The organism is Swaminathania salitolerans (assembly GCF_007988945.1).
GTDB classification, from domain to species: domain Bacteria; phylum Pseudomonadota; class Alphaproteobacteria; order Acetobacterales; family Acetobacteraceae; genus Swaminathania; species Swaminathania salitolerans.
The window spans coordinates 1-57671 of record NZ_BJVC01000003.1 but is presented as its reverse complement, the minus strand read 5'-3'; the positions used below and the strand labels follow the sequence as shown (position 1 = coordinate 57671).

The 57671-nt window shown below is 63.2% G+C and carries 50 protein-coding genes, 1 rRNA gene and 1 riboswitch (1 of these 52 running past the window's edge); of the genes, 22 read left to right on the top strand and 29 right to left on the bottom strand.

All coding sequences use genetic code 11. The features are described from left to right. Both rlmB and SSA02_RS07505 read left to right on the top strand, forming a co-directional pair. Positions 1-648 carry the 3' portion of a 23S rRNA (guanosine(2251)-2'-O)-methyltransferase RlmB gene (gene rlmB, locus SSA02_RS07510; protein ID WP_246103723.1) on the top strand. It extends 129 nt beyond the left edge of the window, so only the last 648 of its 777 coding nucleotides appear in the window; its start codon lies off the left edge, out of view; its stop codon occupies positions 646-648. A gap of 124 nt (positions 649-772) precedes the next feature. Further along, a complete protein-coding gene (locus SSA02_RS07505; RefSeq protein ID WP_147093462.1) occupies positions 773-1774 on the top strand; it encodes a zinc-binding alcohol dehydrogenase family protein in 1002 nt (333 codons plus the stop codon). Between the two features lie 42 nt (positions 1775-1816). Here the strand turns inward: SSA02_RS07505 and SSA02_RS07500 are convergent, their stop codons facing one another. Continuing rightward, on the bottom strand, positions 1817-2653 hold the full coding sequence (locus SSA02_RS07500; RefSeq protein WP_147093461.1) for a sulfotransferase family protein: 837 nt from the start codon (positions 2651-2653) through the stop codon (positions 1817-1819). A gap of 435 nt (positions 2654-3088) precedes the next feature. On the opposite strand from SSA02_RS07500, the gene SSA02_RS07495 reads away from it, so the two are divergent. Continuing rightward, positions 3089-3517, top strand: coding sequence for a DUF3597 domain-containing protein (locus SSA02_RS07495; RefSeq protein WP_147093460.1), 429 nt, complete (start codon positions 3089-3091; stop codon positions 3515-3517). 180 nt (positions 3518-3697) lie between these two features. Here the strand turns inward: SSA02_RS07495 and SSA02_RS07490 are convergent, their stop codons facing one another. The 8 genes from SSA02_RS07490 to SSA02_RS07455 form a co-directional block, all read right to left on the bottom strand. Further along, positions 3698-5077, bottom strand: coding sequence for a carbohydrate porin (locus tag SSA02_RS07490; protein ID WP_186807718.1), 1380 nt, complete (start codon positions 5075-5077; stop codon positions 3698-3700). A 14-nt stretch (positions 5078-5091) separates the two neighbouring features. Then, entirely contained in the window at positions 5092-7341 is a 2250-nt protein-coding gene (locus SSA02_RS07485; protein ID WP_147093458.1) for a beta-glucosidase, read from the bottom strand. 64 nt (positions 7342-7405) lie between these two features. Then, positions 7406-8794 carry a sugar porter family MFS transporter gene (locus tag SSA02_RS07480; RefSeq protein ID WP_246103721.1) on the bottom strand — a complete coding sequence of 463 codons (1389 nt, stop codon included), beginning with the start codon at positions 8792-8794 and terminating at the stop codon, positions 7406-7408. A gap of 611 nt (positions 8795-9405) precedes the next feature. Continuing rightward, positions 9406-11229, bottom strand: a complete 1824-nt coding sequence (ptsP, locus tag SSA02_RS07475; protein WP_246103720.1) for a phosphoenolpyruvate--protein phosphotransferase — start codon at positions 11227-11229, stop codon at positions 9406-9408. Next, the gene (locus tag SSA02_RS07470; protein ID WP_147093456.1) at positions 11222-11506 is read right to left on the bottom strand and encodes an HPr family phosphocarrier protein; all 285 of its coding nucleotides are present in this window, start codon (positions 11504-11506) and stop codon (positions 11222-11224) included. The genes ptsP and SSA02_RS07470 overlap by 8 nt, the downstream gene beginning before the upstream one ends. Then, positions 11503-12003 (bottom strand): PTS sugar transporter subunit IIA, encoded by a 501-nt coding sequence (locus SSA02_RS07465; RefSeq protein ID WP_147093455.1) that lies wholly within the window; start codon positions 12001-12003, stop codon positions 11503-11505. The genes SSA02_RS07470 and SSA02_RS07465 overlap by 4 nt, the downstream gene beginning before the upstream one ends. A 76-nt stretch (positions 12004-12079) precedes the next feature. Further along, positions 12080-13054: an RNase adapter RapZ gene (gene rapZ / locus SSA02_RS07460; RefSeq protein ID WP_147093680.1), complete on the bottom strand. Its 975-nt coding sequence runs from the start codon at positions 13052-13054 to the stop codon at positions 12080-12082. A 53-nt stretch (positions 13055-13107) separates the two neighbouring features. Further along, the gene (locus SSA02_RS07455; protein WP_147093454.1) at positions 13108-13620 is read right to left on the bottom strand and encodes an HPr kinase/phosphorylase; all 513 of its coding nucleotides are present in this window, start codon (positions 13618-13620) and stop codon (positions 13108-13110) included. Between the two features lie 42 nt (positions 13621-13662). On the opposite strand from SSA02_RS07455, the gene SSA02_RS07450 reads away from it, so the two are divergent. Then, a complete protein-coding gene (locus SSA02_RS07450; protein WP_147093453.1) occupies positions 13663-13959 on the top strand; it encodes a RidA family protein in 297 nt (98 codons plus the stop codon). 139 nt (positions 13960-14098) lie between these two features. On the opposite strand, the gene SSA02_RS07445 is transcribed toward SSA02_RS07450, so the two are convergent. The 3 genes from SSA02_RS07445 to SSA02_RS07435 all read right to left on the bottom strand — a co-directional run bounded on the left by SSA02_RS07445 (position 14099) and on the right by SSA02_RS07435 (position 20498). Next, entirely contained in the window at positions 14099-16111 is a 2013-nt protein-coding gene (locus SSA02_RS07445; protein ID WP_246103718.1) for a M61 family metallopeptidase, read from the bottom strand. 184 nt (positions 16112-16295) lie between these two features. Then, entirely contained in the window at positions 16296-20072 is a 3777-nt protein-coding gene (putA, locus tag SSA02_RS07440; RefSeq protein ID WP_147093451.1) for a bifunctional proline dehydrogenase/L-glutamate gamma-semialdehyde dehydrogenase PutA, read from the bottom strand. A gap of 123 nt (positions 20073-20195) precedes the next feature. Then, on the bottom strand, positions 20196-20498 hold the full coding sequence (locus tag SSA02_RS07435) for a putative quinol monooxygenase (protein WP_147093450.1): 303 nt from the start codon (positions 20496-20498) through the stop codon (positions 20196-20198). A 59-nt stretch (positions 20499-20557) separates the two neighbouring features. Beyond that, positions 20558-20649: riboswitch (glycine riboswitch) on the top strand. Between the two features lie 117 nt (positions 20650-20766). Here SSA02_RS07435 and gcvT point away from each other — a divergent pair. From gcvT to gcvP, 3 genes are all read left to right on the top strand, one after another. Then, the gene (gcvT, locus tag SSA02_RS07430; protein WP_147093449.1) at positions 20767-21900 is read left to right on the top strand and encodes a glycine cleavage system aminomethyltransferase GcvT; all 1134 of its coding nucleotides are present in this window, start codon (positions 20767-20769) and stop codon (positions 21898-21900) included. 89 nt (positions 21901-21989) lie between these two features. After that, positions 21990-22355, top strand: a complete 366-nt coding sequence (gene gcvH, locus SSA02_RS07425) for a glycine cleavage system protein GcvH (protein ID WP_147093448.1) — start codon at positions 21990-21992, stop codon at positions 22353-22355. A 64-nt stretch (positions 22356-22419) separates the two neighbouring features. Beyond that, the gene (gene gcvP / locus SSA02_RS07420; protein WP_371859198.1) at positions 22420-25302 is read left to right on the top strand and encodes an aminomethyl-transferring glycine dehydrogenase; all 2883 of its coding nucleotides are present in this window, start codon (positions 22420-22422) and stop codon (positions 25300-25302) included. 53 nt (positions 25303-25355) lie between these two features. On the opposite strand, the gene mdoH is transcribed toward gcvP, so the two are convergent. The 5 genes from mdoH to SSA02_RS07395 all read right to left on the bottom strand — a co-directional run bounded on the left by mdoH (position 25356) and on the right by SSA02_RS07395 (position 32322). Further along, on the bottom strand, positions 25356-27695 hold the full coding sequence (mdoH, locus tag SSA02_RS07415) for a glucans biosynthesis glucosyltransferase MdoH (protein WP_147093446.1): 2340 nt from the start codon (positions 27693-27695) through the stop codon (positions 25356-25358). 49 nt (positions 27696-27744) lie between these two features. Further along, on the bottom strand, positions 27745-28890 hold the full coding sequence (locus tag SSA02_RS07410) for a polysaccharide biosynthesis/export family protein (RefSeq protein WP_147093445.1): 1146 nt from the start codon (positions 28888-28890) through the stop codon (positions 27745-27747). Between the two features lie 100 nt (positions 28891-28990). Further along, positions 28991-30136: a hypothetical protein gene (locus tag SSA02_RS07405; protein WP_147093444.1), complete on the bottom strand. Its 1146-nt coding sequence runs from the start codon at positions 30134-30136 to the stop codon at positions 28991-28993. Between the two features lie 568 nt (positions 30137-30704). Beyond that, positions 30705-31169, bottom strand: a complete 465-nt coding sequence (locus SSA02_RS07400) for a YbaK/EbsC family protein (protein ID WP_147093443.1) — start codon at positions 31167-31169, stop codon at positions 30705-30707. A 7-nt stretch (positions 31170-31176) separates the two neighbouring features. Then, a complete protein-coding gene (locus SSA02_RS07395) occupies positions 31177-32322 on the bottom strand; it encodes an energy transducer TonB (protein ID WP_246103715.1) in 1146 nt (381 codons plus the stop codon). Between the two features lie 189 nt (positions 32323-32511). Between SSA02_RS07395 and SSA02_RS07390 the strand changes: the two genes are divergently transcribed. Next, the gene (locus SSA02_RS07390; RefSeq protein ID WP_147093442.1) at positions 32512-33153 is read left to right on the top strand and encodes a DNA-3-methyladenine glycosylase family protein; all 642 of its coding nucleotides are present in this window, start codon (positions 32512-32514) and stop codon (positions 33151-33153) included. A 101-nt stretch (positions 33154-33254) separates the two neighbouring features. Here the strand turns inward: SSA02_RS07390 and SSA02_RS07385 are convergent, their stop codons facing one another. Next, positions 33255-34667, bottom strand: a complete 1413-nt coding sequence (locus SSA02_RS07385) for a M20/M25/M40 family metallo-hydrolase (protein WP_246103713.1) — start codon at positions 34665-34667, stop codon at positions 33255-33257. 27 nt (positions 34668-34694) lie between these two features. Then, the gene (locus SSA02_RS07380) at positions 34695-35474 is read right to left on the bottom strand and encodes an alpha/beta fold hydrolase (protein ID WP_147093441.1); all 780 of its coding nucleotides are present in this window, start codon (positions 35472-35474) and stop codon (positions 34695-34697) included. A gap of 183 nt (positions 35475-35657) precedes the next feature. Here SSA02_RS07380 and SSA02_RS07375 point away from each other — a divergent pair, with 183 nt between their 5' ends. The 8 genes from SSA02_RS07375 (at position 35658) to SSA02_RS07340 (ending at position 42686) form a co-directional block, all read left to right on the top strand. Next, positions 35658-37484 (top strand): chloride channel protein, encoded by a 1827-nt coding sequence (locus SSA02_RS07375; protein ID WP_147093440.1) that lies wholly within the window; start codon positions 35658-35660, stop codon positions 37482-37484. A gap of 118 nt (positions 37485-37602) precedes the next feature. Further along, positions 37603-37944 carry an AtpZ/AtpI family protein gene (locus tag SSA02_RS07370; protein ID WP_246103711.1) on the top strand — a complete coding sequence of 114 codons (342 nt, stop codon included), beginning with the start codon at positions 37603-37605 and terminating at the stop codon, positions 37942-37944. 89 nt (positions 37945-38033) lie between these two features. Then, on the top strand, positions 38034-38783 hold the full coding sequence (locus tag SSA02_RS07365) for a F0F1 ATP synthase subunit A (RefSeq protein ID WP_147093439.1): 750 nt from the start codon (positions 38034-38036) through the stop codon (positions 38781-38783). A 60-nt stretch (positions 38784-38843) separates the two neighbouring features. Beyond that, the gene (locus SSA02_RS07360; RefSeq protein ID WP_147093438.1) at positions 38844-39068 is read left to right on the top strand and encodes an ATP synthase subunit C family protein; all 225 of its coding nucleotides are present in this window, start codon (positions 38844-38846) and stop codon (positions 39066-39068) included. Positions 39069-39088: 20 nt separating this feature from the next. Continuing rightward, on the top strand, positions 39089-39691 hold the full coding sequence (locus tag SSA02_RS07355) for a F0F1 ATP synthase subunit B family protein (protein ID WP_147093437.1): 603 nt from the start codon (positions 39089-39091) through the stop codon (positions 39689-39691). Positions 39692-39704: 13 nt separating this feature from the next. Further along, positions 39705-40232, top strand: a complete 528-nt coding sequence (locus SSA02_RS07350; RefSeq protein ID WP_147093436.1) for a F0F1 ATP synthase subunit B family protein — start codon at positions 39705-39707, stop codon at positions 40230-40232. A gap of 55 nt (positions 40233-40287) precedes the next feature. After that, entirely contained in the window at positions 40288-41025 is a 738-nt protein-coding gene (locus SSA02_RS07345; RefSeq protein ID WP_147093435.1) for a glycosyltransferase family 2 protein, read from the top strand. 8 nt (positions 41026-41033) lie between these two features. After that, positions 41034-42686, top strand: a complete 1653-nt coding sequence (locus tag SSA02_RS07340) for an ArnT family glycosyltransferase (protein ID WP_147093434.1) — start codon at positions 41034-41036, stop codon at positions 42684-42686. 240 nt (positions 42687-42926) lie between these two features. On the opposite strand, the gene SSA02_RS13005 is transcribed toward SSA02_RS07340, so the two are convergent. Together SSA02_RS13005 and SSA02_RS07335 are read right to left on the bottom strand one after the other, a co-directional pair. Next, positions 42927-43058: a hypothetical protein gene (locus SSA02_RS13005; RefSeq protein WP_264884119.1), complete on the bottom strand. Its 132-nt coding sequence runs from the start codon at positions 43056-43058 to the stop codon at positions 42927-42929. A gap of 180 nt (positions 43059-43238) precedes the next feature. Continuing rightward, on the bottom strand, positions 43239-43751 hold the full coding sequence (locus SSA02_RS07335; protein WP_147093433.1) for a DUF2721 domain-containing protein: 513 nt from the start codon (positions 43749-43751) through the stop codon (positions 43239-43241). Between the two features lie 394 nt (positions 43752-44145). On the opposite strand from SSA02_RS07335, the gene SSA02_RS07330 reads away from it, so the two are divergent. Genes SSA02_RS07330 through lldD form a run of 3 tightly spaced genes read left to right on the top strand, consistent with a single transcriptional unit; the run spans position 44146 to position 47537 of the window. Next, positions 44146-44988 (top strand): creatininase family protein, encoded by an 843-nt coding sequence (locus SSA02_RS07330; RefSeq protein WP_371859197.1) that lies wholly within the window; start codon positions 44146-44148, stop codon positions 44986-44988. A gap of 25 nt (positions 44989-45013) precedes the next feature. Beyond that, positions 45014-46348 carry a YncE family protein gene (locus SSA02_RS07325; RefSeq protein WP_186807717.1) on the top strand — a complete coding sequence of 445 codons (1335 nt, stop codon included), beginning with the start codon at positions 45014-45016 and terminating at the stop codon, positions 46346-46348. 52 nt (positions 46349-46400) lie between these two features. Then, positions 46401-47537, top strand: coding sequence for an FMN-dependent L-lactate dehydrogenase LldD (gene lldD / locus SSA02_RS07320; protein WP_147093432.1), 1137 nt, complete (start codon positions 46401-46403; stop codon positions 47535-47537). 66 nt (positions 47538-47603) lie between these two features. Here the strand turns inward: lldD and SSA02_RS07315 are convergent, their stop codons facing one another. The 5 genes from SSA02_RS07315 to SSA02_RS07295 form a co-directional block, all read right to left on the bottom strand. Next, a complete protein-coding gene (locus SSA02_RS07315; RefSeq protein ID WP_147093431.1) occupies positions 47604-48437 on the bottom strand; it encodes a nitroreductase family protein in 834 nt (277 codons plus the stop codon). A 121-nt stretch (positions 48438-48558) separates the two neighbouring features. Further along, positions 48559-49110, bottom strand: a complete 552-nt coding sequence (locus tag SSA02_RS07310) for an adenine phosphoribosyltransferase (RefSeq protein ID WP_246103762.1) — start codon at positions 49108-49110, stop codon at positions 48559-48561. Between the two features lie 65 nt (positions 49111-49175). Next, entirely contained in the window at positions 49176-49547 is a 372-nt protein-coding gene (locus tag SSA02_RS07305; protein ID WP_147093429.1) for a response regulator, read from the bottom strand. A 63-nt stretch (positions 49548-49610) separates the two neighbouring features. Continuing rightward, entirely contained in the window at positions 49611-50915 is a 1305-nt protein-coding gene (locus SSA02_RS07300) for a multidrug effflux MFS transporter (protein ID WP_147093428.1), read from the bottom strand. Positions 50916-51156: 241 nt separating this feature from the next. Further along, positions 51157-51897 (bottom strand): TVP38/TMEM64 family protein, encoded by a 741-nt coding sequence (locus tag SSA02_RS07295; RefSeq protein ID WP_147093427.1) that lies wholly within the window; start codon positions 51895-51897, stop codon positions 51157-51159. Positions 51898-52136: 239 nt separating this feature from the next. Between SSA02_RS07295 and SSA02_RS07290 the strand changes: the two genes are divergently transcribed. Next, positions 52137-54587: a TonB-dependent receptor gene (locus SSA02_RS07290; protein ID WP_147093426.1), complete on the top strand. Its 2451-nt coding sequence runs from the start codon at positions 52137-52139 to the stop codon at positions 54585-54587. Here SSA02_RS07290 and ybaK read toward each other — a convergent pair whose 3' ends face one another. Further along, positions 54588-55073 (bottom strand): Cys-tRNA(Pro) deacylase, encoded by a 486-nt coding sequence (gene ybaK, locus SSA02_RS07285; RefSeq protein WP_147093425.1) that lies wholly within the window; start codon positions 55071-55073, stop codon positions 54588-54590. Positions 55074-55141: 68 nt separating this feature from the next. Further along, positions 55142-56041 carry a DMT family transporter gene (locus tag SSA02_RS07280; protein ID WP_147093424.1) on the bottom strand — a complete coding sequence of 300 codons (900 nt, stop codon included), beginning with the start codon at positions 56039-56041 and terminating at the stop codon, positions 55142-55144. Positions 56042-56280: 239 nt separating this feature from the next. Between SSA02_RS07280 and SSA02_RS07275 the strand changes: the two genes are divergently transcribed. Beyond that, positions 56281-56493: a CsbD family protein gene (locus SSA02_RS07275; RefSeq protein WP_147093423.1), complete on the top strand. Its 213-nt coding sequence runs from the start codon at positions 56281-56283 to the stop codon at positions 56491-56493. 82 nt (positions 56494-56575) lie between these two features. On the opposite strand, the gene SSA02_RS07270 is transcribed toward SSA02_RS07275, so the two are convergent. Next, the gene (locus SSA02_RS07270) at positions 56576-56758 is read right to left on the bottom strand and encodes a hypothetical protein (protein WP_147093422.1); all 183 of its coding nucleotides are present in this window, start codon (positions 56756-56758) and stop codon (positions 56576-56578) included. A gap of 838 nt (positions 56759-57596) precedes the next feature. On the opposite strand from SSA02_RS07270, the gene SSA02_RS07265 reads away from it, so the two are divergent. Beyond that, positions 57597-57671, top strand: a 16S ribosomal RNA gene (locus SSA02_RS07265); the annotation flags it as partial.

Genomic DNA, 57671 nt, shown 5'->3' with positions numbered 1-57671 from the left:
CACCTGCATGAGCTTCTGGTCACGAAAGAGGGCCTTGCCGCCCTCGAAGCGAAGCAGGTGCCGGTTCGTATCACGCCGAATATCGTCGAGCGTCAGCGTCTCGATCAGCTTTGCGAACGGGATGCGGTCCATCAGGGCGTTCTTCTGCGGGTCGAGCCCCTGACAGCCCCCTTCCTCGACGAGATACTGGAGCAGCGCGAGGGGCCGATCCTGATTCTCGATCAGGTGACGGACCCGCGCAATATCGGTGCCATCCTGCGTTCTGCCGCCGCTTTCGGCGCTGCCGCTCTCGTCGTCCAGGACAGAAACACGCCGCAGGAAGGCGGTGCTCTGGCGAAGGCCGCGTCCGGCGCGCTCGACAGCGTCCCGGTCCTGCGCGAGGTGAATCTGTCGCGCATCATCGCCCAGCTGCAGAATGCCGGTCTGTGGACCGTCGGGCTGGATGCCGGGGGCACACGTCTCGATGGCGCTGCGTTTCGCGGCCGACGCGTTGCGCTGGTGCTCGGGGCGGAGGGCGCGGGCCTGCGTCGCCTCACCCGGGAGAGCTGCGACGAGATCGCGAGCGTCTTCATGCCCGGCTCCATGGAGAGTCTGAACGTGTCCAACGCGGCGGCAGTCGCGCTCTACGAACTCGTGCGCGCAGGCTGAGCCGCGTTCGGGAGCACCTCTTCGTCTCTTCTCTCCCGCCTTGCGTCGAGACCGTGCTAGGCTTTTCTGTCTCATGCGCGCACGGGATGCGCACGGGAGATATGCACAGAGGGAGGGTCGCCCGATGAAAGCCGTTGGATATGCCGCGCCCGGCGATGCCGGCGTTTTGCAGGATATCGAGATACCCGATCCCGCACCGCCCCGGGGACGCCAGATCCGCGTCCGGGTCCGGGCGGTTTCCCTCAATCCGGTCGATACCAAGATACGGAGCCGGACAGGCCCCTTGCCGGGGGATGAGTGGCGTGTTCCCGGCTGGGATGCCGCCGGGATCGTCGAGGCGGTCGGCGCGGATGTCGCCCGGTTCCGCCCGGGCGACAAAGTGTATTACGCCGGAGCCCTGATGTCCCAGGGCAGCAATGCCGAGCTTCAGAACGTCGACGAGCGCCTTGTCGGCCACATGCCCGCGCGGCTCGACTGGGGGCAGGCGGCGTCGTTGCCTCTCACCGGTGTCACGGCATGGGAAATGCTGTTCGACCGGATGCGGATCGCATCGGGCGATACGGGTACGCTACTCGTGGTCGGGGCTGCCGGCGGGGTCGGGTCCATTCTTGTCCAGCTCGCACGCAAGCTGACCGCGCTTACGGTGGTTGCTACGGCATCGCGTCCGCAGAGCGAAGCCTGGATCCGCGAGATGGGCGCACATCATGTCATCGATCATCGTCGCGACATGATGGCGCAGCTCCGGGAGCTGGGGCTGGATCGGGCGACCCATATCGCATCCCTGACCGCCAGCGATCGTCATGCGGCAGCCTATGCGGAGAGTCTCGCGCCCCAGGGACATCTGTGTCTGATCGACGATCCGGAGACGTTCGATATCCTGCCTTTCAAGCGCAAGAGCGCCACGCTCTCATGGGAGTTCATGTTCACCCGCTCGCTGTTCGGCACCTGGGATATGGACAGACAGCACGATATTCTCGAGCAGATCTCGCTTCTGGTCCAGTCGGGCGACATCGTGCCGACCGAAACCCGCCGCGTGACGCGGTTCGATGCGGCGACGATGGCGCAGCTTCATCGCGACAGCGAGACAGGGCGAAGCATCGGCAAGACGGTCGTTCTCCTCGACTGACATTTCCCGCCCCACCCCCCGGCCTTCCGCTCGGGCCCTGCTTCAGGCGAGAATTTCGGCGCCTCGCGCCACGGCATCGGGAGTGCGCCAGAACATTCCTCCCTGGAGGCGATCCACGGTGGCTGGCGGGAGGATCGTTCGCCTCGGCTCGAAGCGGATCTGCGGGCGCACGACATGCAACCCCGGTGTCGCCAAGGCGGTATCGTAGGCATGCGCGTCCATCTGCGTCAGATTGTCGGTGTCGTAATCGTGACGCGGCAGATCGAGAAGACGTTCGAGACGGCGCAGCACATCACCGGGATAGCGCGCAAGATATTCGTAATCCACGAGAATGAGACGATCGGCAAAGGGGCCATGAAAGGCCTCCGTCAGAACGCGCCACGCATAGCCAAACACGCCGTCCGGGGAGAGGAGATGCTCGAGCCTGCCATGCTGCGTCGCTCTGTGTCCGACGGGCACGATGCGGGACGAAAGAAGCGGGTCCCGTATGATCAGACGTTCGAGCGAGTCCAGAATCCAGACCGGGTCACGCACGCAGCAGACGATCCGCGCGGAGGGAAACAGCGCCTCGATCAGGTTCAGGCGCGCACACCAGTCCCTGTGCGTGTCGATCAGGACCGGGCGCCGGGAATCGGTCGGAGAGACGCCGAAATATCCGTCGACAATCTGCGTGAGGATCCGGTCGCGTCGCGCCGGAGGGAAATCGTGCCGGTATTCGCTCTCCGTCATCACGGATGTCAGAGTGAGGATCATGGGCGCGATCGGAGAGGAGCGCCCCGAGACCCGCAGACCGGGATTTTGCGAGAGAAGCGCATTGAGAAGTGTCGAGCCCGATCGTGGCAGGCCGGAAACGAAATGGACACGGGAATGCGCAGTCATGACGGTATTCGATCTCTCCCTGAAGACGATGCGGCTACCGTTCGGAAAGAGCCTTGGCAATCTGGCTTGTGTGCCGCAGATACGAAACAATTATGCAACATATCTGCAGGTGTGTTCCGAAATTTCGGGAGTTTTTACTTCGATAACGCTCATATATGTGACATTACAGCAACGTCTCACATATTATTACTCCCTGAAATATCCTTTCGGGTCCAGACCTGGATGATGGGGCGCAGCGTCGAGCATCGCGGATGAGGCAACGAAAGCGGGGGCGCTGCGTTTTTCTGCGCGAGGTCCTCAAGGTCCCCGGGGCTTCCGGGGACATCGGACCCGGAGCACCCTGTTCCGGGACGACCGGAGTAGAGAACACCGCCCGCGAAGCCCGGAGAGCATATGCCTCCCCGGATGCCGGACGGTCGATGCAAAGGATATGTCATGGGTATTTTCAGCACAATCATGTCGAAGATCTTCGGTCACGCCGATGCCGCCCCTGCGAGCGGATCGACGGGCTCGGCAGGAGCCGCGTCTTCCGGGGCTACGCCATCCGGCGCGACCTCCGCTTCGGGCGGCGCGACGAATGCCGCACCCCCGACGGCGCCGGGCGCTCCGGTCGATGTCGAGGCGGTGCTGACGCGTCTTGCGTCCGGGAAGGGACAGACCCTGAACTGGCGCACCTCTATCGTCGATCTGCTCAAGCTGCTCGACATGGACAGCTCCCTCGACGCACGCAAGCATCTGGCGCAGGAACTGCACTATACCGAAAGCACCGATGACACCGCGACGATGAATGTATGGCTGATCCGTCAGGTCATGCAGAAGCTGGCGGAAAACGGCGGCAAGGTCCCCGAGGATCTGCGTCACTGAACCGTTGCGCTGAGTCAGTCTCCCGGCTGTCGGAACCGGAAGCATCCGGTTGCCCATACAGGCGGAGAACGGCTACGGAAGAGGGCGATCCTCTCCTGTAGCCGTCAGATCGCGCAGACATCGATGCGAAAACGGCCGTTACAAAAACGACCGTTACAAAAACGATCGCCGTGAAGACGCCTAGAAAGACAGAGTGAAACGTCCCTGCAGCGTGAGCGCATCGTCGTGGAATCTCGAAGCCACCGGCTGCGTCGTGTAGCTCGTCGTGCTCACGAAATAGATCCCGTGGCGAAGATGGGCAGCATAGGCGACAGAGGTCGTCGTACTATGGTCGAATTTACGGGGTGAAAGCCTTTGCAGACGCTGCTGTGCAGCGGATCCGATCTTGTTGTAGGTGAAGCCGATGGAGAGCATGTCCTTCTTGCGGCTGGGAAACGGACCCAGTGCATAGAGGGTCGCGGCATAGTCGTCCGTGAAGACGTTCTTCTCCCTCGCTGCGTGATCGGTCTTCAGATCGATATACCAGCCGAGATAGGGTATCTCCGCATTGGTCTTGAGCAACTGCCGGTCGAAGACCACGTAGAAAGCCCAGTTCGAGCGATCGTAACGATTGGTCCGGTAGTTGTAATACGAAGAACTGTTATAGATCCCGCCAGCGCGGAACCATGTCATGGATTTGTCCTTGCCCGGCTTCTGACGGAATCCGATCTCGTCCACATAGATCGGACGCGCGCCATTGACCTTGAAATTGACGCCGGACGGATTGGCTCTCGAATCGGCCCCGAAACCTTGCGGGCTCTGACTGCGTGCGAAACCGAAATGGTTGTAGAAGCGCCGGTCGTGCGCATACATGCGTATATCGATGCCAGGGGTCGGGATATACATCGACATACCGACCTGGTTGGGGATGATGCTCAGCGGCCCCAGAGCGCTGGATGCGGTGCTCGTGCCGAGATAAAGGCCGTAGAACTGCCCCAGAAGACCGTAATATCCGTACTGGGCGGTTACGCGCCCGTTGAAAAAGGTCTGCAGGATGGTCGCCTGGCTGAGCGCGGTCGCCCGGATACCGGCGCCAGGATAGGCAGACTGCCAGCTATTCATCGAAAGCGTCAGCTGCGAACCCTTGTTCATGCCTATACGCGCCATGTCGTAGGTCATGTTCAGCCACAGATTTCCCGAGAAATTGGGGCTTTGACCGTTATAGGCCTGCGGCTGGGCCTGATGGCCGAGCACATCGTAGATTTCTCCGAACGTGTAATAGCCTTCGAACAGCAATCCGCGATCCGCAAGCCAGTCCCGCGCTCCGAACTGATCGGGGACGAGCGTATCGCAGGTGGTGATGATCGGCGCTTCGGACCCTCTGGTGATGAGACTGTCATAGTCATGACAGTCATGTGACGGGTGGACGGTGGTTCTCTGTTCGGCCAGAGAAGGGAGGTTGGAGTAGTTCTCCTCCTGGGCCATGGCCGGTGCGCTGACGAGAGGGAGCGACGCGCCGAGAATTGCGCAGCCGAGACAAAAGCGCGTCGAACGCACGCGCAGGGTCTGTCGGGTTGACATGACGGGGGGCCTCCTCAGCGTGCTTCGATCTGGACGGTGCTGGCCGGACCGTTCCGCTCTTCTGCGTTGTGGGCGAAGATGAAACGATATTGTCCGGGGATGCGCTTCCATGCGGAACGGGCATCATCGAAGCGCGAGACGGCATAGGGCGAGAGTGTGACCTCGACCGTTTTCTGTTCGCCTGCAGACAGGGGAACACGCGTGTATCCGGCCAGACGCAGCGGGCTGTGATCGGGCCCTTCGGCGTAGATCTGCACGATATCGTCGCCGGGGCGATTGCCGGTGTTCCTCAATGTGACCTTTGCCACCAGATCCTTGCCCTTCCGGGAAACCGATATGGCGTCATGTGCGAAGGACGTGTAGCTCAGACCGAAGCCGAAGGGGAAAGCCGTGGCGAGAGACTGTCTGGCAAACCAGCGATAGCCGACATCGGCGCCTTCGATGTTGAAATCGATGTTCCTGAGGAAGGGGATCGGACTTTCGTCATCGCTCATGACCCCTGTGTGATGGCCGGCCCCCGGGATGACCGGGCGAGGCAGATCCTTCAGGCTGCGCGGCCAGGTGGTCGTGGTCCGGCCGGAGGGATTGGCTTTTCCCGTCAGCAGGTTGGCAATGGCCTTTCCGCCCGCGGATCCCGGATACCAGGCCTCCAGAACGGCACCGACCTTGCTCAGCCAGGGCATCGTCACGGGGTTCCCGGTCTCGAGCACTACGGTCACATGATCGTTCGCATCGGCAACCCGCCCGATCAGCGCGTCGGTTGCGGGGTCGAGCGAGAGGTCGGCCGCGTCGAGCGTTTCCCCCTGCCATTTCGTCGCGAAGATGACGACGGCATCGGCCTTCTTCGCCAGAGTTGCTGCCTTCTGTGCATCCGAACCGTCGATATACTCGATCCTGGCATTGGGGAGTGCGGCTCTGAGAGCATCGACGGGCGCATCGGGATCGTAGATGGTCGGATGAGGCATGTTCAGGAGGCTTGCCGGAACCGGATCGGGTACGGCGTTGCCACCGCGGGGCAGGACCGCCGAACTGCCTCCACCGGCGATGACGCCCTTGTCGGCATGGCCGCCGATGATCAGGATATGAGCGTCATGGGTGGAAAGAGGGAGCGTATCCCGCACGTTCCTGAGCAGCACGGCGCCTTCTTCCTCGACCCGGCGTGCGACATCCCTGTGCGCGGCGATATCGTCCGGCGTTTCAGTGGGTCTGGCATGATCGTCGAACAGACCGTTCGCGAACATGGGTGCGAGAATGTGGCGCAGTTTCTCATCGAGGCGTTTCGCGCCCGATGTCGTCTCCGCGTCGCGACGGACGGCGTCGACAAATCCCGCCTTCGCATCGAGCACGACGGCAGAATCCTGATCGAGGCCCGCATGCGCGGCTTTCGCGCCGTCATGCACCGCGCCCCAATCGCTCATGACGAAGCCGTCATAGCCCCATTCCTTGCGCAGCACCTTGTCCAGAAGATAGGCGCTCTCGCAGGCATAATCGCCGTTCACCTTGTTATAGGCGCACATGATGCTGCCGGGATGACCGCGCTCGACGGCGATACGAAAAGCGAGAAGATCCGATTCCTGCAGGGCCGGAATGGCGATATCGGCACTGCTTCTCATGCGTCCGGTCTCGTAGGCGTTCAGCGCGTAATGCTTGACCGTCGAAATGACATGGCGGCTCTGCACGCCGTCGACGGTGGCCGCTGCGATCTGACCGGAGAGAATCGGATCTTCTCCGAGATACTCGAAATTGCGCCCGCCCCGGGGATCGCGCACCAGGTTCATTCCTCCTGCGAGCAGGACATTGAAACCGCGATGGCGTGCCTCGGTGCCGATCATGGCGCCCGCCTCGCGAGCAAGCGTCTCGTCGAACGAGCCGGAGAGCGCCTGTCCGGAGGGCAGGGACGTTGCGCCGTCGCCGGGCCGCGTGTCGAGGGGGTTCGTGACACCGAGACCTGCATCGCTGATCTGCAAGGCCGGGATGCCGAGGCGGGGAATGGGCGGCACATAGGCAGCCGATCCGATCGCGCCTTCGGGCTTCCTGTTCGATTTGAGCTTCAGCGCGAGGGCGCTCGTGACGAGGGCAAGCTTCTCCTTCTGGGTCATGGCCTTGAGGAGCGCGTTCGTCCGGGCTTCGGGAGTCTGGTCGGGATCCTGCCAGACGGGGGCCGCGACAGCGTGCGAGGATGAGAGTGAAGCGACCGAAAGCAGGGCACTGAGGCATGTTGCGAGCGTGGCCTGACGGCGTGCGGTGAGGCGGAGGAATGCCATGATGCGTCTCCTGATGCTGCGTTCAGCAGAGTGGGATGAGGGATGAGGGGGGAGGGCGCGCGCTTCAGCGCCCGATCTTGCGCAGGCGAATGCCCCTGTTGAGCTTCTGCTCGATGGATTCGAGCGAGACGCCCCGGGTCTCGGGCACGAAGGCGAGGGTGACGAGAATGAAGGCCGCGTTCAGAGCCGCGTAGAGCCAGAAGGTATGCGAGGCGCCGAGCGTGCCGAGCAGGGTGAGAAAGGTCATGCCCACGACCCAGTTGGCGACCCAGTTCGTCACGGTTGAGCAGGTGATCCCGAAATCGCGGCCCTGGAGCGGCTGGATCTCTGCACAGAGGATCCAGATCAGCGGTCCGGCGGAGAAGGCGAAGCCGGTGATGAAAAGCAGCAGCACCGCGACGGCGAGATAATGCATCATGACGCTGGATCCGGCACCGAATGACAGCAGCACGGCCAGGGCGCCCATGCCGGTTGCCATGATGATGAATCCTGCGATCAGCATCGGGCGACGGCCCCAGCGATCGACGAAGCTGATGGCGATGAAGGTTGCGAGCATGTTCACGAGACCGACGACGGCCGTGCCCCACATCTGTCCGTCCTGTCCGAAGCCTGCGACCTCGAAGATGCGCGGTGCGTAATACATCACGACATTGATGCCGGTGAGCTGCTGAACGATCTGCAGGCCGATGCCGAGCATCACGGAGCGGCGGAAATTGGGGTTTTCGCGGAACATGGCGAGGCCGCGCTGCTTGTGATCGAGGCTGCCCTCGATCTCGCGGATCTCTGCCTCGGCGGCGTTGCGCGAGGGGCGCAATGCGGCGAGGGTCTCGAGCGCCTCGTCCGGACGGCCCCGCAGCATGAGCCAGCGTGGGCTGTCGGGCAGAAAGAGCGATCCGATCAGGAAGACGGCCCCCGGAATGGCGACGATCCCGAGCATCCAGCGCCAGGCGCCGGAATAGGAGAAGAGCGCGTCCGAGATGAAGGCAAGCAGGATGCCGAGCGTGATCATGAGCTGATACACCGAGATCAGCCCGCCGCGATGCTGCTCGTCGGCCACTTCCGAGATATAGAGCGGGGCGACGAAGCTTGCGATGCCGATGGCGAGGCCGAGCAGGGCGCGTGCGATGACGAGCACCGCGACCGACTGGGCGATGACACAGAACAAAGCGCCGAGCATGAAGAGAATCGCGCTGAGCACGAGCGCCTTCTTGCGCCCGAGCCGGAAGGAGAGCTGCCCGGCGAACAGCGCGCCGAGTGCCGCGCCGAGCATCATGGACGAGACGATCTGCTCCTGCTCTGCATCGCTCGCCTTGAATTCCTGCGCGATGAATTTGAGGGCGCCGGAGATCACCCCGATATCGAGGCCGAACATCAATCCGGCCACGGCGGCGAGCACGGCCGCCAGCATCATTTTTCCGACCAGGGGAATTTTGGGGTCTGTACGCCCGGTCATTGTTTCTTGATTCATTCGACCCTCGTTTCTGGTCCCCCGTTCCGCAACGCGGAATGTGAGACGTTAAACACGGGTAATGTGATAGTTTAACAAATATTCAGATTGGATATCACGTAATCGCGATTGTTTAATGAATGAAATAGGGGTAATCGCCGACCTCTCGCAAAGAGAGATAGACGTCTTCCTCGCTCGATCGGGACGCTTTCGTCCCGTTTCAGGTCGATATCAGGTCGACAGATCGCCAGTTTCTGTGATTTCGGGTGGAGGATCGAGGCAATCGATCGGAAAACGGAACAGTACCGCCTCGCGCTCACTCATGACTCAAACCGCATTAATCTGAAAACGAAGTATGCATCGCACGTATGATTCCGATCATGGAGATGATCTGTGTGCATAACTCTCGATGAGGAAAAGACCGAAAAAATCGATGGAGATGAGAGAGATTTAAGATTCCGTTTATCTTGGAGAGGCGAGAATCGTGTTCTGGATCACTATAACCGGTCAGTCAGGAAAGAAATCATCGCCCCGGAGAGGCAATATTGCCTCGCGGTCCGGTCCGAAATCCTGCGTTGCGTGAAGGGTGAGCGCCGGATACCGGTCGGCTCCGGTCCTCAGGCGGCGAACTGACTGACCATTTCGTGCAGCTGCACGGGATCTTCGGTCAGAATGGCGCGGCGATAGAGATCGTCGCAGGCCTCGATGGTCAGGGAGCGCACCATGCGCTTGACCTGCGGCAGGGAGGCCGCCGACATCGAAAACGAGCGCAACCCCATACCGATCAAGAGAGGAACGGCATGGGGATCGGCAGCGATCTCGCCACACACGCAGACGGAACGACGGGCCCGAAGACCCTCATCGACCGAGAAGCGAAGAAGGCGCAGGACCGCGGGGTGCAGCGTGGTATAAAGCGCCGATCCCATCGAGGCCGCACGATCCACCGCAAGGGTGTACATCGTCAGGTCGTTGGTGCCGAGCGCCAGAAAATCGGCCTGCATGACGAGGGCGCCTGCGGTCAGGGCAGCGGCAGGCGTCTCGATCATGACACCAAGCGGGGGCAGCTCCGCAGGAAGCCTGACCCCGCGGCGGCGGAGGCGTCTCGCGCAGCGTTCGAATATCTGCCGGGTGGCGATCACCTCGTTGACCGAGCTGACCATGGGCAGAAGAATACGGACAGGACCGTCGAGGCTGGCACGCAGCAACGCGCAGAGCTGCGTTTCGAGAATTTCGGGATGCCGCAGGAGAAGCCTCAGCCCCCTCACGCCCAGTGCCGGATTTTCCTCTTCCTGATGGTCGTCGATTCCGAGCTGCCTGAGGCGGGCCAGCCCTTTCTCCCCACCCCAGTCGAGCACGCGTATCGTCGTGTTCATCCCCGCCATCTCGGTCACGATGCGTGCATAGACCGCGTATTGCCCGTCCTCATCGGGCAGGGGAGCGCTTTCATCAAACAGGAATTCGGTGCGAAGCAGCCCGATCCCGGTCGCTCCGTTCCGATGGAGCAGAGGCAGTTCGTTCGGGATTTCGACATTGGCGAGGAGCTCGATATCCTCACCGCTCAGCAGGCGGCTGGGCAGCCGGCGCAACCGGCCGATTCCCTTGCGTTCGCGGGCCTCTTCCGCCATGGCCTCCCGGGCCGAGGCGAGGGTCGCGGAATCCGGATGTACCGTCACGCGTCCCGTGCTGCCATCGACGATCACGAGACTGCCGTCGCTGACATGGGTGAGGAGATCGGGCACCGCCAGCACTGCGGGCACGTTGAGCGCCCGGAGCATGATCGCGGTATGATCGGTCACGCCGCCGCCTTCGGAGACAACGGCGGCTATCCGGTTCGGATCGATGACCGCGGCATCTGCGGGACGGATCTGTTCGGCCAGCAGGGCCGAGCCGCCCGGAATATCGCTGAACGCCCTGAACGAGACGCCTGTCAGATTGCGCAGGAGGCGCCTTGCGACCTCGCGGAATTCTCCCTCGCGGCGGCGCGCACCCTCGATTTCCTCTTCCGGCATCCCGGGCTGCGGCCCGGCTTGCGCTGCCAGCACGTCGCTCTCGAGCTGGACGGCGGATTCCGCAGTCAGCCCGTCTTCCGTCAGACGGCGATGCGCTGCACGCACGAGGCGCGAATGACTGAGCATGCGCTCATAGACAGAGAGCAGGGCATCGATCTCGATGCGCCCTTCCTCGGGAAGCGCATCGAGCTTCGACCGCAGCTTGCGCAGCTGTTTGAGCGTCAGGGTAATGGCCTGGTCGAGACGCTCGCGTTCGGCCTCGACCGTGCGCTGGGTGGGAGTCGGTTCGATATGCGGGAGCGGCCGCTCATGAGCGAGGCTTGCCCGGGCGATCACCACACCCGGCGAGATGCCGAGTCCCTGCAGGGAGATCATCGGCAGGCCGTCAGGGAGGAGCGTACTGCCCGCAGGCCGTCTCAGACGCTTAATCACGCTCGCCGAAGCCGTCGGCTACGAGGGCGACGAGCGCATCGAGGGCCGCCCCGGCCTGGGGGCCGGTCGCGCTGAGGGCAATCGTCTCGCCCCGTCCGGCGCCGAGCATCATCAGCCCCATGATCGACAGGGCGGAAACGGTCTGACCTTGTCGGCTCACCTCGATCTGCGCGTCGAAGCTCTCGGCGAGAGTCACGAATTTCGCCGCTGCCCGTGCGTGAAGCCCGAGGCGGTTGACGATGACGACATCGCGTTCCAGCGTCGGGGCCGCATTCATTGTGCCGCCTGACGCCGCGTGCCGAGATGGGGGGAGAGGGGAGGAACATAGCTCATGGTTGTATTGACCACCATTTCACAGCTTTTTCCACCCTGAAGGCAAGATGGGGGCAGCTGATAGGCGGCGGCGATATATTTGCGTCCCGCCAGTGTCGCGAGTTCGGCGCATTCCGCAAGGTTGAGCGTCCGTCGCGTCTTGGCAAGCTTGACCAGCATGGGAACGTTGACGCCGGCAAGAACCTCGATCCGCCCCTCTACGCGCAGGGAGAGAGCGACATTGGAGGGCGTGCTGCCGAATATATCCGTCAGAAGAAGCACGCCGTCGCCGGAATCGACCGCGCGGATCGCGGCGGTCAGCCGGGCACGGGCAATCACGACATCGTCGTCGGGCAATACGCCCAAGGTCGCGATCTGGGCCTGCGGGCCGACGACATGGGTGACGATTTCGAGAAGGGACTGGGCGAGCGAGCCGTGGGTGACAAGGACGATCCCGATCATCGGGGCATTCCTTCAGGGGGCGTGCCAATCGTCGGAAATGACGAGCTCATGACATATTGGCAATCGGAAGGCGTTATCAAGACGGCTCGATCCGTATCTGTTCATCCGGCGTGGCACGAGGGCTGGGAGGACGCACCCAGCGCCAGGCGCTGCGTCCCTGACGTGCCAGTTCCCGATGCATGACGACGATCGGTCCGTCTGACAAGTGTGTAATGTCCGCAGAGTGGCCCAGAGCCGCCGCAATCTCTTCAACAAGTGTTACAGACCGGTGCTGACCGCCCGAACATCCCACGGCGATCGTTGCGTGTTTCTTGCCTTCGGTCACGAAGCGCGGCAGCACGAGACGCAGCAGATCCATGATTCTGGAAAAGAAGACCGGATAATCCGGATCGCCATGGACATAGTCGCGTACGGCCTCGTCGAGTCCGGTCATGGCCTTGAGGGCACCGTCATAATGCGGATTGCGGAGGAAGCGGGCGTCGAACACCATGTCGGCCTCACGCGGAAGCCCCGCAGGATAGGCGAACGACATCAGCGTGACGGTCAGGGACTCGGCGTCATCGGGCCGGCCGAAGCGCGATTCGATCAGCCTGCGCAGATCTGGCGGCGGCAGGTCCGAGGTGTCGATCACCAGATCCGTCGCGGCACGCAGGGGGGCGAGGAGCGCGACCTCCTGGGCGATACTGGCGCTGAGCCCGGGCGCCGCTCCCGTCGAATTGTCCAGAGGGTGGCGCCTGCGCGTGGCGGTGAAGCGACGCAGGAGGATGTCCGTTTCTGCCGTGGCGAAAAGCAGTTCGACATGCAGTCCTGCCAGTGCACGCAGACGCGCAAGGGCATCGAGCACTGCCCGGGCCTCGAAACCGCGCGTGCGCACATCGATCCCGATCGCCAGCGGATTGTCCGAACGCGTCACGAGCGCCTCGAGCAGGGTCAGGGGCGGATTATCGGTTACCTCATAGCCGAGATCCTCCATGATCCTGAGAATGGAGGATTTTCCGGCGCCTGACAGCCCCGTGACGAGCAGGATGCGTCGCACTGCGGTCACTGACATTGTGGTCACGGGCGGGCCTTCTCCATCTCGGGTCGGGGGTGCATGATCGCAGTCTAGTCCTCTTCCGTTCCGAAGGGGAGAGGTTTGCTGAACGCCGTGCCGCCATTGACCCCGCAAACCAGGGTATATCGCCCCTCCGCGCAGTGCAGGGCCGTACGGATGATCGAGACCGCGTCTGCGTGGAACGCGTCGAGCCGTATCGACCATGCGCCGCTTGCGACATGCAGCGCGGATCGGGGCAGCCGCTCCGGAGGCGTTTCGGAGTCGAGCTCGACATGAAGGCGGATACGGCATCGCGGGAGGCTGGGCATCGAGACGATGCCAAGGCCGCGTATCTCCATCAGCCCGGCAAGAGCGGGCGGGGCGCAGGCCTCTCCCCCCCGCAACTCCACCCGATCGTCGGCGACGAGAGCGAACCCCGCATCGACCAGACGCAGCAGGAGGCTCGATTTTCCACTGCCGGAGGCGCCGGTCAGCAGCACGCCCTGTCCGTTCCACGCTGCGCAGGAGGCATGGATAAGCGATGTGCAGGGCGGGCTTTGTGCAGTATGCTCGGCGCCATGCATGAGTATCCTTCCTCTCCTTCCCGTCCGGTCCTGAAGGACTGCGTGACGTATTATGGTGTGACAGGGCTGGACCAGGACGGTCGGGCGCCCGAAAGCGTCATCGAGGAATGCCAGAACGCGATGGCCCGCATCCGGGCCATACTTGCGACCCATGATCTCGTCCCCGAGGACATCACCCATCTGGCCTACATGATTCCGGACAGTTCCGTCTTCGCGTCCTGCCAGAGGATCGTGGCCGAGGTTCTCGGCCCGGCCCGGCCCGCGCTGACCCTGCGCGTCAAGCCCGGTTTCGACACGCCGGGTCAGCGTCTGGAGTTCAATTTCATCGCCTCGCCGTAAGGCCCGGCATCCGTCTTCCCGCCGGGCACAGGCGAGGCAGGAAGACCCGGGTGCGATGCCCGATGCCCGATATCTGGTGCCCGATATCTGGTGCCAGATATCTGGTGCGCGCGCGGCGGACGCCGCAGCGCGTGACGGCTCAGCGCGGCGAGAACAGGGTTGTCAGGCGGTCGGGCGTATTGCCGATCCGCTCGAGATGCGGATAGCGCAGACCGTCATGATAGGGGATCGTGACGGTGTGCAGATGGGTTCCCGACCTGACGATCAGCGTGATCGGCGTCTGTCCGGTCTTTGCCTCCTTTACGGCATCGATCATCCTCTCCTTCGAGAAATCGGACCCGTTGACCCCGACGATCACGTCGTGAATGGCAAGACCTGCCTCGAACGCAGGGCTGTCCCACGCCACCGTCGTGAGCGCGCCGGTCTTTTCCTTGACGGCCAGACCGAGCGAGAAGCGGAAATCCAGCTGGTGGCGGATCTTCGCTCTCTGAGCCTCGAACGCGTTTTCCCGGTCGGTGAAGACCAGCCTGTATCCACCGGCTTCCAGACCGCCCAGCGGCGCGCGTTTCTGCACGCGGCTGATCCTGTCGCGCAGGAACGTCGCCCAGTCGTAGGGAACGACCTTGTTCAGGGTCAGCACGACATCGTCGAAGCCATATGTGCTGACGATGATGCTGCCGTCATGGGTCCCGAAGAAAGCCTTCGCGAAATCGTCGAGCGACTTCGTGTCCTTCGAGAGTTTCCGGATCATCATGTCCGCATCGAGCCAGATCAGCTCGCCTTCGACATAGTAATCCTCCGAACGCTGGAAATCGCGCCAGGAGAGCGGGGCTCTCTGGGCGATGATGGGGTCGTTGGTCGTATCGGCCACCGGGCGCCAGCTCCGGCCGGATTGCGCGTCATAGGTCGCGGCCATGAGCGCCAGCGAATCGAACCCCTGGTCCTTGCTCACGAGGCCGGAACGCGCAGCCAGGATATTGCCCCAGAATTCCGTCTGACCCTCATAGACCCAGAGCAGGGATCCGCGCTGGGGTGCGTTGAAGGTCGCGCCGTACAGATCGGCGGGTCTGCGATATTTCCCGTTCCATGAATGCGTATATTCATGAGCGAGAAGATCGCGCTGGGGAAAGGAGTGCGCCCAGTCCGTGAAGTAATCCTCGGTGACGCTGTCTTCGCTCGACTGGTGATGCTCCAGACCGATGCGTCCGAGTTCGTCGGTCAGCGCCATCAGGAAATCGTAATGCGCGTAATGCTGCGATCCGAAGGTCAGAAGCGCCTGACGAACGAGATTGCGATGGATCTGGAGTTCGGCATCCGTATAGGCCAGATCGCCCGGCTTGTCGGCAACCATGTTGAGCGTGACCGGCACGCCGCCCGGCGCATTGAGCGCAACCTTGCGGAAATACGCCCCCGCGAAGATCGGGGAATCGACGAGCGTGTTGTAGGACACGGTCTGGAAGTGAAGCGTGTCGCCCGTGGCCTTGCCCCGGGGGCGCAAGGCCGTGCCGGCCTGCCAGCCATGCGGCAGGGTCACATCCGGCTGGACCTGTATGTCACGCGAATAATATCCGGCGGGATAGAGCGAGACCTCGTTCCACTGCACATTCACGATATGAGGCGTCATGACGACACGCCCTTCCTCGTCGCTGACCGGTGAGAGCAGCTTGAACGAGACGTCGAGCTGCTTCTGGTCCTTCGTGACGGGGATATGGAATGCGAACACATCGACCGTATCGCGCTGCCAGGGCAGGATCTTGTCGCCGGATCGCACGACCAGCCCGCCGAGCTGGGTGATGGTCCCCTCCGGCGCATGACCGCCCGGGATCCATTTCGGATAGAGCAGGATCAGTTCGCCAGCCGCGCGCGCCGCTTCGGGAACGGGCACGGTTTCCGAAACCGTCATGACGTGATGGGCAAGATCCGTGGCGTCCACGGACAATCCGATCGTGCCCGGAAAGGCGACGTCCTTCGCCTGGGGCAGGGGCGTCGGCAGGGGAGCGGCCTCCGGCTGCGCCTGGGCCTGATCTTTGGACTGGGACTGATCTTTGGTCTGGGACTGGGGATCGGTGGATGCCGCGCGGGCGAGGGATATCTGGGAGCAGAGCGCACAGGTCGCCAGAAAGGTCCCGGCGCGAAGGAGGCGGGTCGTCAAGAAGGCATACTCCCAAAAAGGATCGGATCGGTATTTTTCGTTACCAGACCGGAAAGCACCGGTCGTGGCAAGCCATGCCGCCCGATCGGAGGCGATAATCTTCGTCATAGGGTGCCGCGACGGAGGGACGGAGCCCGATGCATGACTGCGGAGGACTGCGGAACATGAATCCGGCCAGTGGCCCCTAGCGCAGGGCGAGCAAGGCGGCATCCGCCCCGAGAACGGCTGTATTCGTGGTCAGCACCACCTCGCTCAGGAGCCATTCCGGGCGCACCGTGTCGAGATCGTGGACGGGTACGACCCTGCCCTCGCGGGCCGTGACCGTGAGGGCAGCCTGATCCGCCAGAGCCGTGCCCCGCTGGATCAGCATGGCATCGCATTCGGGCAGGGCGCCGGGATCGACCCGGGTGATCATGTCGGAAAGATGCCGCGAGACCTGCCCCAGCCATTCGACGGCGGAATCCGGCGCGAGGACGAGCACGGTGTTTCCGGTGGCGAGGGCGAGACCCACGGCATGCAGGACGGCAGGCCAGCTCTCGCCCGCACAGAGTATCGTGCCGCGAGGCTGGAGGCTGTAGCGGTTGGTCTCTCCCGCCGGACCGGGAAGGGCGATGGTATAGCCGCACAGACCATGAGCGATCGCGCCGCGCAGACGTCGGGCCGAGGGTGGGTCGCGCGGCTCGAGAAAGGCGAGCAGGGCGCGGGCGGCGGGAGGAACGAAGGCATTCGGCAAGGGCTGCAGCGGGCATGGCGCGCCATAGGTCAGGCGAGGCAGCAGCAACGGTCCCCCCGCCTTGGGGCCCGAGCCCGACATTCCCTTGCCTCCATAAGGCTGGCTGCCGACCCGCGCACCGATCATGGCCCGGTTGACGTAGAGATTGCCGGCGCGGGAGCGGGCGCAGCAGCGGCGCAGGGTCGAGGGCACGCGGCTCTGCACGCCGAAAGTCAGGGCGTAGCCGGTCGCATTGAGCGCGTCGATCGTCCCTTCGAGCTCATGGCGGGCAAAGCGTCGTATATGGAGAACCGGGCCGAAGATCTCGGTCCCGAGATCGGCGATGCGTCCGATCTCGATGAGGGTCGGGGGAACGAAATGCCCCTTGAGGGTCGCGGCCTCGAGCGGCGGCTGCCATATGCGATGCCCGGCCCGGCCCATACGCGCGACATGCTCCTCGATCCGCACGCGCGCAATGGAGGAGATGACCGGCCCGATATCCGTATCCGGGGCTTCGGGGGCTGCCACACGCAGTTCGGCCATGGCGCCGAGAAGCCGCTCGATCAGGGCATCGGCGCAGTCCTCCTGCACCAGCAGGATACGCAGGGATGCGCTGCGCTGCCCGGCGCTGTTGAAGGCCGAGCGCAGAACGTCGCTGACGACCCGGTCGGTGGCGGCCGTGCTGTCGACCAGCATCGCATTCTGCCCGCTCGTATCGGCCAGAAGCGGGACGGGTTGTCCCGTGCGGCCGGTCCGGCCGAGAAGCTCCCGGCTGATCGTCTTTGCGACGGCGGTCGAGCCGGTGAACATCACCCCGTCTATGCGGGAATCGGCGACGAGCGATGCGCCGACATTGCCCTCGCCGGGCAGAAGCTGAAGCGCGCCGGGCGGAAGCCCGGCGGCAAGGAACAGACGCACGACATGAGCCGCGATGAGGGGCGTTTCCTCGGCCGGTTTCGCGATCACGGCATTGCCTGCGCCGAGTGCGGCGGCGATCTGCCCGGTCAGGATGGAGAGCGGGAAATTCCAGGGGCTTATGCACAGAACGATTCCGAGCGGTGCACCGAGGCGGGAGGCGCCGTCCAGCGCGCGGAGTTCGGAAGCGTAGAAATTGAGGAAATCGATCGTCTCGCGCAGTTCGTCGCGCGCATCCGCGACGGTCTTGCCGGCTTCGCGGATCAGCAATGCGAGAAGCGCGAAACGGTCTTCCATCACCGCCCGGGCCATGGCTTCCAGACAGCGCGCGCGCGCGTCGGGGGAAAAGCGACGCCAGTCCCGCTCGGCCTCCGCGGCATTGAGCGCGGCGTCTATGTCCCGGGGGCGGGCATGAAGGACGGTGCCGACATGATCTTCCTGGTCCGCCGGGTTTCTCACGATGCGCGCGCGCATGTCGGTCCGTGGCATGGCGGGGCCGATCGGCCCGGAGAGACGGTGCATATCCCGGTCTGCAAGCGCTTCCCCGAGGGCGATGCGGAACACAGGATCGTTTACGTCCTGTCCCCAGCTCTCCCGGATCTCCCGGGTTTCCCAAGTTTCCCACCTCTCCTGCAGCGTCGGCGGATCCTGTTTCACGGCGTCGAAGACCGGACCGGATGCGCCGGGAGCGATCGGCAGGGGAAGCTCCGGATTGGGCGCACCCCGCGGCAGGATCGCCCGGGCCTCGATGGCAGGATCGGCGGCCCATGAAGTGGCGGCCCATGTATCCGTCCCGGAGGTTCTGGTCGTTGCCCGGTTGAGAAAGCCGGAAGGTGCGGCGATCTCGAACAGACGGTCCATCACATAGGGGGAAAAAGCGTCTTTCTCCCCGAACGGGGTGAGCATACGGAAGCGGACGCTGCCGTCTCCGTTTCGCGGTCTGTCATGAGCGGGGAGGCGAGCGGGCGATGCATGAAGCGCCTCGCCGATACCGCGACGGCACTGGAATTCGAGCCGCGCTGCGCTGTCGGGCTCCGGCGGAACCAGATCGGCCAGAGCCCTGATCGTCGCGATTGCCCGCGCATCCTGGGTCGCGAATTGCGGGAAGATCGCATCGGGTCGCTCGAGGAGCTTTCGCGCGCAGGCGATATAGCTCACATCCGTGTGGCATTTGCGTGTGAATACGGGATATTCGGGCAAAGCCAGCGTCTGGGCCAGCCTGATCTCCTCTTCCCAGTGCTGCCCCTTGACCAGACGCAGCATGATACGCCGGCCGGTACGGGTTGCGAGATCTGTCAGGAGATCGATCAGGGGCATCGCCCATTTGCCCGAAGCCTGCACCGTAAAGCCGAGGCCATCCCATCCGGAGAGTTCAGGCGCCTCGCACAGGGCCGTGAAGAGACTCAGGGAGAGATCGAGCGTCCCGTATAATCCTGCATCGAACTGAAAGCCGATATCATGGGTGCGCGCGCGTGCCGCCAGAGCGATCAGGACGGGGGCCAGGGATTCGACCACCCGATCGTGAAAGGCGGTCTCGAAACGCGGATGCAGGGCTTCGGGGGCGAAGGTCACGCCCGGCCGCCCGGTCGGGGTGCTGCCACGGGCATGACGCCCCACCGTCTCGATGGCATCGGTGAGCAGGTGAACGGCCCGCTCGGCCTGTTTCCTTGTGCGGGCCTGAGGGGCCATCAGCGCGAAAAGCGTGACGAAACCGCCTTGCGCGTCCCGCTTGCAGTGTCTGAGCGCCCGGCCGAGCGTGTCATCCGGGATGAACTGTGCGCCAAGGCGCCTTATGGCGCGTTCGACGCCGTGGCGGATGAAGGGCGCCCCGCTGCGTGCGGCGAACCCGCGCAACCCGCCCGGACCCGGCTCACGCCCGCCCGCCTCTTTCGTATCCGGATCGGAGAGGTCCCGGTCGGTCGCGCTCGCCATTGCCCAGGCCGCCGCGCCGAGAAAGAGAGGCCGGTCATGCCCGGCATGATGCTGCCAGTCGCCCTGGCCGACCATCTCCCGGATGAAGAGATCGCGTGTTGCCGCGTCGGGAATACGCAGAAGCGCCTCGGTCAGGGAGAGCAGGGCGGTGTTCTCGACCGTCCCGAGCGGGAAGGCCTGCATCATCGTTTCCGCACCGTCCTTGTCGAGACGGGCGCGGAGCCGCTCCGTCAGGAAGCGCGTATCCGCCTCGACGCGCGCGACACTGTCGGCGGGCAGGGTCGCCCGGTCGATCATCGGCGCGAGGCTGCTCGCCTCCGGGAGGGATACGGCCTGTCGGAGAGCCTCTCTCTCCTGTATCGACCGCGAGACCGTGGAGAGGGGGGTGGCGAACGCTGTCATGCTGTCTCAGTCGGGCAGGGACCTAAAACGGCACGATAGAGGAGCGCCGGAGAGAGGAAAACCCTTCCGGCCCTGCTTCATGACCGACGTTGCGTCAGGAGCACGCCGGGCCGGGAAAACGGGTCAGGGATGACGCCGGGTAAAGAAGCGTACATTGCGCTCCTCGATCCCCAGATCGCGCAGGGCGGTGGCGAAGGTCTCGAAATGGGGCGTCTTCAGATGGATGTCGAAGGCGGCCCGGCTCGTATAGACTTCATGCAGCACGATGATGTCGGGAGCGTCTTCCTGCGTGAGAACGTCGAAGGCGAGACAGCCCTCCTCATCGGCCAGGGAGCGCTCGCTGTCGAAACGGCAGATGTCGAGGAAAGCATCGAAATTGACCTTCGGAGCGGCGAACTCGGCAATGACCGTGAAATGCTGTGACATGGCATGAATTCCTGATGGTTGGAGAATTGACTTTTCTGCCGCAAACCTGCCAAGAGTAAACACCGATTTACGGGAGAGACCGGACACATTTTCCGGCGCCGAAGGAGCAACCGCCCCGGAAACTCTCAGGCAAAAGGACCGGGATCGGCTGGAACTTCTGGAGAGAGGCATCCCTGGGGGATGTCCGCCGACGGGATAGCGATCTCAGGCAAAGGCGACAGAAGGGGCGACGATTTTTCTCGTTTCCTGTCCCTGGGGAGTCCACCCTGTGTCCGACGCTCTCTCTCTCACCCCGCTCGATGCCCTTCATCGCGCGCTCGGTGCCCGCATGGTGCCGTTCGCCGGTTACGCGATGCCCCTGCAATACAATGCGGGGCTGATGGCGGAACATCTCCACACGCGCAACAAGGCAGGCCTGTTCGACGTGTCCCATATGGGGCAGCTGCGGATCACGGCGCGGGTTGGAGGCTGTACGGAGGCCGCGCTGGCGCTCGAGAGCCTCATTCCGGTCGATCTGGCGGGCCTTGCCGCCAATCGTCAGCGTTACGGCTTCCTGACCAATGAGCGAGGCGGCATCCGCGACGATCTCATGGTTGCCAATATGGGCGACTGGCTGTTCGTGGTGGTCAACGCATCCTGCAAGGAGCAGGATACGGCCCTGCTGCAGGACAGGCTGGGCGATCGTCTCGTGATCGAGACGCTGGCGGATCGGGCGCTTCTCGCGCTCCAGGGCCCCGAGGCGGTCCATGTCCTGTCCGAGCTTTGCCCCGAGGCGGCGACCATGCGGTTCATGGATGCGATCGAGGCCGATATCGATGGCATTCCCTGCACGGTGACCCGGTCTGGCTATACGGGTGAGGACGGATTCGAGATCGGTATCCCGGCAGATCACGCCGAACAGATCGCCCGGGCGCTTCTGGCCGATGAGCGCGTTCTCCCTGTCGGTCTCGGTGCGCGCGACAGCCTGCGTCTCGAGGCAGGGCTCTGTCTCTACGGCAGCGATCTCGACGAGACGACGACCCCGCTCGAGGCCGCGCTCGGCTGGGCGATACAGAAAACCCGGCGCGAGGGCGGTGTCCGGGCAGGGGGATATCCCGGCGCCGATATCGTGATGGCCCAGGCCCGCGAGGGGGTCGGTCGCCTGCGTGTCGGGCTTGCGGCGGAGGGGCGTGCGCCGATCCGTGCCGGCACCGAGCTTTTTGCCGATGCGGAAGGACGGGAGAAAGTCGGTCATGTCACTTCTGGCGCATTCGGCCCGAGCGTGAGCGCTCCCGTGGCCATGGGCTATGTCGCGACATCGCATGCCGCGGTCGGCACGACGCTTTTCGGTGCATTGCGCGGCCGTCTGGTCCCGGTCGAGATCCGTGCCCTTCCCTTCGTTCCTCCCGGGTTCAAGCGCTGAGCCCGCAGGAGCGCCGCTCCCCGTTACCGTCCGCATCCGCCGGACGGCATCCGGTCGTAATCCGCTTCAACTGACAAAGAGATCCGCTCATGAGCACAACCTATTACACGCCTTCGCATGAATGGCTCCGGCTTGACGGCGATATCGCGACCGTCGGCATCACGGCGCATGCCGCCGAGGAGCTGGGCGAGCTCGTCTTTGTCGAGGCGAAGGACGAAGGCACGGAACTGTCGCAGGGAGACGCTGCCGCCGTCGTGGAATCGGTCAAGGCCGCATCCGATATCTACGCGCCGGTCGGTGGCGTTCTGGCCGGGTTCAATACCCGCCTGTCGGAAGAGCCGACGCTGATCGGTGCCGACCCGGAAGGGGAGGGATGGATCTTCCAGCTGCGGATCAGCGATTCCGCACAGCTCGAATCCCTGCTCGATTCCGACGCCTACAAGGCTTCGCTCTGACCATGATCCGGGGTGGCGCCTCCACCCCGCTATCGCCCCGTTCCTGACGAGGATGAGACGCCCAGTGACCCGTACCGCCCCCACCCGTAACGACGCGCTCTGGCCGGCGAACGACGCCGACCGGTTCGTCTCGCGCCATAACGGCCCCCGGGCCGACGAGATCGACGCCATGCTCGGGACGCTTGGCGTCGCGAGTATCGATGCGCTGATCGAACAGACCGTTCCCTCCGCGATCCTTGACCGCAGGGCGTCGGGCATCGGTGCGGCGATGACGGAGACCGAGGCTCTGGCCCGCCTGCGGCAGATCGCCGGGCGGAACGTCGTCATGCAGTCGATGATCGGACAGGGCTATTACGGGACGGTGCTCCCGCCGGTCATCCAGCGGAACATTCTCGAGAATCCGGCCTGGTATACGGCCTATACGCCCTATCAGCCCGAAATCAGCCAGGGCCGTCTCGAGGCGCTTCTCAATTTCCAGACCCTGGTCTGCGATCTGACGGGGCTCGATATCGCCAATGCCTCGCTGCTCGACGAGGCGACCGCCTGTGCCGAAGCCATGGCGCTTGCCCAGCGCAATGCGAAAAACAAGGCGACCGTCTTTTTCGTCGATTCCGATACCCATCCGCAGACCCTGTCCGTGCTGCGCACCCGGGCCGAACCGCTGGGCTGGACCATCCGGACGGGCGATCCGGAAACCGAGCTCGATCCGTCCTGCGTGTTCGGCGCGCTTCTCTCCTATCCCGGAAGCTCGGGCGCGGTGCGCGATTTCCGCCCCGTGATCGAAGCGCTGCACGAAAAGGGTGCGCTCGTTGCCATGACATGCGATCCGCTTGCGCTCGTCCTGCTCGAGGCGCCCGGAGCGCTCGGCGCGGATATCGCGATCGGCTCTATGCAGCGTTTCGGCGTTCCCATGGGGTTCGGCGGCCCCCATGCAGGGTTCATGGCCGTCCGTGACGCCTACAAGCGTACCATGCCCGGGCGTCTTGTCGGTATCTCGCGGGATAGTCGCGGTGCGCCGGCCTATCGGCTTGCGCTTCAGACCCGCGAGCAGCATATCCGCCGCGAAAAGGCGACGTCGAATATCTGCACGGCACAGGTTCTTCTGGCGGTCATCTCCTCCATGTATGCCGTCTATCACGGTCCCGAAGGACTGCGGGCGATCGCCGGAAGGGTGAACCGCCTTGCCGCCATCCTGGCGGAGGGGCTGCGGGCCCTGGCCGTCAGGGTCGAGACATGCGCGTTTTTCGATACGATCACGGTGCAGGCCGGCGAATCGGCGGCGCTGGTGCTCGATCGCGCCCGGAAGGTCGGGATCAACCTGCGCGATCTGGGCGATGGCCGGATCGGTATCGCGTGCGACGAAACGACGGAACCCGCTCACATCAAGGCGCTATGGCGTTGCTTCTGTCCTGACGAGGCGCGTCTTGCCGCGCTGGAATCGGGTCTCGAGGCGCAGAACACCCTCCCGGTCTCGCTTCGCAGGCAGGGCGCTCTCCTGACGGCCGAAGTCTTTCACGCCCATCGTTCCGAAACCGACCTGCTGCGTTACATGCGCCGTCTGTCGGATATGGATCTGGCGCTCGACCGGACGATGATCCCGCTCGGCTCCTGCACGATGAAGCTCAACGCGACTGCCGAGATGATTCCCGTGACCTGGCCGGAATTCGGAGCGCTTCATCCCTTCGCGCCGCCGGAGCAGACCCGGGGGTATCATGAGCTTTTCGGGATTCTCGAACACGCGCTCTGTGCGGTGAGCGGATACGATGCCGTGTCGCTCCAGCCGAATTCGGGCGCCCAGGGTGAGTATGCCGGGCTTCTCGCCATCCGGGCCTATCACAAGGCCCGGGGAGAGACGGAGCGCGATGTCTGTCTGATTCCGGCCTCGGCGCACGGGACCAATCCGGCTTCGGCCCAGATGGTCGGGATGCGCGTGGTGGTCGTGGGCTGCGACTCCTCGGGCAATGTCGATCTGGACGATCTCCGTCGCAAAATCGCCCAGCATGAGGGGCGGATCGCGGCCCTCATGCTGACCTATCCCTCGACGCATGGCGTCTATGAGGAGGCTGTCGTCGAGATCTGCGATCTCGTGCATGAGGCGGGCGGGCAGGTCTATCTCGACGGCGCCAACATGAACGCCCAGGTGGGCCTCGCGCGTCCGGGTCATTACGGTGCCGATGTCTCCCACTTCAATCTGCACAAGACCTTCTGCATCCCGCATGGCGGTGGCGGTCCGGGAATGGGACCGATCGGCGTCAAGGCCCATCTCGCGCCCTATCTGCCCGGACGTCCCGAAGCAGGCGACGCGCATGCGGTTTCCGCGGCACCATTCGGCTCGGCCTCGATCCTGCCCATCTCCGTGGCCTATGTGCTGATGATGGGCGATGACGGGCTGCGTCAGGCGACGGAGACGGCGATTCTCAATGCCAATTACGTCGCAGCGCGGCTGGAGGGGCATTATCCGGTGCTCTATCGCGGGTGCAAGGGACGCACGGCGCATGAATGCATCATCGATCTGCGTCCGTTGAAGGAGGCTGCCGGAGTCACGGTGGACGATATCGCGAAACGCCTGATCGATCATGGCTTCCACGCTCCGACCGTCAGCTTCCCTGTTGCCGGAACCTTCATGATCGAGCCGACCGAGTCGGAAGGCAAACGCGAACTCGACCGTTTCTGCGATGCCATGATCGCGATCCGGAGCGAGATCGCGGCGATCGAGAGCGGCGCGATCGCTCTGGAGGCGAGCCCGCTGCGTCATGCGCCGCACACCACCGCCGATCTGACGGATTCGTGGGATCGCGCATATGACCGGATGCAGGGCGTGTTTCCCGGCGGTATGGATCGCGTGAAATATTTCGCGCCGGTAAACCGGATCGACAATGCCTGGGGCGATCGCAATCTCGTATGCGCCTGCCCGGAAACGACCTCCTACGCCGAAGCCGCCGAATAGCGCACGACACCCCCGGCAGACGCTCGCCCCCCCCTCTTTCCCCCGGGGGGGGGCTACTCCGTGAGAGGGGCCGGACAGGACGCCCGGTTCTCGACGCTTTGCAGGCCGAAGCGTCGATGGAGTTCATCGAAACAGCTGCGCTCGCGCAATGCGTGATGAAACTCGCTGATGGTCACGGGAAACTCATCCGAGATCTTCGTTCTGAGCCGGTCCCCTATATGGGATTTGCTGCGCGTGTGCGGGCGGTGATTCAGATAGAAAAACGGGCTCGATACGGCATAGGACAGGGTCGCATCGCGATCCTCGGGGTCGGGCATCTGCGTGCGGAAATAGGCGAGCGCATCATGCATCAGGGTAATGACCCTCGGCTCGTCCAGCTCCTCCGGAATGCAGAAAAGCCCCGCCTTGCGTATCCAGCCATGGCTCTCCGAAGAGAGGCGGACCAGGAGCGGGCTCAGGGTCAGCCCGAGGATGAGGGGCATGAACCAGAACAGGATCGACATCGGCGTCAGCCGATGATTCGAGATCGCGGCAAGCATGGCGATCTGCTGCTCCGGAATCCGGTTGATCTGGAAAAGCACATATCCTGCCAGAGCGAGGCCGGTGAGACTGACCCATCCGAATTGCGCCCAGCTGTCTTTCCACGGTGTCGCGGCGTCGTCGCGTTGCTGGGTTCCCCATGAGATCGTGCTGCGACGGAGCCAGAGCCAGAAGAAGCGGCTCAGACAGACCATGATCACGGGGGAGATGAAGAAGAAGAAGACGACCTCGATCAGGGTCGAGATGATGATCTTGTCCTGTCCTGCATAGCGCTTCGCCTTGCTGCTTTTCATATGCGTGCCGATGGCAATCAGACGCGGCAGGAAAAGGAAGATGATCGTCGCACCGAGAAGCATGAGTGCGGGGAGTTCAATCGCGGTGATGAATTGCGGCGCGATATGGCCCGATCTCAGGAAGGAGGTGGAATTATGCAAGGCGATCAGGAGAAACACGCACCAGATCGGGCAGGTGAGATATCCCATCACGCCCGTGAAGAACGTCTCGCGATGCAGCCCGGTGATCCCGTCCATCAGCAAGAAGCGCATATGCTGCAGATTGCCCTGCATCCAGCGTCGCTCACGCTGCAGGAATGCCCCGAGATTGGAGGGAATTTCCTCGTAACTGCCCTCTATCTCGGGAAGGAACCAGACTTCATAACCCGCTCTGGCCATCATGGCGGCTTCCAGAATGTCATGGGAGAGCGGCTTGCCGCCCCAGGGAGCGGATCCCTCGAGCGATGGGAGCATGCAATGTCTGACGAACGGCTCCATTCTGATCATCGCATTATGGCCGATATACGAGGCGTGGCCCATATGCATGGCCGTCATAGCGTGTGAAAACGCCGTGCCGCATATATGGGACGTGAATTGCTGCATCCGGCCGAAAATGCTGCTGCGCAGAATCGGTTTGGGATTGGTCTGCAGAATACCCAGACGATGATTGCCTTCCATCATGCGCAGGGTGGTATGGATTGCCTTGCCGTCCATCAGCGAATCGGCATCCATCATCCACATATAGCGATATCGACCGCTCCATCGGCGGCAGAAATCGACGATATTGCCGAGCTTCGCGTGGTGATTGGATGGCCGCCAGCGATAATAGACACGTGCATCCGGGTAGAGCTTGCGCAGCTTGTAGACCGCGGCCTGTTCGGCCACCCAGTATTCCAGCTTCCGCGAATCCGAGATCAGGAAAAGATCGTAGAGATGTGCGTGTTCGGGTGCGTGTTCGGTCAGCGTCACCCAGGCCGCCGCGAGGCGGGCGGCCACGGCAGCCGCATCCTCGTGATAGACGGGATAGATGATGGCGACCCGCGCCTCGGGTTCCGGATCCCGGGCCGTATGCATGGGGTGATGGGGGTTCTTTTCCGGTCCCCGGGCGGCATGATAGCTGCCGATGACCAGTTTGTAGAAGCTGGCAACCATCAGATAGATCATGATGGCGTTCAGGACGCTCCAGACCAGATAAAGGCTCTGCCCGAGCCGGGTATGCTGGTCGATCTGGAATTTCATCGTCGTGGCCGTCAGCCAGACCATGACGAAGGTCGTCAGCAATGTGGCGAGTTTGGCTCTCAGCCGCCGTCTCTCTGCGACCCTGATCCAGTCCGGCGCGGCGCCGACAGGAGCCCCCCGGCTCTGCATGCGCTGGAACATGCTCCGGATATTGCGTTTCCATCGCGTCTCCATGGGAGGCGCGCCGATGGGCAGCCGGTCCGGAGCGGGATGCTGCTCGTCGGGATAATGGCTGTCGAGCCATTCCCGGAGATCGTCCTGACTGCGGATGAGAGGGCCGATCCGGGCGGCATCGACAGGATCGACCCCGCCCTCGATCAGGTAATGTGTGTAGTCGGGCATGCGTTCCACCGGTGCTGATCCAGTCTCGTCGAGGGCGATTGGAGATAGGTCAACGGGCGACGGCAGCGATGAGGCCGAGCTGGAGGAAGGCAGTAATGACCCGCTCGACCGGGACGATCGGCGCTTCTCCGATATATACGATATCCTCGTCCTCGACCGGGAAGCGTTGTGCCGTGATCAGCCCTTCGCCGCTGTTCATGGGAAAACTGTAGAGAGACGGACGCGCGCCGTTTCCTTTTTTCCGGAGAACGAAGATCTCGCGATCGTTCGCCGTATTCGGGTTCAGCCCTTCCGCTGCGGCGACGACCTGTACGAGTGTCGGAGATTCCGAAAAACCGAGAAGCGTATTATGCGAAACCCCGCCACCGAGCATGGTGATCCGTACGCTGGCATCGCGCCGTACGATCAGATGGTCGCCCGGTTGCAGGGGAATGTCCTGCTCGAGGGCTTCGAGCATGGGGAGGCGGGCGATACGACGGTTGTTGCGCGAGACGCTCACCCATGCATCGGCATGATCACCTGCTGCATTGTGCTGCGCACCGAAAACGGTGGTACCGTCGCCCATCGCGGTGGTGAGGGCGCGTGCCATGGTAACGCCGCCCGCATTCCACGGCAGGATCGTCGGATGACCGGTCGCTCCGGTCACGATGATTCCATCCGTATCGGCCGATGCGCCGGTCGCAGGTCCCGAGGTGAGGGCCACTGCGGGATTCTGCATGGTGCCAAGACGCCTGTAGGCGTCGGTGAGAACCTCCTGCGCTCTGGGAACACTCAGTCCGACGATCCTGACCTTGCGGACATAAGGAAGCGTGATCGTCCCGTCGCTTGCCACCGGAAACGTTCCGATATCGGTGACGGTCGGCCCGGGGGCAGAGCTGACATCGCCCTCCTGTCCGGCGCCCTGGGAAAAGATCCACAGGCTGACATGAACCGTGTCGCCGATACCGAGACGATGATCGTGAACATGACCTCCCGTGCCCCTGATGGCGCTCAGCGCGTTCTCGAGGCGCGTAGTGCGGCGTATCGCAGCATCGCGCGCAAGAGCATCGACGAGCGCGCGCGTCGCGGGGACGAGCGTGACATCCGCCGTCTTCCTGAGGGCAGCGACAGACGGACCGGCTTCGGGAAGCGTGCAGGCGCCGAGGGCAGCGAGCAGGGAGAACATGGAGAGAGAGCGAAACGCAGTCGCGCGCATGGGGAAAACTCCTGACGATGAGGTCAGTGCTGGAGGGGGAGGAAAAAGTCCGGGAGGAAGCGTCCGGCCGATACGAGGCCTCTTCGCCTCGAGGGGCGGTTCAGCGTGTCGGACGTGCGATAGCGAGGAGCAGGGCGCTCAATCCGAGGACGAGCAGAATGCTCAGAATGCGATGGGGATATTCCGCACCCTGGAGTTTCGAGGGATAGCCGATCTGATGGATGTAATAATGATCCTGGCTCGCCTTGATCGTCGATTGCAGCAATGCGGTCCGTGCCTCACCCAGAAGGCGGGCATCGATTTCGTGCCGTGTCTCGAGGGCTGCGAATTCGGACGATCGGCCATTCATGTCTCGCAGACGGGAATCGGCGTCGGAGATCATGGTCTCGACGATGTCGAGTTGCGACCGGAAAGCGCTTGCGGCTGCGCTGTTCGGCGTGGCTCCGAGCAGGCCGGCGATCTTGGCGGACGTATCCAGTCGCTTCAGCAACAATTCCGTCCTGTGATTCATCATCGCCGTATAGAACGTATCGGGATGGTATATCCCCGTTGCGGATCGGAAGGTCTGCAGGTTCCGGTCGTCGTCCTGCAGGGCTTTCTCGAGTGTATCGACCTGCAGTTTTGCGGCCCGCGTATAATCCTCGTTTTCGCGGCTGTTCAGCTCTCTGATATGCGCGATGGTATCCGTCAGGATGAAGAGGGCAATGGCGTGCGCATCCTCGGGTGAGGGCGCACTGACCATGATCTGCGCGATGCCGCTCTTGCTGATCGCAACTTCGGTCGCTTTCCGATAGGCATCCCACAACGAGACGTCGCTGCGTGAAAACCAGCTCCCGAAGCTTCCGAACCGGCGAATGAAATCGTACCGTCCGTAGAGTCTCGCCAGATCGAACTTCTGGTTCACGCGCGCGAATTCGTCAGGTGTCGCTATGAAATCCTGCACGACATAGGCGCCGCCTCCCGACGGTTCGGAAGCGGCACTCAGAAGCGACGTCAATGTCTCGCTACTCTTCCCCGATCCGGATACTTCGAGGGACGCATGCGATACATAGACGGGAGAGGCGATCAGGCCGAAATAGGTGATCGCGCACAGATTCGGAATTCCGAACAGACTCCAGAAACGCGCATACTTCCAGAGCGGTTTCGGTCTGGACGCGACGGGGCCCGTACCGTTCTGGACGAGCGCCGGAAACGCACGGAGCTTGGACTGCGGCTCGATATTCACCTTGTTCTTGCTGCTGGACAATTCGGACAATCCTGTTCCTGGGATCGCGGCAGTGGTGTTTCGTTCGGTATCCACTCCGGAAGCGGCAAAACTGCTCGTCCTGAAGCGCAAGGGGATAGCGCTCTTCGTGAAAACTGACCGACACGACAAATAAGCGACCAATTCTCGCTGCCGGTTAATGATCGAATGTGCAGGAAGCAATAGATAGAATAGTGATTCGGATAAATTTAGATATTTTGATAAATATCCTAAATATATTATATTGTGTAAATAAACCCATATAGCGTGCGATAGTAAATTCAGAAAATATCTCCAATGTAGCTCGGAGATCCGGACTTGCTTGTATGCGTGTCCGGTTTGACGGGTTTTCATTGCAACAAGGTCGTGTTCTCGTCTGGCCCGGCGGTCTTCCGATTTCGGGAGGAGCCGGGCGGTATGATGCGACTCCGTGTCATCGGTAGCGCCGGGGCTTCGGCTTCCCATCCGTCGGGGGAAGCGCCTTTCGCCGGGCGATATTGGCGCGCGCGAAACTGTCGGCGTGCGCCCGATCGGGCAGACTACCGGTTACGGCATACCGGATTATCCGGACTCAGGTCGCCTGTCGGACATTCACCCATACGCCGCCTGTCAGGGCGATCAGTCTGGACGGCGACAGGCGAATCGATGCGGTGACCGCACCTGCCGCGGGGATAATCTCTCCGAAGGCCTGAAGCGAGAGATCGCAATAGATGGGCAGAGGCGAGGGGAGGCCGAAAGGGCAGACGCCGCCGACGGGGTGACTGGTCGCGTCCATCACTGCCTCGGCCCCGAGAAAGCGCGGTTTGCCACCGAGAACCTCCCGGGCACGCCGGTTATCCAGCTTCGCCGTTCCCGCCATCACGACGAGTGCGATCCGGCCGCCGGCCTCGACACAGAGGGTCTTGGCTATCTGGTCGGGTGCGACACCGTGGACGGCAGCGGCCTCGAGCACGGTCGCCGTGCTGCGACCGTCATCCACGATCGTGAGGTCGGGCGCGATCCGGGCGAGTTCCGCCCTGACGGATTCGAGACTCATGACGCCCTCATCGTCTGATCAGGATATAATTGATCGTCAGATCGATATCGAAGTGATCCCCCTTCATGTCCGGCGGGACGGGCGGAAGATGCGCGTTCTGGAACATGCCGGTGGTCGCGGCATCGAGCGAATACGAGCCCGACTGGCCGGTCAGGCGCACCGAGCGCACGCGGCCCGATCGGTCGAGCACGACATGGACCGAGGACGGGCCATCTTCTCCGTTGCGGATCGCATCTTCGGGATAGTAGAGATGGGCCCGGATCCACCTGTCTATCTCGGTTCCGTAATCGTCGCTCACACCCCTGATCGAGTTGCGCGTCATGAACGGAGCGTTGATCTTGCCGTTCGTCGAGAGCGGGCCGAGCGACATGTCGATGGGGCCGCCCGATCCGCCACGATGGCCGCGACGACGACGCGGGGTCGAAGGCGCCTCGCTGAAATCGAGCGTCGTCATGTTCGCAAACGGATTATCCGCATGTTTCGGGCTGGGCTTGCGGCTTGCCCGATGGCCATGCGCGTTGTTGCGCGTCTTCCGGCCCGGTTTGGCCACGCCGGGAGAGACCGGGCGATCGGTATCGGTCCTGGGAATCTCGGTCGATGGACCGTCAGGCACAGGGGGGGCCGCTGGCGGCGTGGGTGTCGGCATGGCAGGCGTGGGCGCCGATTCCTCTTCTCCCGGCCGGTTCTGCGCATCGCTCGGCGCGGCTGCGCCGTTCGACGGGGAGTCCTTTGCGGGAGAGGGGGTCTCTTCGCCTCCGGGCGAGTCCGTATGGGGGCCCGCCATACCGCTTCTGGACGGAGGGGCGAACATCATTTCGACCTGGGGCGCTTCCATGCCGTCGGGCAGGCCATGCGCATGATGGGCGCCCTCGTAAAGAAGCAGCCCGATCAGGAGCGCATGGGCCAGGGCCGAAGCGACGAGAACCGTGACGACTCCGGGATCCTCGAGGATCTGCGGACGGATGAGCGATGCGCTCGCGGGACGGAGCGCGTGCGTTCCGTCCGTTTTCGGCTCGTAATGGCGCAGCGGAACGCGCACGCCGCGCATGACCGGGGGAGTACGCGGCGGCGCATGGGGCGTGGCGAAAAGTGACGGCTCGTTACGGGTGCGCTTCCCCTCTGGGGGCACCGCGTTGGTCGCGAGCGGGTCCATATCGGCGGGCTGGGCGCGTTTCAGAAGAACACCTGTCGAGAATCAGACCACACGCCGCCACACGACCGGGGAGGAAGGCAAGCTCCACAAGGCGACATGATCGGGCAATTGGCGCTATCATGGCATTGGAGCCGTCATCTTGCCAAGCATCGGAACGTTACGCGGCAGCGTTCCGGAGGGAGAGCCTTCATGACCGAGGACAGGGGCATGTACGATTGCCTCTCGCAGGACCGGGATCTTGCCGCGCTCATCGCGCGGATCGGCCCGTGTCGCCTGAGAGGGCGCGACGGGAAAACGCCTTATGAGGCGCTGGTGAGGGCCATCGTCGGCCAGCAGCTTCATGGCCGTGCGGCGGAGGCGATCCTTGCGCGTATCTGTGCGCTTGCGGGCGGGACAACGCCGGAACCGGAAATGCTTCTCGCGTTCTCCGAAGATGCGCTCAGGGGGTGCGGCCTCTCCGCTGCGAAATACATGGCCCTGCGCGGGCTTGCCCGGGCGACGCAAGACGGGATCGTGCCCGATCTCGCCGGGGCGGCACGGATGAGCGACGAGATGTTGATTGCCCGCCTGCTTCCCCTGCGCGGGATCGGACGATGGACCATCGAAATGATGCTGATCTTCACCCTGGACCGGCCGGATGTCCTGCCCGTCGATGATTTCGGGGTCCGTGCGGGCTGGCAGAAGCTGCGTGGGCTCGATACGCCACCGCGGCCTGCCGCCCTGCGAGCGGAAGGCGAGCGCTTCTCTCCCTTCCGCTCGGCTCTGGCGTGGTATCTCTGGCGGCTGAGCGAGGAAGGGAAATCCGTCAGGAATGCGCTGACAGGGGATTGAGGGTCACGCCGGTCCGATGCCGGGGCAGCCGCCCGTGTCGTTCTGCGTGTCGTTCTGCGTGTCGTTCTGCGCGTCGTTCGTCGCGTGGTTCAGCGTGTGGCTCAGCGTGACAGGGCCGGGATCAGGGATTCGAAATAATGCATGCCGGGCGTGATGGTCGAAAGCGGACTGCGCTCGTTGAGACCGTGGCTGAAATTGTCAGACGCCTTGATGAAGATCGGACTCGCCCCGTAGCTCGGCACGCCGCGCTGGCGGAACCACATGCTGTCGCTCGCACCTGCGCTCATGCCGGGAAATACCGGCACGTCGGGGAAGGCCGCATCGGCGGCTTCCGAGATCGCCGACGAGAAAACGGGGTCGAGAGGCGATGCATCCGTCTCGACGGAATTCGCCGTTTCATCGGTGATCTTCACGCTCCCGTCTCCGATGGCAGCGGAGAGTTCGTGCAGGATGTCACGTCGCGAGTGACCGGGGAAGATACGGCAATTGATGTTCGCCTCCGCGCGTTGCGGAAGGGCATTCAGGGCGTGACCGCCCCTGACGGTCGTGACGACGCAGGTCGTTCCGATCATGCCGGTCAGGGAAGGCTCGGCCCGCAGGGTCGCGATCGCCTTGCGATCGCCCGGGCTTGCCGCAAAGGCGCGCATGGCGGCAGCGAGCGGTGCCGGGGAGAGGCGTGCCGCATTGACGAAATAACTGCGGGTCAGTGCGTTGAGCTCGGGCGTGAATTCATGTGTCTCCACCCTGATGAGCGCTCGTGCCAGAACGTCGATGGCGTTTCTCGCGCGCGGTTCGGAGGAATGGCCGCCGGGATCGGTCACGACCAGCCGGTAATCCGCATAGGTCTTTTCCGCGCCTGACCAGACGAAATAGAGGGGCTGGCCCGTTTTTTCGTCCAGCGTGCCTCCGCCGACATCGATATTGAGCACCATGCCCGCATCGTGCAGTTTTTCCGCAAGGATCCGGCTGGTGACCATGGCGGTCTCCTCATCGCCGGAGAGAGCGAGAACGATATCGCGGCGCGGCCTGTATCCATGCCGGTGCAGATTGACGAGCGCGGTGATGACGAGGGCATTGCTGAGCTTCATGTCGGTCGCCCCCCGCCCGTAAAGATAGCCTTCCTCGACGATCGGCGTGAAGGGGTCGCGCGTCCAGTCAGCGGGGTTTGCCGCCACCACATCCATATGGCCCGAAATCACCAGCGGCTTGAGGCCGTGCGTTTGCCCGGCCCAGCGGAAAACGAGATAGGCCGTATCGCCGACCCGGGCGATCGCAATGGCGCCCGGCGGAAAGCCGCCCGCAATGAGCGCACGCCGGTAGAGGCCCGCTACATCCGGTGTCCGGTTGCCAGGACCCGCGACGGAACGCAGGGAGATCGATTCCTTCGCCAGCGTCAGGGCCTCGAGTCCCTCCTGCGTGAGGGAAGGCAGAGGCTGCGCGCGGGCGGCCTCCCGGAACGGGATGCCTCCCATCACGGAAGCGAGCAGGAAAGCCAGTGCGGCGCGTCGGATCATGGGCAGGTCTTGCTTGTCGGTATCGGGTCAGATGCTCTCGATGAAGGCGAGCATATGGTCGGAGAAGACACGGGGATTATCGGCATGGAGCCAGTGCCCCGCATCGGGCACGGTCTCCAGACGGAAATGCGGAAAGAGCCGTCTCATGACCGGCTCGTGATCGCGGCTGATATAGGGAGAATGCTCTCCCCTGAGGAACAGGGTCGGTCCGTCATAGACATAGCCCTCGGGCATATAGGGCCAGTTCTCGATATTGGGCATTGCGTTCACGATGTCCTGCAGGCCGATCTGCCAGCCCGGCTCGGTTCCGAGCCGGACGTTCTGGAGCATCAGGTCGCGGACACTGCGATTGGGAATGGTCCTGGCGAGCAGCTGATCGGCCTGCTGGCGATCGAGCTGATCGGGGAAATGGACATGGAGCATCGCCTCGCCCAGAGCGGCCTGTCCGTATCCCGTCCGCGCCGGTGCCATGTCGCCGATCAGCAGCCCGGCGACGAGTTCCGGATATTGCAATGCCAGGATCATCGCGAGCTTGCCGCCCATCGAGTGGCCGATGACGATGGCCGGAAGCGCCTCATGCGCGCGCAGGGTCTCGACGACGTCGTCGACCATGGTCGGATAATCCATCGGACCGTGCGGGCTGTCCCCGTGATTGCGCAGATCGAGAGCGAGGGTGCGATGGGTTCTGGAAACCTGACGCTGCAGGAATCCCATGTTGCGCGCGCGTCCGAAAAGGCCATGCAGGAACACGACCGGCGGATGTCCGCCCGGTTGAGCCGGAAGGCGTTCGATGACGTTGAGCTGCACGATCAGGAAATCCTTGTGTCACGGAAAGAAGAGATGCGGGTCAGAGGGCGTGCCCGGGCCGGACTGGCCACGCTTCTGACCGGAGCGGGCGTTCCGGGCAGGACGTCAACTCTGGGGTTTTCTGTTGCCTGCGGCAAGCCGGAACGATCATAAGGGCCTCGTCTCGCGCCTGTCTTTAAAGCCATGTCTGGATCTTCCGTGACTTCGAGGTTCCCCAGAACTGCCAAACGGTTCCGGCATGTGGTTCATGCTCCGTACTATGTGCGCGCGCTCGTCCGATCCAATGAAATCTGGTTGACCGGGCTCGCGGGATGCGTCGGGGTTCTGGCCGGGCTGAGCGTCTGGGTCGTCACGCGGGCAACGCTCTGGGCGCATCGGGTGCTCTACGCCCTCCAGAATGACGGGCGTCTTTCCGGTCTCGAAAGCCTCGATCCCGTCAGGACATTGCTGGTGCCCACCCTGGGCGGCCTCGTTCTCGGGCTTTTCGGCCTCTTTCTGTCCAGGCATTTCTCCCACCGTCCCGTGGATCCGGTCGAGGCGAATGCCCTGCATGGGGGACGCATGTCCCTGCGCGACAGCGCCATCGTGGCGTTCCAGACATTCCTGTCGAATGGATGCGGGGCCTCTCTGGGGCTGGAGGCGGGATTCTCGCAGATCGCGGCCGCGTTCGGATCCCGGGCGGGGCTGCTGTTTCGCGTCCGCAGGGCCGATCTCAGGATTCTGGTCGGTTGCGGCGCCGGGGGCGCGATCGGCGCCGCGTTCGACGCGCCGATCGCAGGCTCCTTCTATGCCTTCGAACTCGTGATCGGCACCTATTCCCTCGTCAATCTCGCCCCGGTCGCCCTGGCGTCGATCACGGCGATCGGTACGGTCCGGCTTCTGGGCGGGGTGACTGCGAGTCTCGCTCTTCCGGCGCATGGCGCGCTCGCGGCGGGGGATGTCGCAACAGTGACCGGGATCGGAATCGGATGCGGTCTGCTCGGCATTGCCGTGATGAGAGGCGTTACCATCGCCGAGGCCGTGTTTCGCCGGACAGGCGCTCCCGCCGTCCTGCGTCCCGTTCTGGGCGGTGCGCTGGTGGGCGGCCTTGCCCTGTATTCGCCCTCGATCCTTTCTGCCGGTCATGCCGCAGCGACGAAAGTGCTGGCAGGCGGCGTGCCGCTGCAAACCCTGGCCGTGCTCCTGCTGTTCAAGGCGCTTGCGTCCTGCATCTCGATCGGGAGCGGCTTTCGTGGTGGGTTGTTCTTCGCCTCTCTCTATCTCGGGGTGCTGGCGGGTTCTCTCATGGCGGCGATACCGGGTGCATTGTGGTCCGGGGCCCTGCCGCCTCCGACCTGCGCGGTTCTGGGCATGAGTGCCATGGCCGTTGCGATCATCGGCGTGCCCATGACCATGACCTGCCTCATTCTCGAAATGACAGCGGATCTGACCCTGGCCAGCGGGGTCCTTCTTGCCAGCATTCTTTCCCTGCTCACGGTAAGGCGGCTGTTCGGCTATTCCTTCGCGACCTGGCGGTTCCACCAGCGGGGCGAGACGATCCGGTCTGCGGTGGATGTCAGCTGGCTTCGACGCCTGAGCGTTCGTCGCATGATGCAGGAGCCCGTAACGCTGTATCCGCCGGAGATGCCGCTCTCCCGTGCCCGCCAGTTGTGCCCGCCCGGCCATGCGCCCCAGATCGTCCTCGGCGATTCCGACCGGCGCTATCGCGGAATCGTGCTCGTGCCCGATATCCATCTGCCCGGCACCCCGCCGGACCGGCCGCTTGCAGCGCTCGCCCAGAACGAGGGGACGATGCTGCTCCCCGGTATGGATATCCGCGATGCCGCGCGCGCCTTCGAGCAGGCCGAGACAGATGCCCTCGTCGTCGTCGATTCTCTCGAGACCCGGCATGTCATCGGGCTTCTGACGGAGCGTTACGTCCTGCGGCGCTACGCCGAGGCACTCGACCGTACCCGTCGGGAGCTGGCGGGAGAGACGCGGCGCGACCTCTGCACCGGCAGACCCTCCTGAACCCGGGCAAGAAATCGGTTTCATGCCGAGACGAGACGTTGACAGAACAACGCTTCATGGGTAGCAACCGCCCACCAAGGACTCCCTCATGAGAGGGAGGCGAGTGAGGTAGGGACTCGTGGGCGCACAGGACGACCTGAACGTTTCCTCGCAGACGGACAAGGGCGCGGAAAGCTTCGATCGGAGGCTGGCCGAGGCCGAGGCCCGCATGCGCGGCAAGAGCGTGAAGGACGACGCTGCGACCGGAACGAAGGACGGAAATGCCGATTATTCGGCATTCGGGCTGGCGATGCGGCTCGGCACCGAGATGGTTGCCGCTCTGATCGTCGGTGTGGTCGTGGGGTACGGGCTCGATCGCCTGTGCGGCACGAAACCGGTCCTGCTGATCCTTTTCTCGCTCGCTGGCGGCGCGTCGGGGATGCTGAATGTCTGGCGCGCGGTCAGGAATGCTCAGGTCTGAGCGCATGACGCGTCAGGCCTCGCCACGGTGATGGATTTAACGATCGACCGGTTCGCCGGAAGATCAGCAAGGGTAGCGGGAGAGGCAGCTTGGCCGCCGAATCAACGATTGACGCGCTCGGCCAGTTCGAGCTTCATCCTGTTCTCGGGCAGATCGGCGAGGCGCTTCGCTTCAGCCAGTCGCCGCTTTTCATGCTGATCGCGGTCGTTCTCGTGCTGGCCTTCCTCTATCTGGGAATGCGTCCTGCTGCCGTCGTGCCCGGTCGTCTCCAGGCGGCTGCCGAAATCGGCTACGATTTCATCCATAACATGGCGACGGACACGATCGGCGAGAAGGGGACGGCATTCTTCCCCTTCGTCTTCGCGATCTTCTTCTTCATTCTCGCGGGCAATTATCTGGGTCTCGTTCCCTACAGCTTCACCTTCACGAGCCATATCGTCGTGACGGTGTCTCTGGCGCTGCTCGTGTTTCTGGTGTCGATCCTCGCGTCCCTGAAGGCGCAGGGCATGAAGTTCTTCGCGCATTTCATGCCCGAGGGAGCGCCCGTCTTCCTCGCGCCGCTTCTCATTCCGATCGAGATCCTTTCCTTTCTTTCGCGACCTGTCAGCCTGTCGATCCGACTTTTCGCCAACATGATGGCCGGTCACGTTCTTCTCGAGGTTTTTGCCGGCTTTACGCTGATGCTGGCAGGTCTCGGACTTTTCGGGCCTGCGCTGGCCGTGGCGCCCGTCGCCATCAACGTCGCGCTGACGGCTCTCGAATTGCTGGTGGGCGTTCTCCAGGCTTATGTGTTCGCCATTCTCACCTGCATCTATCTGCGTGAGGCCGTGGCGCACTGAGCGATCATCGCCCCTCACGTTTGCTCGTTGTTCAGTCGTATTAACCAAGGAACCTGACTCATGGACGTCTCTGCTGCTCGCGAAATCGGTGCCGGTATCGCTGTTATCGCTCTTGCCGGTGTCGGCATCGGTCTCGGCAACATCTTCTCCACGCTGGTGAGCTCCATCGCCCGCAACCCCGCCGCCCGCTCGCATGTCTTCGGTCTCGGCATGCTCGGCTTCGCCCTGACGGAAGCCGTTGCGCTCTTCGCTCTTCTGATCGCCTTCCTGATCCTCTTCGTCTGATCGAAAGGCAGGTTATCGTCATGCGCCTTCCGTCTCGAAATCTCGCTGCCTCGCTGGCCGTTGCGCTCGCGCTCGGCGCTGTGCCGGGACGGGCCTGGGCAGCAGGCATGCCGCAGCTCGACTTCTCGAACCCCCTGCTTCTCGGGCAGGTGGTCTGGGGAGCGATCATATTTGCGGTCTTCTATGGCATTCTGAGTCGTTCCGCCCTGCCGCGTATCGACCGGGTCCTGACCCACAGACGCAATCGCATCGAGGGCGATCTGGATATCGCACGTCGTGCGCGTGACGATGCCGACCGTGCCGTCGACGAGCTGCGTCGTGCCCGCCACGATGCTGCGGCGCAGGCTCAGGCCAATATCGACCGGGTGGTCCAGGAAGCCCGCATGGCTGCCGACGCCCAGACCCAAGAGATGAACCGTCGGCTCGTTTCCGACATCGCCGATGCGGAAAAGCGCATCGCGAGCGCCCGGGAAGAAGCGCTGGCCAGCCTGCCGGCCGTAGCGACGGAAACCGCACAGAGCCTCATCGAGAAGCTCCTGCGCCCGGCGGGCCTCGATGCGTCCGTCTCCCGTGCCCGGATACAGGACGTCGTCCAGGCCGGGCTTTCGTCCAGCAAAGGCTGAGGAAACCAGAGCGATGTTTCACGACCAGCGGTTTTATGTCGCCGTTTCCTTCGTCCTGTTCTTCCTGATTTTCGGACGCAAGCTCTGGGCGGCCATTGCCGGCATCCTCGATGCGCGCGCCGAACAGGTGCGGAGCAATCTCGACGAGGCCAGCCGCCTGCGTCGCGAGGCCGAGAAGATGCTCGAGGATGCGACCCGCGAGCGCGAGCAGGCACTCGCCGAATCCCGGGCCCTGATCGAGCGTTCCCGCGAGGAAGCTGCGGCCATTGCCGAGCGTGCCCGCCACGAGGCAGAGGCCATCGCAGCCCGGCGGGAGCAGATGGCGCGCGACCGTATCACCGCATCCGAGCGCGCAGCCGTTCGCGAGGTGCGCGAGATGGCGGCCAGTGTCGCGATCCAGGCGACACGCACGTTGCTGGCTCAGCATTTCGCAGACGAGCACGCCAGTGCCTCGACGCTTCTCGATCGTGCGATCGGCGATCTGCCCGGCGCATTGAAGGCGTCGAACGAGACAGGACCGCGCGATCGGAGCGCGGCCTGATTACCCGTCCGGGCCAGTTTCCGGCCCCGGACGAGAGCCGGGAGCGGTTCCAGCCATGACCATCCGTCTGTCCGTCGTCATCGCCGTGCTCAACGAGGTGGAGAACATCCAGCCCGTCTGCGCGGAGCTGGCGGGTGTTTTCGGAAGCCGATCCGATACGGAAATCGTTTTCGTCGATGACGGAAGCACGGACGGCACCGGCGATGCGCTGCTCGCTGCGCGGGACGCGTATCTTCCCTCCCTGCGCCTTCTCGTTCATGACCGGCGTCTCGGAAAATCCGCAGCCCTGCGCACGGGCATCGAGGCCGCACGCGGGCACTGGATCGCCACCCTCGATGGAGACGGTCAGGACGATCCCTCCGTCATCGTCACCATGCTCGACAGGGCCGAGGCCCTGTCGAAGGGCGCAGGCGGCGCAGCACCTCTTGTCGTCGGCGTCCGGCTCAAGCGCAACGACTCCCTCTCCAGGGTCATCGCAACCCGTTTCGCCAACGGTCTGCGCCGGCGTCTGCTCAAGGATGGCTGCCCCGATACGGGCGCGCCCATGAAGCTTTTCAGCCGTGCGGCCTTCCTGCGTATTCCCCAGTTCGAGGGGGTGCATCGTTTCCTGCCTGCACTGCTCGGCTGTTACGGGGCGGAGCTGATCTGTGTCGAGACCCGTCACAGGGCGCGCCTGCACGGTCACTCCAAATATACCAATTTCAATCGCGCGCTCGTCGGCATCCGGGACCTGCTCGGTGTCATGTGGCTGCTCAACAGGACGAGACTGCCGGGCCGCGTGACAGAACGCTGAGGGTTTTCATGACACTGACCTGGCGCCACTATTGCGGTGTGGCTCTGCTGACCCTCCTCATCTTCCTTCCCGGACGCATGAGCCTCGTTCCCCTCGATCGTGACGAGCCGCGTTATATGGAAGCCTCGGCGCAGATGATCGAGAGCGGCAATTTCGTCGATGTGCGCTTTCTCGACCAGCCGCGTTACCTTCAGCCTGCCGGAATCTACTGGCTCGAGGCGGCGGCGCAGCAGATCTTCTCGGGTCGCGGCGAGCGTCATGTGGCCTGGCCCTACCGGATTCCGAGCCTGATCGCAGCCGTATCCGCCGTCACGCTCACGGCCTATCTCGGCGCCTCCCTTTTCGGAGGGGTGGCCGGTCTTCTCGCTGCGGCCCTGCTTGCGGTCTCGACGCTCCTTACCGCCGAAGGGCGGATGGCCACGATCGATACGGTGCTGCTGCTCGATATTCTTCTGGTCGAGACGGCCCTGCTGCGCGCCTATATGGATGACAGGCAGGGGCGTGACACGCCGGTGGGTTTCGCCTGGCTCTACTGGGGCGCCCTGGGTTGCGGTCTGATGCTCAAGGGGCCTGTGGTTCTGATTCCCGGCATTGCGACCCCGCTCGCCTTGCGTGTGATCGAGCGTCAGGCGCGCTGGTTCTCGCGTCTGCGCCCCCGTTGGGGCTGGCTCGTCACCCTCGCAGTGGTCGCGCCCTGGTGTATCGCGATCGGTGTCGTCAGTCACGGCACGTTCTTCTCACGCGCCGTCGGAACCAATTTCCTCGGGAAGATAGGCCATGGTCAGCAGGCACACGGCCTGCCACCCGGGTTTCATGTCGGCGTCTTTCTTCTCGCATTCTGGCCCGGTTCGCTGTTCTTCGTGCTTGGGCTGCCGGCCATCTGGGCCCGGCATCGCGAACCCGCAATACGGTTTCTCCTGTGCTGGATCGTGCCTCACTGGCTCGTCTTCGAGGCCATAGCGACCAAGCTCCCTCATTATGTCCTGCCGACCTATCCGGCCATTGCGCTTCTCACGGCAGCAAGCCTCGTCTGCTGGCCCCTGCGTCGGCCGGCTGCGGGTTGGGCCAGAGGGCTGCTGGGGCTGTATGCGGTGCTCTGGTCCGTTCTCTCGCTCGCCTTTGCCGTCGCCGGAACGGTTCTGCTGTGGAAAAGCGAGCATCGGATCGAACCGGCATCCCTGATCGCTTCGCTCGGTGCGCTCCCCCTCATTCTCGGGGCTCTCTGGCTGCTCTACCGCGCGCAGCGCCTGCGGGCGGCATGGATGGCGATCGCGTCGGCCGTCATCATTCATGCCGGGATCTTCCTGACCGTCATTCCCAATCTGGGCCTGCTCCAGCTTGCGCCGCGTGCGGCCTCGCTTTTCGACGATTACCGTCCCTGCAATGAGAGCATTCTCGTCTCGGTCTCGTATTCGGAGCCGAGTCTTGCCTTTCTGACCGGGTCGAACACGCGGTTTCTCGGTGTGAGGGATGCAGCGGAGTTCCTGAGCCGGCACGACGCCTGTGCGCTGGTGCTCGTCGATCGCAAGGACCTGCCCGCTTTGACGACGGCCATGACGGCGCAGGGATACGATCTGACCGAGTACGGCCGGGTCAACGGTCTCAACTATTCGAACGGCCATCATCTGGATCTCGGCCTCTACGCGCCGATGAAGAGATAGAAGCGCAGGAGAAGGACCTGAGAGGCCACGGGACCGGAGAAAGGGCGGGACCGGGAAATCCGGTCGGGTGGGGTGTCCCGCATGCGTGCCCGCGGGATGATCGGGCTTGTCGGAAGAGAAAAGCCGGGGGAGAGGACGAACCGGAGACGGGGCGACCCGTAACAGGATGCGAACTGCGCCCCGGTCGCAGTCCACGAAGTAACGGGAAGTCCGGAAAGGAATCCGTTACTTTATCGATACTCAGGCGGTACGGTCGGCCGCGATCGTTGCGACGAGAAGTGCGCCAATGACGGGGATGAACGAGATCATGGTCAGAGCGCTGAGCGCGCTGAGCGGATGAGAGACGAGCATGAGGAATTCGGCGGAGAACATTGGTTTTTCCTGATTTGGTCTGTGTGTGGCTGCGCTAACAACGCTCAAACCCGAACCGGGACAATCGCCTAAAACGCGCTCCAGCAATGCAAGAAGCGCATGGAACACTCCCTGTTTTATTTTCCTCTTTATTTATCGGCGCAAATAGAAATTAAATTACGCTGCGGGCACAGGCAGCCGCTATCTTGTTGCCTTGACGACGGAAACGGGCTTTGGCAGCGCACCGTCCCTTTTCAGCCCGTGCCACGCGAGAAGCGTATCGGCGAGAAAGGCCGAGAGCGCGGCAACCGTGCATCCCAGCGCGCCGCCGAACAGGACGATGAGCCACGCAACCGTCTGACTGTTGTGGAGACTGCCGAAAAACAGGGCCAGAGCAGCCCCGCATGTCGAGGCGCCGCCGACCCCACCCAGCATGATCGCGCAATCCAGCGCAAAGACGCGCTGACGCAGACGCGCGCGATGCCGCTCGAGCCGCGCTGTTTCCCGGGGGTCGTCCGTCTGGTCCTGCAGACGATGCGCCACTTCTTCCACATGGTCGGAAACCCGTGCAAGGCGCGTGTTGAAGAGCGTCAGCAGGGAGGCCACGCCCGACAGCATGAAGACCGGGGTGAGAGCAACCTGAATGACATGGGCAACGCTGTCGATCGGTTCCGGCGCGAGAAGGGCGTTGAGCCCGACGGGATCGAGAGCCATGAGGACGGCATTCCTTGCAGGGAGGGAAGAAGGGAGGGGGGAGATATGGCCTGCGAGGCAAAACTCTGCAACACTCGATGCAAGACCGGCCCGGGGGATAGGCCCGGAGGACCGACCCTGGGGATCGGTCCTGGGGATCGTCCCGGAGCGGGCGTCCCGGGTGAAGATGCGGGTTGGATATTCAGGATGGCGGTTCGGGGTGGCGGTTCAGGTGGACGGTTCAGCGACAAGGGTCCGGGCGGAAGAGACGGGTGCAGGAGACGGTCGGTGGCGCACCGCCACCGCGTCGCTTCGTGTTCCGTTCTCTCCGGTGCGGCTTTTCTCATCGGGGCGATATCGCTGGCGCGGGATCTGTTCCAGAAGCTTTACCTCTGACAGGGCGGGATATCCGGTCGTGCACGTTCTCCGACGTCTGAAACAGGCCGTTCGTTCCGCGGTATTCTGCGGTCTGGCGACCGTCATCTTCTCCGGATCCGCCGCAGCACAGGCCGGCTCCGGCAGCGTGGTGCGGGAAAGAACCGTTGCGTTTGCTGCGCTGACCTGGACCGAAATCGCGGCACGTCTTCGTGAGGGCACGCGCACGATCATCATCCCTGTAGGCGGTACGGAGCAGAGCGGTCCCTATATCGCGGTCGGCAAGCATAATGTCCGGGCGGCGGCCCAGGCCGAGCGCATCGCGCGCCGTCTCGGCGATGCGCTCGTCGCGCCCGTCATCGCCTATGTTCCCGAGGGCAGCACGACGCCCCGGACCTCGCATATGCGTTTTCCCGGCACGATCTCGATTCCCCCGGCAGTGTTCGAGGGGCTTCTCGAGGGGGCGGCGGAGAGCTTCCGCGTGCAGGGATTCAGACGCATCGTTTTCATCGCCGATCACGGCGGCTATTTGTCCTATCTCAAGGCAGCGGTCGCGAAGCTGGATCATAAGTGGCACAATGCGGCCCAGGCCCTCTATCTCGGTGCCTATTACGACAGTATCGGCACGCGCTATGCACAGGCGTTGCGCGAGAGGGGGTTCGGTGGCGATCTCGGCAAGCATGCCGATCTCAGCGATACCGCGCTCATGCTCGCCATCGACCCCACGATGGTGCGGCAGGACGCTCTGCGCAAGGCCGGTCTGCCGACCGCCGCCGAGGGCGTCTATGGGGGAGATCCGCGACCGGCCACGGCGGCGCTCGGGCGGATCGGCACGGATATCCAGCTGGAGGCGGCGCTTGCCGCTCTCGGCAAAACCCGCTGAGGCGGGGTGTCATCAAGGAGTATCGATGAAGTTCTCACGTCACTCAGTCATCGCGTCGCTTGCCGGGTTGATGCTCGCGACCACCGCGCTCGCGCAGGAGACCACCCCCCCGGCTGCCACCCCGGCCGCTAACCCGGGCGCTAACCCGGCCGCTACTGGCACCTCCCCCTCAGGCACGCCTTCCTCTGGCACCCCCTCCTCTGGCGCCGGAAATGCCTCGACAGCATCGGGCCAGACAGAGCGCGCCGCCCTCCCGGGTTCGTCCGCAGCAGCCGCCAGTGCGGCTGTCGAGACGATTCCCGGAATGCCGCCGGTCGTCGATCCGCACAACATCTACAGCGAGACCGAGGCAGGCAAGATCGCTCCGGCCGTCGCGGGAGATCCGGCCCGGGTCTATGTGCCGAATCTGCGCGGCAACAGCGTCTCTGTCATCGATCCGGCCAGCTTCAAGGTCATCGATACGTTCAAGGTCGGTCGCAGCCCGCAACATGTCGTGCCGAGCTGGGATCTGCGCACGCTATGGGTCACGAACAATGCCGAGGGCAGCAATGACGGCAGCCTGACACCGATCGACCCGCATACGGGCAAGCCCGGCCCGGCGGTGACCGTCGACGATCCGTACAACATGTATTTCACGCCGGACGGAAAATATGCCATCACGGTGGCGGAGGCGCACAAGCGTCTGGACTTCCGCGATCCGCACAGCATGGCGCTGCTCGGTTCGGTCGAGGCCCCGCAATGCAAGGGCATCAATCACGCCGATTTCTCGATCGACGGTCGTTACGCCATCTTCACCTGCGAGTTCGGCGGCTATCTGGCGAAGGTCGATACGGTCAATCTCAAGCTCATGGGCTATCTCAAGCTTTCGAGGGGCGGCATGCCGCAGGATATCCTGACGGCACCGGACGGGCATAAATTCTATATTGCCGACATGCATGCCGATGGTGTCTTCGTGGTCGATGGAGACAGCTTCAAGGAGACGGGCTTCATCCCGACCGGTCCGGGCACGCATGGCGAATATCCCAGCAGGGACGGCAAGTTCATGTATGTGGCCAATCGCGGCTCGCACAGGATCCACGGTCCGCGTCACAGCCCGGGCAGCGTCTCCGTGATCGATTTCGCCACGGACAAGGTGGTCAGGACCTGGCCGATTCCCGGTGGTGGCAGTCCCGATATGGGCAATGTCAGCGCCGACGGAAAGCTGCTCTGGCTTTCCGGACGCTTCGACGACGTGGTCTATGCGATCGATACCCAAACGGGGGCCGTCAGGAAGATCCCCGTTGGCGCCGAGCCGCACGGCCTGACGGTATGGCCGCAGCCGGGGCGCTACAGCGTGGGGCATACGGGTATCCTGCGCTGAGCCGGTCGTCCCGGGAGCGGGGAAGAACAGGAAAAGGAAGGGGGACCGAACCATGCTGATATCCGCGCCGACCGATTTCCGCGAGGCTGCCCGCCGCAGGCTGCCGCCATTCCTGTTCCACTACATCGATGGTGGCGCCTATGCGGAACACACGATGCAGCGCAACCAGCTGGATCTGTCGGATATCGCGCTGCGCCAGCGCATCCTGCGCAACGTGTCAGGGCTGGACTGCTCGACCACGTTGCTGGGTCAGAAACTGGCCCTGCCAGCCGCGCTGGCGCCGGTCGGGCTGACCGGTATGTACGCCCGCCGGGGTGAGGTTCAGGCAGCCCGCGCGGCGGCACGCAAGGGCATACCGTTCACGCTCTCGACCGTCTCTGTCTGCCCGATCGAGGAGGTGCAGAGTCAGTCCCCGGCACCGATCTGGTTCCAGCTCTATGTCCTCCGGGACAGGGGCTTCATGCGCAACGTGCTCGAACGGGCGCAGGCGGCGGGCATCACGACCCTTGTCTTCACCGTGGACATGCCGACGCCCGGCGCACGGTATCGCGATGTTCATTCGGGCATGTCGGGTCCGTTCGCGGCCCTGCGGCGGATCGTCCAGGCCGCCACGCACCCGCGCTGGGCGTGGGATGTGGGGCTGAACGGAAGGCCGCACGATCTCGGCAATATCTCGGCCTATCGGGGCAATCCGACGGGGCTGGAAGACTATATCGGCTGGCTGGCCTGCAATTTCGATTCCGGGATCAGCTGGCGGGATCTGGAATGGATCAGGACGTTCTGGAAGGGGTCGATGATCATCAAGGGTATTCTCGACCCGGAAGATGCACGCGACGCCGTTCGTTTCGGCGCCGATGGCGTGGTCGTCTCCAACCATGGCGGCAGGCAGCTCGACGGCGTTCTCTCGAGCTGTCGCGCCTTGCCTGCCATTGCCGAGGTCGTGAAGGGGGAGATTGCGGTTCTCGCCGATTCCGGAATCCGCTCGGGGCTCGACATCGCACGGATGATCGCTCTGGGCGCCGATGCCGTGCTGCTGGGGCGCTCCTATATCTATGCCCTTGCCGCTGCCGGGCGGTGCGGCGTCGAGACCCTGCTCGAGCTGATGGAAAAGGAACTGCGCGTTGCGATGACCCTCACCGGTGCCCGTTCGATCGGTGAGCTGTCTTCGCAGAGTCTCGCGCGTCTCTGACCGGTTGCCCGGCTGCGATATCACCGGCTGCGATATCCCGGGGCGCGGCGAGGCGCGTCCGGGGGGTCAGGCGAGAGGAAAGCCCCGCGCCGCAAGGCTCTCGCGCATGGTTTCCCGCCCACCGAGACGTTCGGCTCCGGACAGGCGCTCCGCGACCGTGAGGGACCATGCGCGCGAGGGGAGGCCCTGCTCTTTCTGGAAGGTATCGGCGCAGGCATCATAGGCGGCGATCAGTGCCTCCTCCTGTCGTGGGTCGTAATGCTCGCGATGCAGAACGACGTCCTGGGGCAGGCGCGGCTTGATCGATGCGGGATGCCCCGGATCCGGCCATCCGACGCACAGGCCGAACATTCCCATGCAGCGCTGCGGCAGGTGCAGTTCCTTTGCGATTTCTGCCGGATGATTGCGCAATCCGCCGATATAGACGGTGCCGAGCCCTGCTGCCTCCAGGGCGGCCACCGCGTTCTGGGCGGCAAGAGCTGCATCGATGGTGGCGACCAGGAATGTCTCCGTATGGTCGAGCGCCCCATGGTCGAGCCCGGCGCGCGTGGCGATACGCTCCACGCGCGAGAGGTCGGCGAGCCAGACCATGAAGAGCGGCGCAACCGCGATATGCGCCTGGTTCCCGCACAGGGCGGCAAGGCGGGACCGTCGGGCCGCATCCTCGACCGCCACCACGCTCCAGCTTTGCAGGTTGCTCGAGGTCGCCGCCGACTGGGCTGCTGCGACGGCTTTCTCCAGCGTGCCCGGCGGGAGCGCGTCGGGCAGATAGGACCGGACGGAACGATGCCCGAGCAGGCTCTCGAGCAGATCGCCCCCTGCCTGAACGGCACGGTCCACCCTGTCGGGCAGGGCGTTGCGATATCGTGCGTGCCACAGGGCCTCGAGGCGGTCCGTCATGGGTCTTCTCCTTCGATGGAAAAAGGCAGGTCCGTCCGGAAGGCCTGACCGTCCGGGATGGGAAAGCGCTCCTCCTCCAGACGGTTCAGTCCGGGCCTCCGGTTCGGCCGGGGCCTGCGGCTCAGGCCGGGTAGGTCAGAAGGGAATGGAGCGGAACATCGAGCCTGTCGCGCCCGCCCAGACCGTCGAGCTCGACCAGAACCGACGTGCCGACCACTTCGGCACCGACCTTCTGGAGCAGACGGATCGAGGCCGCGAGCGTGCCGCCGGTTGCAAGAAGATCGTCCAGAACCACGACGCGCTGGCCGGGCTTGACGGCATCTTCCTGGATATGCAGCTCGTCCTGACCGTATTCCAGGCCGTATTGCAGCGAGATCGTCTTGCCCGGAAGCTTGCCGGGCTTGCGCAGCATGATGAACCCGCAGCCGAGACGCATCGCGACAGGTGCCGCCGTCAGAAAGCCACGGCTTTCGATTCCGGCGAGCAGGTCCGGCTGCCAGGGCGCGATCGCGCGGGTGAGGCGGGCCGTTGCGATCTGCCACGCATCGGCATTCCGGATCAGGGTCGAGATATCGTAGAACAGGATACCCGGCTTGGGAAAATCGGGGATCTCGCGAATGTAGTTCTTCAGATCGAGTTCCGGTTGCTCACCGCGTTGCGTATCCTGGGCCATGATCCTGCCTGTCTCCATCGTCAAGGGGCGCGGCATCTAGCCGCGTCGCGTCCCGGTTGTAAATGTCAGGAGGCCTCGCGGCCCGTTTCTGCGAGGGCCGCCATCAGCTCCGCACGCCGGAAAGGTTTGGGCAGGATGATCGCACCCGGGACAAGATCGTCCCGGCGCGACGAATCCTCGAAATCACCCGAAATGAGAACGATACCCAGCGTCGGAACGGTTTCGCGCAGCGCGAGCGCGAGCGCATCGCCTCCCATCCCGCCCGGAAGATTGAGATCGGAGACGAGAATGGCCGGAGGAATCTCCCCCGCCAGGACAAGGGCTTCGTCTGCGCTGCGGGCCTGCATGACCCTGTAGCCCGCACCGGTCAGGATCGTATCCACGATCAGGGCTATCGAATCGTCATCCTCGACAAGAAGTACGGTGGCAGCGGGCATGGGGACAAACTCCCTGTTGGGGGATGTCACGCATGGACATGCCCTCGTTGAACGGATCCGGGGCTAACCGGGCTGGGCCGGGGGGGCAACATGCGGGCGCATGACAGCGAAGACCCCCATCATCAACGCGGCAAACAGCATCAGGGCTGCCATCGGCATGGGCGTATCCGCAGGAAGAAGCCCGATGGCCGTGCTGGCGAGCGAGCCGAGAGCATATTGCATCGTCCCGGCAAAGGCGGAGGCGCTACCGGCATAATGGGACTGGTTCGAAAGAGCGCCCACCATCGCGTTCGGACCGATGATTCCGGTCATGCCGAGTGTGATCATCATGCAGCCCACGATCGGAACGAGCATGATCTGCCGGATGTGATGTCCGGAGCCGGGATATTGCTCGGCCAGCATGACCACCACCAGCAGGGCGATCGCGCCGAGGATGGAAATGACGAGAGCCCATCCCAGCATGGCAGAGGAGCTGACCCGTCCGACGAGGGCGGCGTTGATCTGGGAGGAGCCGATCATGCAGACCGCGAAGAGGCCGAAGAGCATTCCGTAATGGGCGGGGGTGAACCCGAAGATATGCTCGAAAACCGTTGGCGCGGCGGTGAGATAGGTGAAGGAGAGAAAACCGCAGAACCCCCAGACGAGCGCATTGGTGATGAAGCTGCGCTCGCGTGCGATGATGGCGTAGCGATGAAGCAGGGACAGGGGACGAAGCTCCCGTCTCTTTTCCTGAGGCAGGGTTTCCGGAAAGGCGCGCAGAAGGAACAGTACGCAGACAGCGCCATAAAGCGACGAGACCCAGAAGATGGCCCGCCAGCTTATGTAATCCAGGGCGATTCCTCCCAGCATGGGGGCGAGGATGGGAACGATGCCCTGGATCAGGATGAGTTTGGACATCAGACGTGCGGCCTCGTTCCCGGAGGAAAGATCGCGCACGCAGGCACTCGGGATCACGATACTGGCCGAGGCCGCGATGGCCGCGACGAGGCGGAAGAGACACATCGAGGTCATGGTCGTGGCCATGGCGCAGCCGACGCTGCCGATCGTATAGACGATCATGCCGATGAGCATCGGAATGCGCCGTCCGAACCGGTCGGCAAGGGGCCCCATGGTAATCTGGCCGATCGCAAGCCCGACCATCCAGGCCGAAAGCGTCATCCCGGCACTGCCCGCCGGTGCGTGAAGAGAGCGCTCGAGCGCCGGGAAGGCGGGCAGATAGATATCGGTCGAGACGGGACCGACGGCGGTCAGAAACCCGAGAAGGAGCGGAAGCCAGCCAGGCAAGGCTGCCGTTTCCGGCGAGGGCGCGTTCGCCTTCGACACGGTGTCGGGAGTGACAGTGACAGGGATCCCGTCGGGAGAGGCCATGAGGCGCTCCTGCTGGATGTTTGAACTGCGAGAATTGTGGTCCAGATTTCCCCTGCCGGTCGGCTGAGCCGGTCGGGTGATACGCATACGCCCATGACAGAAAGGCGTTTTTCGGGCCGGTCTCTGACGATCCCGTGTCAGATATCGCAGGCGCCGGGTTTTTCAATCTCTTTTTTTAACTTTCCTCCCGGTGTCCCGATCTTCCGGGCATGGCCTGCGCGCGAAATGGCGGGATGCGGTGTCAGGCGGCTGGGGGCGGTTCCGTCTTCTCGGCCAGGGCGGCTATCGCGTTTCCTTCGCGCCGTGCCCGGGCCAGCAGCATCGCGGCGAGCAGGGACGACCCCGCGAAGAGAAGGATGCCGAGACCGATCTGGAAGCTCTGGCCGAGTTCGGTGCCCGCGCCGATGAGGACGAAGACCAGATTCTGGGGTAGCGCGCCGAGGAATGTGGCCCAGGTGAAGGCCGCAAGCGGAACGCCATAGAGACCGGCTGCCGCGGTGACCATGACGGCGGAGCCGACGGGAAGAAGCCGCAGGGTCAGAACCGCCTGGAACGGGGTCCGCTCGAGGATCCGGCCGATCAGGGCGAGCCTGCCGCGGAAGCGGGTCTGGAGATGGCGGCGCTGGGCATGGCTTGCCAGACGGCGAATCCATACGAAGCCGAGAACGGCACCCGAGAGACTGGCCGCACTCGCCAGAACGAATCCTGTCAGCGTGCCGAATACGAGCCCTGCTGCGAGACAGAGGCCCTGCCGGGGAAGGCCGAAAAAACTGTACGGGATACCGACCAGCAGGAAGAGGAACGGCGCGCCTCTCTGGTCCTTCCACCCACGGATCAGCGCCAGCAGCGAGCGTGTCACCGAAAATTCATGCGCAAGCAGAAGCAGACAGGCGAGAAGGACGAGCGTTCCCCCCGTTTTCCAGAGGGCGGCGGGCAGGGCGAAACCCGAATGCGAAGAACCGGCCAGGGGAAGAGCCTCCATTGATCACGTCTCCGGCGACTTAGCAGCGGGGGCAGGGGCAAGGGAAGCGCGCCGATGATGCAGATTGGTGACACCGCGTGACGATTCTGTCACCCCGCGGCCATATCTGAATGGAGTTTCGTTGCCGTCCCGTAAGGCAACTGGTAGCCCGGGAGGGTAGTTCTGTTTGATATCGTAACGATAATTCACGCGCGCAACAATCGCTTGCGCAACCTGGTTCCGAGGGGAAACACCGTTCTATGCCGTCCAGTTTCACGCATCGTTGTCTTTTGATGCTGCTCGGGGGCACCGCCCTTGCCGGCAGCATCCAGGTCTCGACCGCTGCGCCGACCCGTCACAAGCACCATGCGTCCAGCCATCGGTCCGCTCATCCGTCCCGGACGGGAGCGCCGGCGGCAGTGCCTGCGGCACAGGCCACGGCAACGTCCCCCCGCGCCGCAACGGTCTCCGCGCCGCTCATGGCCAGCGCGCGCCCCGAAGAAATCGCCGTAACGGGACGAAGCCAGCGCACGCGTCAGCCCGGTGGCGGGCTGCTTCGCGTCGAGACGGCGCCCAAGGCCGTCCAGACCGTCACGCATGATTTCATCGCGAAGCTCGCCCCATCCGTGAACGTGCAGCAGGTTCTGGCCATGCTGCCGAGCGTCAACGTGGCGCAGGCCGACCCGTTCGGCCTGTTCACCGGTCAGGTGAACGTGCGCGGCTTCGACCAGACCGAAGTGGGCTGGCTGCTCGATGGCGCGCCCCTCAACGATATCGGCGGCGGCCAGTTCTACTCGAACGAGGTGCTCGAATCCGAAAATCTCGAGACGGTCTCGCTCCAGCCCGGTTCGGTCGATATCGGCTCTCCGGTCACGAGTGCCTCGGCCGGTCTGACCTCCATGACCATGAGCAATCCTTCGCATCATCGCGGCGGGGTGATGGATGTCTCGTTCGGCTCCTTCGATACGTTCCGTCAGTTCCTGCGTCTGAATTCCGGCGATATCGGCAATAGCGGCGTGCGCGCCATGTTCGCCTTCAGCCATACGAAGGGCAATAACTGGCGCGGTCCGGGGCAGGCGGAGAAATATCACTACGACTTCAAGCTGGTGAAGGATTTCCAGAACGGGAGCCATACCGGGCTGACGGTCGCCTATAACAACCAGACGAACGACTTCTATCTGGCCCCGAACTACACCCAGTGGCTCAGGACCGGATACAGCACCAATTATGCGGCGAATTACGCAGGGCCCAACGCCGCAGGTGCCGCGTATTACAAGCTTCACGTCAATCCGTTCGAGAACGTGGTGGCGGTGCTGCCGACCCATCTCGTCATCACGCCCAAGCTGACCCTCGAGGACTCGCTCTATTTCTGGCACGGTATCGGTAACGGTACGGGCGCGTCGGTCATCCCGTCCCAGGCCTATATGGGGAACCAGCCCGTTTCCCTCGATCTGGACGGTGCGAAAAGCGTGCTCGCTTTCGCCCCCTCGAATCAGGAGCAGTTCCGTACGGGCAATACGATCTCCCTGCATTACCGACCCAACAATCATCACGATATCCAGTTCGGCTGGTGGTACGAATATTCGAACCAGTCCCAGTACTCACCCTATGGAATCGTGAACCAGCAGACGGGCGTCCCGAACAATATCTGGGGCACGACCGATCTGATCACCACGACCGACGGCCAGCCCTTCAAGGCACGCGACTTCCTGTCGCTCACCCAGGTGAACATGCTGTTCATCGGCGATACCATGAAGTATTTCAACGATCGCCTGAACATCACGGTCGGCTTCAAGGAGGCCATGATCACGCGTCGGGTGTACAACTACACCCCGGGAACGACCTATAACCGCAACCTGCACACGCCTGAGCCCCTGCCGCAGATCGGTATTGCGTGGAACTTCAACCGCCATCACCAGATCTACGTGGCCGGGAATACCAACTTCAAGATCCCGTCCAGCACCTCGCTGGTCGACTACTACAACATCGCGGGCGTGCAGACCCAGCGCGGCGGTGCGTCCAAGCCGGAATACACGATCGAGGAAGAGCTGGGATATCGCTATAACGGCGACCTTCTGGTGGGTTCGATCTCGTTCTTCAACTACAACCTGACCAACCGTCAGCAGACGCTCAACTATTATGACGGCGCGTCGGGCGCGAGCTACAGCCAGACGGTCAATGCCGGCGGTCAGACCACGCGCGGCGTCGATATCCAGCTCGGCACCCGTCCCTGGCACCATCTGCGTCCCTATGTGACGTTCGAATACCTGCACGCGACCATCGACAACAATATCCGCGTGGGCGCCGATCTCCTGCCGACCAAAGGCAAGATCGCCATCCGGTCTCCCAAGCAGCAGGCGGGTATCGGCCTCGACTGGGATAACGGAAGCTTCTGGTTCTCCGGTCAGGTGAAATATGTCGGCAAGCAATATGCGACCTTCATGAACGACAACTCTGTGCCGCAATACATCACCAACCAGGTCGGCATGGGATACCGGTTCAAGAATGCCGGTTATCTCAAATCGCCCCAGATCCAGCTGAACATGACCAACCTCACGGGTGCCAAGTTCCGCAACGGCGTCTATGGCTTCTCGACCAATGCCAACCCCGTCAAGGGCGTTTACGGCACGACCATCGCGTCGGGCGGAATGCCGTCCTATTACCTGAACCCGCCTTTCTCGGCCATGGTCACGCTTTCGACCGGCTTCTGATCACTCTGCGACAGCCCCGACTGTCCAGTCGAAACGACTGGCAGCGGCGGCGGGGTCGATCTCGCATTGCAGGCCCCTGCGCCCTGCATTGACGAAAATCCGCTCCTGACCGAGCGCGTGCTTGTCCAGCAGGACGGGCACGCGCTTTTTCTGCCCGAAAGGGCTGATTCCGCCGGTCTTGTAGGCGGTCAGGCGCTCGGCGTCGGGTGGCGCCATCATGGCGGCCGATTTGCCTCCCAGCGCCGCGGCAACGGCCTTCAAATTCAGCTTGTGATCCGACCGGATGACGGCGCAGGCTGGCTTTTCCTTGTCCAGCCAGATCATCAGCGTCTTGAAAACGCGCTCGGGCGAGACGCCGAGCGACTCTGCCGCCTGCAATCCCTTGCGACCGGCTTCGGGGTCGTAATCATGGCTGTGCAGCGTATAGGCGATGCCCGCTTTCTCCAGCAGGGCGAGGCCAGGCGTCTGGCCAGAGGCGGGTTTCATCAGATCGTCTCCCGATTATGCAGTCCGGACGACCATCAGAAAACCGGGCTTTCATTCTGTCAAACCGGTCAGCCCTGCTCCACCTCGACAGGCTGGGGGAGGGGTTTCCTGCGCAGGAAGGCCAGGACATTGCCGAGCAGGATCAGAAGAAGCCCGGCCAGCATGGGCACGGACCAATAGACCCTCTCGAAGAGAGCCGAAATGCCCAGCGCGATCACGGGCGAGAGGATGGTGGCATAGGCGGCCTTGTCGGCGCCGATGCGTCGCACCAGCTCGAGATAGAACAGAAATCCCGCCACCGAGCCGAACAGGGCCAGATAAAGCAGCCCACCCAGCCAGCGAGATGTGAGGGGAAAGCCGTAGCCATGTCCCGAAAGCGGGATGATGACGGCCAGCAACGCAATACCGCAGAGCATGCCCCAGAAGACGGTATTGGTCAGGCTGATCTCGAATCCGGCCAGATGACGCGAGAGCATGTTGCCGCAGGAAAACAGATAGGTGCCGAACAAGGCAAACCCCATCCCCGCCAGCATGAGATGCCAGTTCTCATGCGCCATGTCGCCCGCCAGAAGCAGGGCCACGCCACAGACACCGAGGATACCGCCTGCCAACACGCGCAGATCGGGTGTCCTGCGAAAGAACAACCAGAGATTGAGTGTGTTGAACAGCGTCGCCATGCTGAACACGACGGAAACGGTACCGCTCGGCAGAAAGAGTTCCGAGCTGTAGATCCCGAGAAAGTTGCAGGAAAACAGACACACGCCCATGCCGGCGATCCAGGGCCATGCCGCCTTGGGGGGCGTGCGCAATTTGCCCGTTGCTGCCAGACCGCCCCCGATGAGAGACGCCGACAGGACGAACCGCCAGAAAATGGCGACGTCCGCGCTCGTTCCCCCGATCTGGAGGTGGATGGAAAACCAGGTCAGCCCCCACAGGATCACGACGGCGAAAAACAGGAAAAGGGCCATTCGCGAGCTTTCTCGTTCGGGGGTTTCTCGCTTCGTGGCGAGGGGGGCCTCATCTTACGGGAACGGACCCCGGGAAAAAAGACGGAGTTTGTCCGGAAAAAGCGCCGCCGATGCGACTTTGTCCGGGATACTGCGTTGAATGGTCAGTGCTGCCGGAAGCAGACCTCCAGGGGGATGTACCCAGACTATCCCCACGCGGTAGCCCCGACCGGTAGCTACAGGCGAGAAGGAACAGTGTCATGAGTTCAATCACGGACAAGGTCAGCGGAACCGTCAAGCAGGTGGTCGGCTCGATCAAGGAAGAAGTCGGCAAGCTGACGGATAACGAGAAGCTTCAGGCCGAGGGCGAAGGACAGAACCTCGAAGGCAAGGCCGAGAAAACAAAGGGCGAGGTGAAAGGTGCCGTCAATGATGGCATCGACAGCGTCAAAGACGGCCTCAACAAGCTCTGAGTATCCTCATTATGTGAGAAAGCCGCCGCGCATGACAATGCGGGCGGCTTTCTCATATCTGCATCCGTGCGAGAAACCTGCGTCAGACGAGCATGGTGAGAGCCGATGCAGCCAACAGAGCACCCATCACGCGATTGATCCGGATCATATGCTCCGGCGTCCCGCCCGGCCGATGCAGGTGCCGGTACAGATAAAGACCGAGCGCCGCCCAGCCGAGTTGCGCAGCAAGTCCGATGACGAGTTTTGTCGCGATAGTGAAGGCCACTCCCCATTGCCCAGACCGCAAGCATCGAACCGAATGCTACAGTGATGGCCGCAATGCCTGGCAGAGTATTTCTCAGGCCCGAACGTGCGGCGATGGTCATGATGAGCAGGTTGTTCGGCCCCGGACTTGCAGAGCTTGTCAGCGCGAAGACCAGAAAAGAGGCCGTGGCCTATGGAGAGAGGCCCAGGGAAATCCCGGAAAGGAACGATGCTTGCATTGAGGACAGACCTTTAGAAGGCCACCCGGCAAGATCCGAACGCACCCCGCCGTGGCGGCGGGGCTGGGGGGAGGGCTCAGAAGACTTCCTGTGCGCACACCGATCCGGCCCTGCCCTTGCAGGAAACGGAGACGACGACGACGGAGGAGCACTGCTTTGCCATGGGGAGTCGAGATTATCCGGTTTGGAGGCGCCCGCAAGACGGTCTCTTTCCCGTGTTTGTGAGGAATCTGTTTTCCGGACGATTTTTTTCCCTGTTTTTTGTGAGTGGTTTTGTCGGGAATCGGGTGTGGTCCATATGTGGCGTGGGTTTTGGGGGGATTGAGGAAGTGTTTGACAACCCCCCCCGGTTTCCGTAAAAGCCCGTTCACCGCAGCGGAACATGCTGCGGCGACTGCCTGAAAGACTGAGTAAGATCAGTAGGTTAGGTAGGTTCTTTGACAAGTGAAGATGGAATGGAAGGGATATGTTGGCGGCGCTTTGGTGTTGTCTGAACCAGTGGTTCTGATGATGAGAGTGCTGACTGATTTATTCTTTTTTTGGAAAGAACTACAGACGTCAGTTTTTTTTGTTTCGGGATCTATAGTTTGGTTTTGGTTGGCCTTTGTGCTGGCTGGAATTGAACCTGAGAGTTTGATCCTGGCTCAGAGCGAACGCTGGCGGCATGCTTAACACATGCAAGTCGCACGGACCTTT

Excerpts from the sequence above, each read along its gene's own strand:
- SSA02_RS07505 (WP_147093462.1), top strand. The coding sequence starts at position 773 with ATGAAAGCCGTTGGATATGCCGCGCCCGGCGATGCCGGCGTTTTGCAG.
- SSA02_RS07500 (WP_147093461.1), bottom strand. The coding sequence starts at position 2,653 with ATGACTGCGCATTCCCGTGTCCATTTCGTTTCCGGCCTGCCACGATCG.
- SSA02_RS07495 (WP_147093460.1), top strand. The coding sequence starts at position 3,089 with ATGGGTATTTTCAGCACAATCATGTCGAAGATCTTCGGTCACGCCGAT.
- SSA02_RS07490 (WP_186807718.1), bottom strand. The coding sequence starts at position 5,077 with ATGTCAACCCGACAGACCCTGCGCGTGCGTTCGACGCGCTTTTGTCTC.
- SSA02_RS07485 (WP_147093458.1), bottom strand. The coding sequence starts at position 7,341 with ATGGCATTCCTCCGCCTCACCGCACGCCGTCAGGCCACGCTCGCAACA.
- SSA02_RS07480 (WP_246103721.1), bottom strand. The coding sequence starts at position 8,794 with ATGACCGGGCGTACAGACCCCAAAATTCCCCTGGTCGGAAAAATGATG.
- SSA02_RS07470 (WP_147093456.1), bottom strand. The coding sequence starts at position 11,506 with ATGAATGCGGCCCCGACGCTGGAACGCGATGTCGTCATCGTCAACCGC.
- SSA02_RS07465 (WP_147093455.1), bottom strand. The coding sequence starts at position 12,003 with ATGATCGGGATCGTCCTTGTCACCCACGGCTCGCTCGCCCAGTCCCTT.
- rapZ (WP_147093680.1), bottom strand. The coding sequence starts at position 13,054 with ATGTCAGTGACCGCAGTGCGACGCATCCTGCTCGTCACGGGGCTGTCA.
- SSA02_RS07455 (WP_147093454.1), bottom strand. The coding sequence starts at position 13,620 with ATGCATGGCGCCGAGCATACTGCACAAAGCCCGCCCTGCACATCGCTT.
- putA (WP_147093451.1), bottom strand. The coding sequence starts at position 20,072 with ATGACAGCGTTCGCCACCCCCCTCTCCACGGTCTCGCGGTCGATACAG.
- SSA02_RS07435 (WP_147093450.1), bottom strand. The coding sequence starts at position 20,498 with ATGTCACAGCATTTCACGGTCATTGCCGAGTTCGCCGCTCCGAAGGTC.
- gcvH (WP_147093448.1), top strand. The coding sequence starts at position 21,990 with ATGAGCACAACCTATTACACGCCTTCGCATGAATGGCTCCGGCTTGAC.
- mdoH (WP_147093446.1), bottom strand. The coding sequence starts at position 27,695 with ATGCCCGACTACACACATTACCTGATCGAGGGCGGGGTCGATCCTGTC.
- SSA02_RS07410 (WP_147093445.1), bottom strand. The coding sequence starts at position 28,890 with ATGCGCGCGACTGCGTTTCGCTCTCTCTCCATGTTCTCCCTGCTCGCT.
- SSA02_RS07400 (WP_147093443.1), bottom strand. The coding sequence starts at position 31,169 with ATGAGTCTCGAATCCGTCAGGGCGGAACTCGCCCGGATCGCGCCCGAC.
- SSA02_RS07395 (WP_246103715.1), bottom strand. The coding sequence starts at position 32,322 with ATGGACCCGCTCGCGACCAACGCGGTGCCCCCAGAGGGGAAGCGCACC.
- SSA02_RS07390 (WP_147093442.1), top strand. The coding sequence starts at position 32,512 with ATGACCGAGGACAGGGGCATGTACGATTGCCTCTCGCAGGACCGGGAT.
- SSA02_RS07385 (WP_246103713.1), bottom strand. The coding sequence starts at position 34,667 with ATGATCCGACGCGCCGCACTGGCTTTCCTGCTCGCTTCCGTGATGGGA.
- SSA02_RS07375 (WP_147093440.1), top strand. The coding sequence starts at position 35,658 with ATGTCTGGATCTTCCGTGACTTCGAGGTTCCCCAGAACTGCCAAACGG.
- SSA02_RS07360 (WP_147093438.1), top strand. The coding sequence starts at position 38,844 with ATGGACGTCTCTGCTGCTCGCGAAATCGGTGCCGGTATCGCTGTTATC.
- SSA02_RS07355 (WP_147093437.1), top strand. The coding sequence starts at position 39,089 with ATGCGCCTTCCGTCTCGAAATCTCGCTGCCTCGCTGGCCGTTGCGCTC.
- SSA02_RS07350 (WP_147093436.1), top strand. The coding sequence starts at position 39,705 with ATGTTTCACGACCAGCGGTTTTATGTCGCCGTTTCCTTCGTCCTGTTC.
- SSA02_RS07345 (WP_147093435.1), top strand. The coding sequence starts at position 40,288 with ATGACCATCCGTCTGTCCGTCGTCATCGCCGTGCTCAACGAGGTGGAG.
- SSA02_RS07340 (WP_147093434.1), top strand. The coding sequence starts at position 41,034 with ATGACACTGACCTGGCGCCACTATTGCGGTGTGGCTCTGCTGACCCTC.
- SSA02_RS13005 (WP_264884119.1), bottom strand. The coding sequence starts at position 43,058 with ATGTTCTCCGCCGAATTCCTCATGCTCGTCTCTCATCCGCTCAGCGCG.
- SSA02_RS07335 (WP_147093433.1), bottom strand. The coding sequence starts at position 43,751 with ATGGCTCTCGATCCCGTCGGGCTCAACGCCCTTCTCGCGCCGGAACCG.
- SSA02_RS07325 (WP_186807717.1), top strand. The coding sequence starts at position 45,014 with ATGAAGTTCTCACGTCACTCAGTCATCGCGTCGCTTGCCGGGTTGATG.
- lldD (WP_147093432.1), top strand. The coding sequence starts at position 46,401 with ATGCTGATATCCGCGCCGACCGATTTCCGCGAGGCTGCCCGCCGCAGG.
- SSA02_RS07315 (WP_147093431.1), bottom strand. The coding sequence starts at position 48,437 with ATGACGGACCGCCTCGAGGCCCTGTGGCACGCACGATATCGCAACGCC.
- SSA02_RS07310 (WP_246103762.1), bottom strand. The coding sequence starts at position 49,110 with ATGGCCCAGGATACGCAACGCGGTGAGCAACCGGAACTCGATCTGAAG.
- SSA02_RS07305 (WP_147093429.1), bottom strand. The coding sequence starts at position 49,547 with ATGCCCGCTGCCACCGTACTTCTTGTCGAGGATGACGATTCGATAGCC.
- SSA02_RS07300 (WP_147093428.1), bottom strand. The coding sequence starts at position 50,915 with ATGGCCTCTCCCGACGGGATCCCTGTCACTGTCACTCCCGACACCGTG.
- SSA02_RS07295 (WP_147093427.1), bottom strand. The coding sequence starts at position 51,897 with ATGGAGGCTCTTCCCCTGGCCGGTTCTTCGCATTCGGGTTTCGCCCTG.
- SSA02_RS07290 (WP_147093426.1), top strand. The coding sequence starts at position 52,137 with ATGCCGTCCAGTTTCACGCATCGTTGTCTTTTGATGCTGCTCGGGGGC.
- ybaK (WP_147093425.1), bottom strand. The coding sequence starts at position 55,073 with ATGAAACCCGCCTCTGGCCAGACGCCTGGCCTCGCCCTGCTGGAGAAA.
- SSA02_RS07280 (WP_147093424.1), bottom strand. The coding sequence starts at position 56,041 with ATGGCCCTTTTCCTGTTTTTCGCCGTCGTGATCCTGTGGGGGCTGACC.
- SSA02_RS07275 (WP_147093423.1), top strand. The coding sequence starts at position 56,281 with ATGAGTTCAATCACGGACAAGGTCAGCGGAACCGTCAAGCAGGTGGTC.